General features: G+C 63.9%; 41 protein-coding genes (1 of these 41 only partly in view). 25 read left to right on the top strand and 16 right to left on the bottom strand.

Annotated features, from left to right (window positions below; all coding sequences use genetic code 11):
- Nucleotides 1-5: 5 nt before the first annotated feature.
- The 9 genes from QZ408_RS12385 to QZ408_RS12345 all read left to right on the top strand — a co-directional run bounded on the left by QZ408_RS12385 (nucleotide 6) and on the right by QZ408_RS12345 (nucleotide 10,768).
- Nucleotides 6-254: a DUF5654 family protein gene (locus QZ408_RS12385; RefSeq protein ID WP_292392474.1), complete on the top strand. Its 249-nt coding sequence runs from the start codon at nucleotides 6-8 to the stop codon at nucleotides 252-254.
- A 90-nt stretch (nucleotides 255-344) separates the two neighbouring features.
- Nucleotides 345-1,388 carry a magnesium/cobalt transporter CorA gene (corA, locus tag QZ408_RS12380; RefSeq protein ID WP_292491922.1) on the top strand — a complete coding sequence of 348 codons (1,044 nt, stop codon included), beginning with the start codon at nucleotides 345-347 and terminating at the stop codon, nucleotides 1,386-1,388.
- A gap of 254 nt (nucleotides 1,389-1,642) precedes the next feature.
- A complete protein-coding gene (gene corA, locus QZ408_RS12375; protein WP_286878896.1) occupies nucleotides 1,643-2,641 on the top strand; it encodes a magnesium/cobalt transporter CorA in 999 nt (332 codons plus the stop codon).
- 132 nt (nucleotides 2,642-2,773) lie between these two features.
- Nucleotides 2,774-4,810, top strand: a complete 2,037-nt coding sequence (gene acsB / locus QZ408_RS12370; RefSeq protein WP_292384969.1) for an acetyl-CoA decarbonylase/synthase complex subunit alpha/beta — start codon at nucleotides 2,774-2,776, stop codon at nucleotides 4,808-4,810.
- Between the two features lie 12 nt (nucleotides 4,811-4,822).
- On the top strand, nucleotides 4,823-5,734 hold the full coding sequence (locus tag QZ408_RS12365; RefSeq protein ID WP_292384971.1) for an acetyl-CoA decarbonylase/synthase complex subunit delta: 912 nt from the start codon (nucleotides 4,823-4,825) through the stop codon (nucleotides 5,732-5,734).
- 3 nt (nucleotides 5,735-5,737) lie between these two features.
- Nucleotides 5,738-7,072, top strand: coding sequence for an acetyl-CoA decarbonylase/synthase complex subunit gamma (acsC, locus tag QZ408_RS12360; protein WP_292384972.1), 1,335 nt, complete (start codon nucleotides 5,738-5,740; stop codon nucleotides 7,070-7,072).
- A complete protein-coding gene (locus tag QZ408_RS12355; RefSeq protein WP_292491918.1) occupies nucleotides 7,072-8,994 on the top strand; it encodes an ASKHA domain-containing protein in 1,923 nt (640 codons plus the stop codon). Before acsC ends, QZ408_RS12355 begins: the two co-directional genes overlap by 1 nt.
- A complete protein-coding gene (locus tag QZ408_RS12350; RefSeq protein WP_292384976.1) occupies nucleotides 8,982-10,016 on the top strand; it encodes a hypothetical protein in 1,035 nt (344 codons plus the stop codon). The genes QZ408_RS12355 and QZ408_RS12350 overlap by 13 nt, the downstream gene beginning before the upstream one ends.
- A complete protein-coding gene (locus QZ408_RS12345; protein ID WP_292384978.1) occupies nucleotides 10,013-10,768 on the top strand; it encodes an AAA family ATPase in 756 nt (251 codons plus the stop codon). Before QZ408_RS12350 ends, QZ408_RS12345 begins: the two co-directional genes overlap by 4 nt.
- 522 nt (nucleotides 10,769-11,290) lie before the next feature.
- Here the strand turns inward: QZ408_RS12345 and QZ408_RS12340 are convergent.
- From QZ408_RS12340 to QZ408_RS12330, 3 genes are all read right to left on the bottom strand, one after another.
- Nucleotides 11,291-11,680 (bottom strand): cupin domain-containing protein, encoded by a 390-nt coding sequence (locus tag QZ408_RS12340; protein ID WP_221058091.1) that lies wholly within the window; start codon nucleotides 11,678-11,680, stop codon nucleotides 11,291-11,293.
- A 40-nt stretch (nucleotides 11,681-11,720) separates the two neighbouring features.
- Nucleotides 11,721-12,713: a TIGR03557 family F420-dependent LLM class oxidoreductase gene (locus tag QZ408_RS12335; RefSeq protein WP_221058090.1), complete on the bottom strand. Its 993-nt coding sequence runs from the start codon at nucleotides 12,711-12,713 to the stop codon at nucleotides 11,721-11,723.
- Between the two features lie 455 nt (nucleotides 12,714-13,168).
- On the bottom strand, nucleotides 13,169-14,575 hold the full coding sequence (locus tag QZ408_RS12330) for a PAS domain-containing protein (protein WP_221058089.1): 1,407 nt from the start codon (nucleotides 14,573-14,575) through the stop codon (nucleotides 13,169-13,171).
- 281 nt (nucleotides 14,576-14,856) lie between these two features.
- Here QZ408_RS12330 and purB point away from each other — a divergent pair, with 281 nt between their 5' ends.
- A complete protein-coding gene (gene purB, locus QZ408_RS12325) occupies nucleotides 14,857-16,197 on the top strand; it encodes an adenylosuccinate lyase (protein WP_292491916.1) in 1,341 nt (446 codons plus the stop codon).
- 7 nt (nucleotides 16,198-16,204) lie between these two features.
- Here purB and QZ408_RS12320 read toward each other — a convergent pair whose 3' ends face one another.
- Nucleotides 16,205-18,226 carry a magnesium chelatase subunit D family protein gene (locus QZ408_RS12320; RefSeq protein WP_292491914.1) on the bottom strand — a complete coding sequence of 674 codons (2,022 nt, stop codon included), beginning with the start codon at nucleotides 18,224-18,226 and terminating at the stop codon, nucleotides 16,205-16,207.
- 95 nt (nucleotides 18,227-18,321) lie between these two features.
- Nucleotides 18,322-18,651, bottom strand: a complete 330-nt coding sequence (locus QZ408_RS12315; protein WP_292491913.1) for a hypothetical protein — start codon at nucleotides 18,649-18,651, stop codon at nucleotides 18,322-18,324.
- Nucleotides 18,652-19,217: 566 nt separating this feature from the next.
- On the opposite strand from QZ408_RS12315, the gene QZ408_RS12310 reads away from it, so the two are divergent.
- Entirely contained in the window at nucleotides 19,218-20,399 is a 1,182-nt protein-coding gene (locus QZ408_RS12310) for a peptidase S9 (protein ID WP_292491911.1), read from the top strand.
- 88 nt (nucleotides 20,400-20,487) lie between these two features.
- Here the strand turns inward: QZ408_RS12310 and QZ408_RS12305 are convergent, their stop codons facing one another.
- The 5 genes from QZ408_RS12305 to QZ408_RS12285 are packed head-to-tail and all read right to left on the bottom strand — an operon-like array spanning nucleotide 20,488 to nucleotide 27,680.
- Complete coding sequence (locus QZ408_RS12305) at nucleotides 20,488-24,126, bottom strand: cobaltochelatase subunit CobN (RefSeq protein WP_292491909.1); 3,639 nt, start codon at nucleotides 24,124-24,126, stop codon at nucleotides 20,488-20,490.
- Entirely contained in the window at nucleotides 24,123-24,917 is a 795-nt protein-coding gene (locus QZ408_RS12300) for an ABC transporter ATP-binding protein (RefSeq protein WP_292491907.1), read from the bottom strand. The genes QZ408_RS12305 and QZ408_RS12300 overlap by 4 nt, the downstream gene beginning before the upstream one ends.
- Entirely contained in the window at nucleotides 24,917-25,981 is a 1,065-nt protein-coding gene (locus tag QZ408_RS12295) for an iron ABC transporter permease (RefSeq protein ID WP_292491905.1), read from the bottom strand. Before QZ408_RS12295 ends, QZ408_RS12300 begins: the two co-directional genes overlap by 1 nt.
- Entirely contained in the window at nucleotides 25,978-27,198 is a 1,221-nt protein-coding gene (locus QZ408_RS12290; RefSeq protein WP_292491903.1) for an ABC transporter substrate-binding protein, read from the bottom strand. Before QZ408_RS12290 ends, QZ408_RS12295 begins: the two co-directional genes overlap by 4 nt.
- A complete protein-coding gene (locus tag QZ408_RS12285; RefSeq protein WP_292491901.1) occupies nucleotides 27,195-27,680 on the bottom strand; it encodes a hypothetical protein in 486 nt (161 codons plus the stop codon). The genes QZ408_RS12290 and QZ408_RS12285 overlap by 4 nt, the downstream gene beginning before the upstream one ends.
- Nucleotides 27,681-28,089: 409 nt before the next feature.
- Between QZ408_RS12285 and QZ408_RS12280 the strand changes: the two genes are divergently transcribed.
- From QZ408_RS12280 to QZ408_RS12245, 8 genes are all read left to right on the top strand, one after another.
- On the top strand, nucleotides 28,090-29,898 hold the full coding sequence (locus QZ408_RS12280; protein WP_292491899.1) for a DUF3344 domain-containing protein: 1,809 nt from the start codon (nucleotides 28,090-28,092) through the stop codon (nucleotides 29,896-29,898).
- The gene (locus QZ408_RS12275) at nucleotides 29,885-30,862 is read left to right on the top strand and encodes a DUF3344 domain-containing protein (RefSeq protein ID WP_292491897.1); all 978 of its coding nucleotides are present in this window, start codon (nucleotides 29,885-29,887) and stop codon (nucleotides 30,860-30,862) included. The genes QZ408_RS12280 and QZ408_RS12275 overlap by 14 nt, the downstream gene beginning before the upstream one ends.
- A 4-nt stretch (nucleotides 30,863-30,866) precedes the next feature.
- Nucleotides 30,867-31,532 carry an ABC transporter ATP-binding protein gene (locus tag QZ408_RS12270; RefSeq protein ID WP_292491895.1) on the top strand — a complete coding sequence of 222 codons (666 nt, stop codon included), beginning with the start codon at nucleotides 30,867-30,869 and terminating at the stop codon, nucleotides 31,530-31,532.
- Nucleotides 31,529-32,752 carry an ABC transporter permease gene (locus QZ408_RS12265; RefSeq protein ID WP_292491893.1) on the top strand — a complete coding sequence of 408 codons (1,224 nt, stop codon included), beginning with the start codon at nucleotides 31,529-31,531 and terminating at the stop codon, nucleotides 32,750-32,752. Before QZ408_RS12270 ends, QZ408_RS12265 begins: the two co-directional genes overlap by 4 nt.
- A 4-nt stretch (nucleotides 32,753-32,756) precedes the next feature.
- Nucleotides 32,757-36,824 carry a DUF3344 domain-containing protein gene (locus tag QZ408_RS12260; protein ID WP_292491891.1) on the top strand — a complete coding sequence of 1,356 codons (4,068 nt, stop codon included), beginning with the start codon at nucleotides 32,757-32,759 and terminating at the stop codon, nucleotides 36,822-36,824.
- Nucleotides 36,825-37,774: 950 nt separating this feature from the next.
- Nucleotides 37,775-38,725 carry a DUF3344 domain-containing protein gene (locus QZ408_RS12255; RefSeq protein WP_292491890.1) on the top strand — a complete coding sequence of 317 codons (951 nt, stop codon included), beginning with the start codon at nucleotides 37,775-37,777 and terminating at the stop codon, nucleotides 38,723-38,725.
- A gap of 393 nt (nucleotides 38,726-39,118) precedes the next feature.
- Entirely contained in the window at nucleotides 39,119-44,869 is a 5,751-nt protein-coding gene (locus tag QZ408_RS12250) for a DUF3344 domain-containing protein (RefSeq protein WP_292491889.1), read from the top strand.
- Between the two features lie 2 nt (nucleotides 44,870-44,871).
- Nucleotides 44,872-45,954, top strand: coding sequence for a hypothetical protein (locus QZ408_RS12245; protein ID WP_292491888.1), 1,083 nt, complete (start codon nucleotides 44,872-44,874; stop codon nucleotides 45,952-45,954).
- Nucleotides 45,955-46,266: 312 nt separating this feature from the next.
- Here the strand turns inward: QZ408_RS12245 and QZ408_RS12240 are convergent, their stop codons facing one another.
- The 6 genes from QZ408_RS12240 to QZ408_RS12215 form a co-directional block, all read right to left on the bottom strand.
- Nucleotides 46,267-46,626, bottom strand: a complete 360-nt coding sequence (locus QZ408_RS12240) for a DUF86 domain-containing protein (protein WP_292491887.1) — start codon at nucleotides 46,624-46,626, stop codon at nucleotides 46,267-46,269.
- Nucleotides 46,616-46,936: a nucleotidyltransferase family protein gene (locus tag QZ408_RS12235; RefSeq protein WP_292385023.1), complete on the bottom strand. Its 321-nt coding sequence runs from the start codon at nucleotides 46,934-46,936 to the stop codon at nucleotides 46,616-46,618. The genes QZ408_RS12240 and QZ408_RS12235 overlap by 11 nt, the downstream gene beginning before the upstream one ends.
- A 296-nt stretch (nucleotides 46,937-47,232) precedes the next feature.
- Nucleotides 47,233-48,168, bottom strand: coding sequence for a nucleoside recognition domain-containing protein (locus QZ408_RS12230; protein WP_292491886.1), 936 nt, complete (start codon nucleotides 48,166-48,168; stop codon nucleotides 47,233-47,235).
- 309 nt (nucleotides 48,169-48,477) lie between these two features.
- Complete coding sequence (locus QZ408_RS12225; protein ID WP_292395692.1) at nucleotides 48,478-48,753, bottom strand: winged helix-turn-helix domain-containing protein; 276 nt, start codon at nucleotides 48,751-48,753, stop codon at nucleotides 48,478-48,480.
- Entirely contained in the window at nucleotides 48,753-49,400 is a 648-nt protein-coding gene (locus tag QZ408_RS12220) for a hypothetical protein (RefSeq protein ID WP_292491885.1), read from the bottom strand. Before QZ408_RS12220 ends, QZ408_RS12225 begins: the two co-directional genes overlap by 1 nt.
- A 376-nt stretch (nucleotides 49,401-49,776) precedes the next feature.
- Nucleotides 49,777-50,106, bottom strand: coding sequence for a hypothetical protein (locus QZ408_RS12215; protein ID WP_292491884.1), 330 nt, complete (start codon nucleotides 50,104-50,106; stop codon nucleotides 49,777-49,779).
- 216 nt (nucleotides 50,107-50,322) lie between these two features.
- On the opposite strand from QZ408_RS12215, the gene QZ408_RS12210 reads away from it, so the two are divergent.
- The 6 genes in view from QZ408_RS12210 to QZ408_RS12185 are tightly spaced (at most 6 nt apart) and all read left to right on the top strand, a layout consistent with a single transcriptional unit that may run on beyond the window.
- Nucleotides 50,323-51,321: an asparagine synthase C-terminal domain-containing protein gene (locus QZ408_RS12210; protein ID WP_292491883.1), complete on the top strand. Its 999-nt coding sequence runs from the start codon at nucleotides 50,323-50,325 to the stop codon at nucleotides 51,319-51,321.
- Complete coding sequence (gatC, locus tag QZ408_RS12205) at nucleotides 51,311-51,580, top strand: Asp-tRNA(Asn)/Glu-tRNA(Gln) amidotransferase subunit GatC (protein ID WP_292491882.1); 270 nt, start codon at nucleotides 51,311-51,313, stop codon at nucleotides 51,578-51,580. Before QZ408_RS12210 ends, gatC begins: the two co-directional genes overlap by 11 nt.
- Complete coding sequence (gene gatA, locus QZ408_RS12200) at nucleotides 51,581-52,882, top strand: Asp-tRNA(Asn)/Glu-tRNA(Gln) amidotransferase subunit GatA (RefSeq protein ID WP_292491880.1); 1,302 nt, start codon at nucleotides 51,581-51,583, stop codon at nucleotides 52,880-52,882.
- A complete protein-coding gene (gene gatB, locus QZ408_RS12195; protein WP_292491879.1) occupies nucleotides 52,879-54,294 on the top strand; it encodes an Asp-tRNA(Asn)/Glu-tRNA(Gln) amidotransferase subunit GatB in 1,416 nt (471 codons plus the stop codon). The genes gatA and gatB overlap by 4 nt, the downstream gene beginning before the upstream one ends.
- A gap of 6 nt (nucleotides 54,295-54,300) precedes the next feature.
- Entirely contained in the window at nucleotides 54,301-57,096 is a 2,796-nt protein-coding gene (locus QZ408_RS12190) for a DNA topoisomerase I (protein ID WP_292491878.1), read from the top strand.
- A 4-nt stretch (nucleotides 57,097-57,100) separates the two neighbouring features.
- Nucleotides 57,101-57,671: the 5' portion of a phosphoglycerol geranylgeranyltransferase gene (locus QZ408_RS12185; RefSeq protein ID WP_292491876.1), read on the top strand. The gene runs 122 nt beyond the window's last position; only the first 571 of its 693 coding nucleotides appear in the window; the start codon lies at nucleotides 57,101-57,103; its stop codon lies beyond the right edge, outside the window.

Raw genomic sequence — 57,671 nt, 5'->3', positions numbered from 1 at the left:
ACCGTATGTCCTTCAAGACAGAGGTCATCGAAAAGATAGCAGCCCTTATCACGGCCGCATTCGGCCTGGTCGCCGCTCTCGCATGGAACGGTGCTATCCAGGAACTCTTCAAGCTCATATTCGGGGATCAGAGCACGCTCGTTGCAATGCTCGTGTATGCCATCGTCGTGACGATCATCGCTGTGATCGCGGTTATCCTGATCGGCCGTGCCGCAGCGAAGGCGAAAGGAGAGGATGAGGCGGCAAAACAGTGAGCCACGAGAGCCCACTACATTTTTGGCAAATCTTTCTGGACGAGAACCTTCGACCCGATCTCCTATGAGCAGGCAGGGGGGCAGGACCTGATGGCAAGCAGGCAGAATACTGATCCGGGAGAACTCATTTATACCGGCATTGCCCGCGACCAGCCGGTCACCGTCACGGTCATCGACTACGACGAATCCCATCTCGACGAGCGGACCTGCACCCGGCCCGGGGACCTCCGGGCCCTCACCCTCCGCCCGACGGCGGTTACCTGGATCAACATCGACGGCGTCCACGAGACCGGGATGATCCAGGCAATCGGGGAGGCTGCCGGGATCCACCCGCTGACCCTGGAAGACATCACAAACACCCGCCAACGCCCGAAGGTCGAGGACTACAGCGAGTATCTCTACGTTGCAGTCCGGATGCTCGCTCCCGACGGCGACGGTGAGTTCTGGAGCGAACAGGTCAGCCTTGTGCTCGGGAAAGGGTACGTCGCATCGTTCCAGGAGCAGCCGGGGGATGCATTTGAGCGCATCCGGGAGCGCCTGCGTGCCGGGGCGGGACGGCTCAGGAGCGAGGGGGCGGATTACCTCTTCTACGTCCTGCTGGACACGATCGTCGACGGGTATTTTTCCGTGATCGAGGCATTCGGGGAACGCATCGAGGCGGTAGAGGAAGAGGTGGTGGCAGATCCCGACCACGAGACCCTGCAGGTGATCTACGCCTTAAAGCGGTCTCTGGTTGCTCTCCGGAGGGCGGTCTGGCCGCTCCGCGACATGGTGGCAGAACTCGAACGGGGAGAGTCCCCTCAGATCCGGGAACCGACACTCGTCTACTTCCGAGACGTCTACGACCACACCATAGAGGTCGCCGAGACCGTGGAGACTTACCGTGAGATGATGTCCGGGACCCTCGACGTCTACCTCTCAAGCCAGAGCAGCCGGATGAACGAGATCATGAAGGTCCTCACTATCATCGCCACCATCTTCATCCCGCTCACCTTCATCGCCGGGGTCTACGGCATGAACTTCGCGTACATGCCGGAGATCAGCCATCCCTGGGGCTACCCTCTAGCCCTCGCCTCGATGGCGGCCGTCGCGGGGGTGATGCTCCTCTACTTCAGGAAGAGAGGCTGGATCTGATCCGCAGAGGCCTCGGGGAGGGGCTCCCGGTGAGACGGGAGCCTCTCTTCCCCTCCTGTCTCGTTCATCGGGGGAGAGCGGGGGGATCGGCCCGGCGGTGGCGTTTTATACCATGGGGCGAATGCTCCCTCCCGGAAGTCACCCCGGATCCGGCGGAGCAGGCGCTCGCGTATCGGGATATCCCGATCGAATGCGAGAGGGCGGATCAGCCCCGGGTGGCCCCCATCTCCGGGGCAAACAGTCCGGAGGTGAAGATGCAGCCGGAAGAATCCTGTCAGATACTACCGATCCGGGTGATGGACTACACGGAGGACCGTATTGAGGAGCACGAATGCATCGAACTCACGAAGGCCTGGTCGTGGATCAGCCGGGAGACGGTCACCTGGATCGACGTCGTCGGGGTGCCGGAGCATGACGAACTCGTGGTGCTGGGAGAACAGGCAGGCATCCACCCGCTCACGATGGAGGATATCACAGTCCCTGACCAGCGGCCGAAGGTAGAAGAGTTCGGAACCTACGTCGCCGTCATCGCGAGGATGCTCTCGGAGAGAGACGGCAGGGTCGCAAGCGAGCAGGTCAGCCTGATCTTCGGGGAGAACTACGTCATAACGTTCCGCGAGCAGCCCTTCCAGGTCTTCGAACTGGTCAGGGGACGGCTCAGGAACGAACTGAGCGTCCTCCGGGGCATGGGACCGGATTATCTCACCTACGCGCTCCTTGACGCCATCGTGAGTGTTTACCTCGCCATCCTCGACACAGTCGACGACCGGGTGGAAGACCTCCAGGGCAGGGTTCTGGCTTCCGCGGACCCGCTTGCCTTAAAACAGATCTACGAACTCAAGGAAGACCTCCTGACCATCCGGAGAGCGGCCGTTCCGGCACGCGAGGTTCTTGGGTCGCTCGCAAGCCGGGAGTTGAGCCTTGTCCGGAGGGAGACGATCCCGTACTTCAGGGACACATACGACCGGTGCATCCAGGCGGCAGAAGTTGCGGAGTATACCAGAGATACCCTCTCCGGCGTGATGGATCTCCACACCTCGAACCAGAACAACCGGCTCGCCGAGATCACGACGATCCTCACCATCGTCGCGAGCATCTTCATCCCTTTAAGTTTCATCACCGGGTTTTATGGGATGAATCTCAGGAACATACCGCTCGAAGACTCGCCCCTGGGGTATCCTCTCGTCCTCCTCCTCATGCTGGGTGTCGCGTTCGCGATGCTCCTCTACTTCAGGAAGAAAGAGTGGATCTGACGCTGATCCCGGACGGTTCCCGGCAACCGGCAGCGCGTGTTGCCGGAGAAACCCCAGGACCGCGGTGGCCGCCGCTTTGCACGGAAACAATCATTTATGACCGTGCGCAGAGTATCACCTGCTGATAGCATCATGAAGGATAGACTCACGGACTCTCTTGCTACGGCGATAGAGCACGGCCGCACCGGCCTCGATGCGAGGATGCAGGCACTCTCCGGGAAGCTCGCCTACGCGGACACGGCATATGCCCTCCCCGTGACCTACGCCGTCACCGGCATCGCCGTGCGGGACGCGGACGGAGCGCGCGAGGCATACCGGCAGTCCGGCAGCAACCTCCTCGTCGCCTGCGAGTGCCTGATGGCCGGCGAAGGCGGCGTGGAGATCCCCTACACAGGTTTCATCCCGGACGCAGTCCTCCGGAGGCTCGGTTACACCCTGGTCGACGGGAGCGTCACGGGCCTCGGCCTCCTGGTCGGGACGCCGGAGAGCCCCGACGCCGCCGCGGCGATCTGCCGGGAGATGCAGGAGAAGTACCTGCTCACCTTCCTTGCCGGCGGGGTCGTGGAGGCGCTCTCCGGCGCCGGCGTCCGCCTGGGGCTGGATTACCGCCTGGTGCCGCTCGGTCCGGAGAGCGCCCGGGGCATCCACTTCGCCGACATCCTCGCCCGGGTCGCGATGATGTTTGGGGGGGTGCAGCCGGGAGACGTTCACTCCCTGCTCGGCTACGCCGCCGAACGGGCGAAGGCGTTCGTGATCGCATTTCCGGGCCTCACCGACGAAGAGGCCGCGTTCGTCGACGCCCTGCGGGTGCTCGGGATACCGATCCTCGCGGCCGGCAAGGGCTACGAGGGAGGGGAGTGGATACCGGTCGCTCCCGCAACGGCGGTCCGGACCGGCATGGACCTCCGGGGGATCCGGGTCACGGTCACGGCGATCCCGATACCCATGGCCTGCTCCCCCGCGTTCGAGGGGAAGAGCATCCGCAAAGAGGAGATGTACGTGGAGTTCGGCGGCGGGAGGACCCCTGCCTTCGAGCTCCTCCGGATGCGGCCCCGCGAGGAGGTGAAGGACGGGAAGGTCACCGTCGTCGGACCGGAGGTCGACGCCGTCCCGGCAGGCGCCGCCCTCCCGCTCGCGATCCTGGTGGACGTCGCCGGCGCGAGGATGAGAGCGGACTACGAACCGGTGCTCGAGCGGCGGATCCATACCTTCGTCAACTACGGCGAGGGGTCCTGGCACGTTGCGCAGCGGGACCTCATCTGGGTCAGGCTCTCGAAAGAGGCAGTGGCGAAAGGCGTCAGGATCCGGGACATCGGGACGTTGCTTGCCCACAAACTCAAGGCGGAGTTTCCGGACCACATCGACGCGGTCCAGGTGACGCTGGTCACCGACAGGCAGAAGGTCGAGGGGATGCTTTCGGAGGCGCGGGAGGCCTACGCACGGCGCGACGAGCGGATTAGCGGCATGAAGGATGAGGATGTGGAGACCTTCTACTCCTGCACCCTCTGCCAGACGTTCGCCCCGAACCATGTCTGCGTCATCACGCCGGAACGGCCGGCGCTCTGCGGGGCAATCACCTGGCTCGACGCCCGGGTTGCCCACGAGATCGCTCCCGCCGGGGCGAACCAGCCGGTCCCGAAGGGGGAGACGGTCGATGCCGTCTGCGGTGAGTTTGCGGGGGTGAACCGGTTCGTAAAGAAGGCATCCCACGGTGAGGTCGACCGGATCTCCCTCTACAGCATGATCGAGAACCCGATGACCGCCTGCGGGTGCTTCGAGTGCATCGCGGCCATCGTGCCGGAGGTGAACGGGATTCTCGTCGTCAGCCGCGACTTCACGGGGGAGACCCCGCTCGGGATGACCTTCTCGACGCTCGCGGGGACGATCGGGGGCGGCGCGCAGACGCCGGGGTTCATCGGCATCTCAAAGAACTATATCCTGAGCGACAGGTTCCTCCAGGCCGAGAACGGTATTACGCGGGTGGTCTGGATGCCGGCCTCCTTAAAAGAGGAACTCGGAGACCGGCTGCGGGAGAAACTTGCTGCACTGGGGATGCCGGACCTCTTTGCGAAGATCGCGGACGAGGTCTCGGCGCCGACGATCGAGGACCTCGTCGCGTTTCTCGAGCGCGTCGATCATCCCGCACTCGCGATGAGGTCGCTGATCTAGGAGGGATGGTGCGTGACAGAGCAGAGTGACGAGGGATTGACGATCCGCGAGGTGCGTCTCGGCGCCACGCGGGAGGAAGGGGGAACCAGGGAGGTCTCCTACGTGATCGGGGGCGAGCGGGATCTCCCGTTCTCCGGAGACGGGGCCGGACGGCCTCTGGTGGCGCTTGAGATCTGCGACGACCCCCGGTTCTGGCCGCCGGTCGTCCGCGACTACGTGGGCGACCTCGCGAACGACACCGCTGAGTGGGCGCGGGCCGCAGAGCGCACCTACGGCGCAGACCTGGTGCGGCTGAACTTCACGAGCACGAAACAGCGCGGATTCGATGCGTTCGACGCGATCGCCGCGACGACGGAGGAGGTGCTCGCGGCGACGGCCCGGCCCCTGATTGTCGAGGGGAGCAACGAACCGGAACTCGACAGCGAGGTCTTCCGCCGCTGCGGGGAGGCGGGTGAGGGCGAGCGGCTCCTCCTCGGAACCGCAGAGGCCGACCGCTACCGGAGCGTCGCGGCGGCGGCGCTGGCATACGGTCACGCGGTGATCGCCCAGTCGCCGATCGACGTCAACCTGGCGAAGCAACTGAACATCCTCCTCCGCGAGACCGGCGTGCCGCAGGACCGGATCGTGATCGACCCCTACGCGGGGGCGCTCGGCTACGGGTTCGAGTACTCCTACTCGGTGATGGAGCGGATCAGGCTCGCCGCCCTCTCCGGCGATGCGGACCTCGCGATGCCGATGATCTGCGCCCCCACCGACACCCTCTCGGTCCGGGAGGTGCGAGAGGCCGCACCGGCGGATCAGGAGGCGATGGCGGTTGCCTGGGAGTTCTACACCGCCTACGCCGCCATTGTCGCCGGCGCGTCGATCGTCTGCGTCCGCCACCCGCTGACCGTGGAGAGGCTGAAGGCGGCCCTGGAGGGCTGAAGCATGGCGATGAAAGCGCTCGACATCTACAAGCACCTCCCGAAGACGAACTGCAAGAAGTGCGGGTACCCCACCTGCCTTGCCTTCGCCATGAAACTCGCCGTCGGAAAGGCGGAGGTCGAGGCCTGCCCGGACCTCGACCCCGACACGAAGAGCCTCCTCGGCGGGGTGACCCGGCCGCCGGTCCGGCTCGTCACCATCGGCGCAGGCGAGCGGTCGATCGCGGTCGGCGAGGAGTTTGTTCTCTTCCGGCACGAGAAGACCTTCTACCACCCGCCCGGCATCATGGTGCAGGTCTCCGATACCTGGCCGGAGGACGAGGTGCGCTCCGTCGTGGAGACGGTGAAAGAGACCGTCGTCCAGCGGGTGGGGCAGGACCTCGTCGTGAATGGGGTGGCGGTGAAGTACGAGAGCAACCGTCCCGAACGGTTCGCAGCGACCGTGGCGCTCGCCGGGGGCGGGAGCACCCTCCCCCTGGTGCTGATCGCCAGCGACCCCGCAGCCTTTGAGGCGGGCCTCGCGGTCGCGGGACACTACCGGCCGCTGGTCCACGCCGCGACCGAAGAGAATTGGGAGGGCCTCGCTGCCCTCACGAAGCGCTACGGGTGTCCTCTCGCCGTCCGGGCCGCCGGTCCCGCCGAACTCGCCAGCCTCGCCGGGAAGTGCGCGGAGGCAGGGACCCCGGACCTCGTGCTCGACCCCGCACCGTCGTCGCTCGCCGGCTTCATCGCCACTGCAACGGAGATCCGGAGATCCGCTATCGGGCGGACCGAACCGGCGCTCGGGTATCCCCTCTACCTCGACGCCGGAGCCTTCGGAAAGACCGATGCGGCCCTTGCGGCGGGTATCCTGAAGTACGCGGGGATCATCGTCACCCCCCCGCTCGCCTCCGCCTCGCGCGAGGCGGCGCTCACCCTGCGGCAGAACATCTACACCGACCCGCAGAAGCCCATCCAGGTGACGCCGGGCATCTACCCGATCAATGAGCCCGGACCGGACGCCCCGATCCTCCTCACGGTGAACTTCTCGCTCACCTACTTCACGCTGCTCGGCTATCTCGAAGCGTCCCGGATACCCTGCTACCTCTTCATCGCGGACACGGAAGGGCTCTCGGTCCTCACGGCCGTCGCCGGCGGGAAACTGACCGAGACCCTCGTCGCCGACTCGCTTAAGAAGTTCGGCGTCGCGGACCTGGTGGACCACCGGCTGCTCGTCATCCCCGGTTACGCAGCCCCGCTCTCCGGGAAGATCGAGGACGCGACCGGCTGGAAGGTGCTGGTCGGCCCCCGGGATGCGGCCGATCTTCCCGGATACCTGGAGAAGGAGTGGAAGGCCTGATGCCGACCGTGACGTTCCTCCCCGGCTACCGGAAGGCGACCGTGCCGGAGGGGGCAACCCTCCTCGACGCGGCCCGCGCTGCCGGCCTCTCCATGAACGTGGTCTGCGGCGGAGAGGGTAAGTGCGGGAAGTGCCAGGTCTACGTAAAAGACGGCACGGTATCGTTCGACCGCGAGAAGTACCGCCGGTTCTTCTCGGACGAGGAGATCGCCCGTGGGGCATGCCTTGCCTGCCAGGCGACCGTCGCCGGCGACGTCCAGGTCGAGGTCCCGGCCGGGTCGCTCATCGAGGAGCAAAAGATCCTCGTCGAGGTCCCGGGCATGAAGGAGATCCCGCTCAACCCCACCGTCAGGAAGTATGAGGTCCGCCTCGAACCGCCGTCCCTTGAGGACACGACCCCCGACCTCGCCCGCCTGCTCGAAGGGGTCGAACGGCAGAGCGGGCCGCCCCCGAACAGGGTCTACGCGCCGCTCGGCGTCCTCTGCTACCTCCCGCAGGTGCTCCGCCGGAGCGGGTGGCACGTGACCGCCACGGTCGCCCTGGTCCCCGGCGGCTACCGCCTGAGCAGCGTGGACGAGGGCGACACCACGGGGAGGCTCTACGGGGTGGCGGTGGATCTCGGGACGACCACGATCGTGGCCTACCTCTGGAGTCTCGTCGACGGGCGGATCCTTGCTACGGCATCGAACTACAACCGCCAGATCTCCTGCGGCGAGGATATCCTCTCGCGGGTGAACTTCTCCCGCAGAAGCGGCCTTACCCGACTGCAGCAACTTGCGGCGGAGAGCATCAACGAGGCCCTGACGACCGCCGCCGATGCCGCGGGGATCGACCGCGAGGAGATCTTTGAGGTGATGATCGCCGGGAACACGGTGATGACCCACCTCCTCCTCGGGATCGACCCCGGCTACATGATCGCGGAACCCTACGTCCCGGTCGTGCGCCGGATGCTCTCGACGGCCGCCGGGCGGATCGGCATCGCGGCCCACCCAAACGCCGGGGTCTACACCTTCCCGGCGGTCTCGAACTTCATCGGCGGCGACATCATCGCCGATATCCTGGCCACCGGGATGGCCGAGCGCGAGGAGGCCACGCTCATGGTGGACATCGGCACGAACTTCGAGGCCGTGCTCGGCAACAGCGACTGGATGCTCTCCTGCGCGGGCGCGGCCGGGCCGGCCCTGGAGGGCGGGGAAGTGCTCTTCGGGATGCGGGCAAACCCGGGCGCGATCGAGCGGGTCCGGATCGACCCCGATACCCTCGCGCCGTCGTTCTCGACGATCAACGGCGTCCGGCCGCGGGGAATCTGCGGCTCGGGCCTCATCGACCTGCTCGCGGAGCTCTTCCGCGCCTGCGTCATCGACCGGACGGGAGGGATCAACCTGGAGCTTGACCATCCCCGGGTCCGGAAGGGGCAGTATTACCCGGAGTTCGTCGTGGCCTGGAAAGAGGAAACGTCGATCGGGAAGGATATCGTCATCACCGAGAACGACATCAAGAACCTGATCATGAGCAAGGCGGCAATCCACGCCGCCTGCATGACGCTCCTCGACGCAGCAGGCCTTGCGCCCACCGATATCGGCAGGGTCTGCTTCTCGGGAGCGTTCGGGAACTACCTCAACAAGGAGAACGCCGTCACCATCGGTCTGATTCCGGAAACCCCACCGGAACGTGTCGGAAACATCGGGAACGGGGCGATCACCGGCGCGAACATCGCCCTCGTCGACCGCAGGCGAAGGAAGGAGCTCGACGGGCTCGCCCGGCGGATCACCTACATCGAACTGAACGCGGACCCGTCGTTCATGGACCGGTATACGTCGAGCTGTTTCCTGCCGCACACCGACTTTGCGCTCTTCCCGCACGTGCAGCAGACGCTTGAGGCGTGCCGGGCGAGGCAGGGGGTGAGGTCATGGCAGGCATGATCCCGTCCCCGGATCTCCTCGCGACCGGCGTGGGGGCCCTCCCTCACCGCGATCCCGACGCGGCGTGCCGGGCGGTGCTCGCGGCCTTCCCCCGGATCCCCTACGTCCCCACCCTGCCGAACCGGGGACTTCTCGAGGCGATCGTCTTTGCCGACGCCGAACACCTCCCCGGCGGGGTGGTCCGGGACGCGAGACTCGTGGTCGATCGGAGCGCCGATCCCTCGGAGGCGATGGAGCGGGTCCTGCTCGACTACCTTGAACGGAACGCAGAGCCCTACCGGGTCGGCGAGGCATACGGGTCGGGGTTCCACGCGATGATGACCCGCGACCTCTCGGACGCACTCCTCGTCAAGTGCCAGGTGACCGGCCCGGTGACCTTCGGGATGCAGGTGGTGGACGAAACGCGCCGGCCCATCCTCTACGACCCGGAGTACGCCGACCTGCTCGGGAAACTCCTCGGCCTGCGGGCCCGGTGGTGCGAGACGGCGATGCGGGAGCGGATGGGCGCACGCGCGACCCTCGTCGTGCTGAGCGAGCCCTACCTTGCGTCGCTCGGCTCGTCGGTCGTCCCGGTGGACGCCGGGGTGGCGGCCTCCGCCATCGAGGATATCGCCGCCCTCCTCGACGGGGGGATCGGGATCCACTGCTGCGCCAACACCGACTGGGGGTTCGTCCTCGGCCTTGCGCCGGCCGTGGTCTCGATCGACGCCTGGACCTACGCCCGCGAGTTTCTCCTCTACGCCGACGATATCGCCCGCTATATGGAGAGGGGAGGCGTGGTGGCCTGGGGGATCGTTCCCGCGGATTACAGCGTCTTTGCGGCGGAGAATCCCAATTCGTTCTTCTCCCGGTTCCAGGATATCCGCGCCCGTGCGACGGAGACGATCGACCCCGACCTCTTCGATCGCCAGTCCCTCATCACGCCGACCTGCGGGATCCGGAACGCCTCCGAGAGAGAGGCCGTCGCGATCATGGCGGCGACCGCGTCGCTCTCCCGCCGCCTGCGGGGTGAGGAACCATGATCCGGCCCTGCACCGTCGTCATATCCGGCAAGGGCGGGACCGGGAAGACGACGATCGCGTCGCTCCTGATCGACGCGCTGATCGCGGCCGGAGAGCGGCCGATCCTCGCCGTGGACGCCGACCCGAACGCGAACCTCCACGAGGCTCTCGGGATCGCCCTCACCGAGACGCTCGGGAGCATGCGGGAGGAGGCCTTCACCCGGTCCATCCCCCCGGGCATGGACCGGACTGGATATGTCAGATACCGGTTCCGCCGGGCGCTCGCGGAGGCGGAGGGCTACGACCTCCTTGCCATGGGCCGGCCGGAGGGGTCGGGGTGCTACTGTTTCCCGAACGCCCTCCTCACCGAGTGCATCGAGACGCTTGAGCGTGGTTACCGGCTCGTCGTCGTGGATTCCGAGGCCGGGATGGAGCATATCGCCCGGGGGACGATCCAGAGCCCGAAGGTCCTCCTGATCGTGAGCGATCCCGGGGCCCGCGGGATGCGGACCGCCGGCCGCATCCGGGACCTCGCGGAGTCGCTCGGCCTCTCGCGGGAGAGGATCTTCCTCGTCGTCAACCGTGACCGGGGCGACGACACTATCGAGAGCGATCTCCCCCTCATCGCCCGTATCCCGGAGGACCCGGGCATAGGGGAGGCGGATCTTGCCGGGACGCCGATCGTCGGGATCCCGCAGAACAGCCCGGCGCGGGCGGCGGTGCGCGATCTTGCCGCCCGGCTCGTTGAGGAGTGCGCCCGGCGAGGGGAGTGACGGCGCCGCGCCGGGACAACGCAACGGTTCCGGCGCAATCATACTGTCCGGACCCGCATTGCCCGGGACGGTGAAGGCGCAACAGGAAAACCTGTGGAGAACTCTCGATCCGGGTCGTCGACTGCACGAAGGAGCATGAGTGCGTCGAACTCACCGGGGCCGGGCCATGGATACGCCGACAGACGGCCACCCGGATCGACGTCGTCGTGGTGCCCGGCAGGCAGGCATCCGCCCGTTCATGATTCTGCGCAAAGTTCAGTATATACTCAAACTCCGACATTCCCGACTATCCGACAACGATCGTCTCGATGAACGCCGTCGCGGGGGGTAATGCTCCTTTACTTAAAAAAGATGAGGCGGATATTGAAGGTGCCCCCGGGTGGGTTCCATCGGCTTATAAGGTGGAGATGCCGATTTTTTCAGCAGGGAGATGTGTGATAACGGGGCGGAAATCCCCGTACCCGGGGGCACCGGACACGGAGGTGTGATATCGGGAAGAATGAGGCCGGGAAACCCCTGCCATCACTTCGGGCCGGTAACAAATACTGCCAGCAGTGCGAGATCCTCCTTGTCGGCGATGACGGTGTGACGGACGCCGGGCGGCGTGGTGAAGGTGTCCCCGGGCTTGAAGAGTATCTCTCTCCCATCGAGGATCATCTTCCCGTGCCCGGCGAGGATGGCGTTCCACTCCCACTGGCTCTCGTGAAGGTGGTCAGGAACCTCACAGTCCTTACGCACCCTGACGAGATGGGAAGAGAACGACCCCTTCGTGTCCGCTCCCGGCGCGAGATCCGCCAGGGCGACACCGGTCCATGCCGGGTTCGAGTACCACACGGGTCGCCTGCCCGCTTTCTCTGCAGGGAAGAAGGCGGCACCCTCCTCCATGAGCCGGGCAATGTTCTGGTTTTCCATCGTTTCTCCCATAGATCGGGATGGACCGGGCAAGCCCGGTTCATTCCGTGACGGCGGGGATGATCTCCTTGAAGATATCGATGCCGAGGTTCACGTTCGGGCTCGAGTTGCCGAGACAGAAGTGGTTGATGCCTGCAGCCTTGAACCGCTCGATCTCCTTGATCATCCCTTCGGCGTCGGTTGCGACCATGAAGTTGTCCTTCATCATGTCATGTCCGACAAGGTTTGCATGGAGTTCGACCTCCTTTGCATCGGAGACCTTGTATTTGAACATGGCGGGAACCAGGCAGCCGGCCCAGAAGCGCAGTGCCTCAATGGCTTTGTCATAGTCGGCGTCGACCGAGTACCAGACGAGCATGGCGTGCTCCATCTTGCTCGGGTCCTTCCCGGCCTCGCGGGCGCCTTTCTCGAAGTTTGGGATGGTGACATTCTTCAGCACGGAGGGCGGCGCAGACACCGTCATGAGGTGGTCGGCGTGCTTCCCTGCCAGCTGTGCTCCCTTCGGACCCATTCCGCTGAAGTAGAGCGGAACCTTGTCGTCGGGCTTGGTGTACAGAAACGCCTTGTCGAAGGTGTAATACTTGCCCTTGAAGGAGACGGGCTCCTTGCTCTCCCAGAGTTTCTGCATCACTTCGACGGCCTCGACGGTCATGTCCTGCCGCACCGGTACGCTCGGCCACTCGCCGGTGACCGGCACCTCGTTCAACGCCTCGCCGGCGCCCACGGCAATGCCCACACGACCGGGGTACATCTGCCGGAGGGTGGCGAACGTCTGTGCGACGACTCCCGGGTTGTACCGCATGATCGGGCAGGTGATGCACGTCGAGAAGAACGCCTTCTTGGTGGCCTGGAGTGCTGCACCCATCCAGGCCCAGGCCTGCCCCGTCTGTGCATTGGTGTGATACCAGGGGTGGAAGTGGTCGTCTACCCAGATAGAATCGAAACCGACATTTTCTGCTCTGACTGCCTGTTCAAGCGCATCCATGGGGCGGTACTGCTCAATAGATGCAAAGTAACCCATCTGTGTCTTCATGGTACTGGTCTCCTGATGATCGGCAAAGTCACCTATCCAGGGGCAGGCCTACCCAAATCTTGATACGCTACCAGTTCCAACGAGAGCACTGGTACGGCAGCTGAGGTCCACACATCTAATCCCACTTATCTGTGGTGGATCACGGCCATCCTACCCCATTGAAGGTTCTCTTCCGATCCTGTTGTGGTGTGCGGACTAGTTCTCCGCAGAAAGAATAATGTTTGCGACTGACTATATAGATATCGTTTAATGTTCAACAATGCCCGGACGGCGATCGGAGATATTGGCCTGCCCCGCGATTCATCTTGGATCATACCACCGGGGGATCGTCAAATTATCAGGAGAATCGTTGGGATTCCAGCACGAATAGCCCGACAATCCCCAGGACACGCGGGGAGCGGGGGGTTACACCCGGAGGGCAGGAGGGGGGCTGTGTTCAACAATAAGAGAATGTTTTATATACTAATTCCAGAAAAGTCATTCTCTCGCGTTACACGAGCATTGCACGCCTGGAACGGCGCTTCAGCCTCCTTACGGACAGCATCCGATACGTCGATCATAAAAGACGCGATCTCTCCGGAAGGTAGTTTGAAGACATAATGGGAGATCCAGGGAAAGTCCTCGCGGTTCCGGTATTTGAGCGGTGTAACAAACTCCGGCTTTTCGGTGGTCAGAACGCGATACAGGAGATCGTGCACGTACGGGTTCGGGAGATCGGGGAATTCCTCGAAGAGTTTCCTCCCGACGAGGTCTTCTTTGTTCATCCGCAGGAGGGCTGCTGTTACCCCGTTAACGTCTTTGATGATGTACTCGTTTCCTCCCTCAATCGGCTCGTAGATCAGGACGCCGTTGCAGGCCTTCTCGAAGAACGACCGGTAGCGCGTCTCCTTGAAGGCCAGCTCCTTCCGGGCCAGCCGCTCAGTGGTGATATCCCTGAAGAGGATGGCGAACTCGTGTGAGGTCACCCCGCCGTCTGGAGTGATCGGGGTGAAGACCACGTCGAAGTAAGCGACGCCCGACCGGGTGCTCGGAATCCGCTGATCCCGTTTCAGGCGGTCGAAATCGCAGGCGAGTTCCGTCTCGGCGACTTTTCCCTGCCGGATCAACTCGAGGATCTTCCCTTTATAGCAGGAGATATCGAAGATATTTCCTTCCGCCAGTTCCTGAACCCCGTTCAGGCCGAGGATCCCCAGGGACGCACGATTTGCGTTGAGAACGGTCCCATCGGCCGTAAAAAGGATGATCCCGCTGGGAACCCTCTCGAAGATCGTCCGGATCATCTTCTCCGAGTACTTCAGGGCGGCTTCGGTGTTCTTCCACGCCGTGATATCCTGCAGGCTGATCAGGATCCCCGGCTTCCCCACATGGGAGACCGTCGGGGCAAACTCGATGTGATAGATGTGGTTCGTGCTGTCCTCGATGTACTGCATCTCGGAGAGGTAGGTGCCGGACTGCCGGACCCTCTCGATATTCCGCATGATGGTCGGGTCCGAGAAGATACGGAGGTTCAGGTCGAAGAGGGAGGCGCCGAGGATGTTTCTCCCGCGGTGGATGCCGAGAGTCCTGATGAAACTCGTATTCACCATGAGGATCTGGAGGTCGGCGTCCAGGATGACGATCGCGTTTGAGAGGCGGTCAAAGAGTTCCGAGAGCGGGACCCGCTGCGCCGGGGTGTACAGCTTCGATCTTCCGAACCGCTGCATGCTCACGTCCCCGCTCGACTGGAGCATCTCGAGGTACTTGGCGACGGTAGCCCGGTTCATCCCGAGTTCGCGGGAGATTGCGGAGATGGAGAGGCCCTGCGGCGATCGCTTCTCAAGAAGGCTGACAATTCTACCGAATATATCCTGATACTCGCTCATGAATGCTATCCTCCGGACCTCACGGAGTTCACCGGGATCGGTTGTCGGTCGGGAGATCTCCCGACAAGATCATTAGGGAGATCGTGACTAGTATCTTTCGGGCTTCCGGGAGAGCCCCCCATTGCCGGCGGTCCGGAGACTCTCCACCGGACAACTCCCACTATCGCTACGGAATAGGCCTCCATAGCGATAGAACCGGGGCGACAGTCTGCTTCCCGGGGAGTGGAGAGCAGCCTTCCGGCAACCCTTTTTTGTAGCGAGAATGCCAACACTTCTCTACTATGGCAATCCATCCCATCGACTACCGGTACGGCACCCCGGAGATGCGTGCCGTCTGGAACGAGGAGAACCGCTTCCGGGCGATCGTCATGGCCGAAGTGGCGCTGGCCCGTGCCGAGGCGGCGCACGGGATGATCCCCCGCGAGGATGCGGAGACTATCGCGGCTTCTGCACCGAAGGCACGCCTTGAGCGGGCGAAGGAGATCGAGGCCGAGATCAACCACGACATGATGGCGATCGTCAAGGCCGTCACCGAGGTCTGCGGCGACGCGGGCAGATGGATCCACTATGGCGCGACCTCAAACGATATCCTGGATACCGCGACGGCCCTGCAGCTCCGCGACAGCCTCGCGCTCATCGAGGAGAAACTGGGCAAACTCCTCTGCGTGCTCCTCACCCGGAGCGCCGAGACGAAGACCCTGGTCTGTGCCGGCCGCACTCACGGGCAGATCGGCGTCCCGACCACTTACGGCCTCCGGTTCGCGATCTGGGCGAGCGAAGTCTCCCGCCACATCGAGCGGCTCCGCCAGATGCGCCCGCGGGTCGTCGTCGGGCACCTCACAGGAGCAGTGGGGACCCAGGCGGCGCTCGGGGATGCAGGCATCGAGATCCAGGAGACGATGATGGAGTTCCTCGGGATCCGATCCGTCGATGTCTCAAACCAGATCATAGCGCGGGACCGCTACGCGGAGTATTTCATGTTCCTTGCAAACGTCGCGACGACGCTCGACAAGATCGGGCTTGAGATCCGGCTGATGCAGCGCTCGGAGATCGGGGAACTGGCGGAGGCGTTCGGGAAGAAGCAGGTGGGCTCAAGCACCATGCCCCACAAGCGAAACCCGATCAAGAGCGAGCAGGTCTGCGGCCTCTCCCGGATCGTGCGGTCCGCGGTCGAACCGGCCCTGCAGAACAACGTCCTCTGGGACGAGCGCGACCTGACGAACTCCTCGCCCGAGCGGGTGCTCTTCCCGGAGGCCTCGGTGCTCGCCGACCATATCCTGAAAGTGATGATCGGCGTACTGGAAGGGCTTGAGTTCAACAAGGCGAACATCAGGAAGAACCTGACGATGCTCCGGGGGGTGAACCTCGCCGAGTCGGTGATGATCGAACTGACGAAGCGGGGCATGAACCGGCAGGAGGCGCACGAGGTGATGCGGACGGCAAGCATGCAGGCCCTCGCCGAAGATCGGGACCTTGCCCAGGTGCTCGGCGAGCGGCCGGAGGTCACAGAGTTCGTCACCCGCGACGACCTGGATGCGCTCCTCGACCCGGACGCCTACACCGGGACGGCGGTCCGGCAGGTGGACCGCCTGGTCGAGAAACTCCGGCCGTTCTGCCGGTGAACGGCTTTCAGGCGGGGTGCACCATTACATCCCGCTCGGCTGCTGTGATATCGTGCAGGAGCCCGGCGGAGAGGTCGGCGATCGGGTAGTAGCCGCCGCCGGCGCGTTCCGCAATGGCCCGGCAGTAGCCGAGCCGGAACGCTATAAAAGAGTTCCCCGTCTCCTCTGTATCGATGACCATCGTCCTGATGCCCTGCGCCCGGATCTTCCCGGCGATGCCGAGAACCTCGGGGCGGACGTCACCGGATATAGGGACGTTCGCCCGTCCATCGGAGAGGACGACCATCATCGGGATGACCTCGCCGTTCTTCCGTTGTTCCTGCTGGAGAACCTCCATGCCTTTCGCAAGACCGGCGGCAAGCGGCGTCTTCCCGCCGGTGGGGAGGTCCTCCAGCCGCTTCTGTGCGAGATCGACGCTCGAGCAGAGCGGGAGGAGGAGATCGGCGCTGTTTCCCCGGAACGCCACAAGGCCGACGCGGTCGCGGTGCCGGTAGGAGTCCGCCAGCATCGAGAGGACCGCGCCCTTGGCCGACTCCATCCGCTTTGTGGCTCCCATCGAACCGCTGGCGTCGACCACGAAGACACACGCGACAGAGACCTTCCCCACCCGGACCCGCTCGCGGATATCCTCTTTCTGGACGGCGACCGCCATCCCCTTCCTGTCGCGCACTGCCTGGTGCGGGGCGGCTGCCCTGAGCGTGGCATCGAGCGCGACGTCGCCGGTGCCGGTCGGATACCGCGCAGAGACGTATCTTCCTGCATTTCCCGCCGAGAAGGTCTCAAGCCGCCTGCCGGAGGCTCTCTGCCGCTCCAGCGTGTCTCGCCGCTCCGGCAGGTTCATCTTCCTGACGTCGACCGGGTTCCCGACCGGGAAAACGGTTTCATGTGCGGCACCCCCGTCGGAGGGGGGCGGCTCTCCGCCGCTCCCGGCGGGGCGCTCATCGCCGGCCGTGCCGCCCCCGCCATCCCAGGGAGAGTGGTCGTGCCCCTTCCCGGCGTTCTTCAGTGCTTCGTCGAGCTGCTCCGGGTCGATCTTCGGCTCCTCGAACGGTTTCCGGCGCATCCGGTGCGGGAGCGCGAGTTCCATGGCCTCCCGGACGTCGTCGCGGGTGACGGCAGTTCTTCCATCGAGAGCGGCGATCGTCTTTGCCGTGCGGACGACGGCGATATCGGCGCGGTGGGTCCTGACACCAAGCCGGATGCACGCTTCCGCCACTGCATACAGGAGGGCGTCGCCGGCCGTGACCGACGGCAACAGCGCCCGCGCATTGACGATCTTCTCGTGCAGTTCCTCCTGCGCCGCCCTGAACTCCTGCCGGCACCCGCCGGGATCGCGCTCGAACGCTTCGGCGGCCCTGACGATCGCCACACGCACGGCGGGGTCCTCGATCCCCTCAACGGTCACCTGGAGCCCGAACCGGTCCAGCAGTTGCGGCCGCAGTTCTCCCTCCTCAGGGTTCATGGTCCCGACCAGGATGAACCTGGCAGGATGGGAAAAGGATACGCCTTCGCGCTCCACCACGTTGACGCCCATAGCAGCAGCATCGAGGAGGACGTCAGCCACGTGGTCATCGAGCAGGTTGACCTCGTCGATGTAGAGGATGCCGCGGTTGACCGCGGCAAGGATACCGGGATCGATCGTCACCGTCCCCTCACGGATCGCCCGCTCCACGTCGACGGTGCCCACCACCCGATCTTCGGTCGCCCCGAGCGGGAGGTCGACAACGCGGACTCGCCGCCGTTCCACATCCAGGTCCTCTCCGCAGGCCTTCTTCCCGGCGCAGGCGCTGCAGATGCCTCCGTCGCCGGCAGGATCGCAACTGTACGGGCAGCCCCCGACCACGTCGATCTCGGGGAGGACGCCGGCAAGCGCCCTGACCGCGGTGGACTTGGCCGTCCCTTTCTCGCCGCGGATGAGGACGCCGCCGATTCCGGGGTTGACAGCGTTGAGAACGAGTGCACGTTTCATCGTCTCCTGGCCGACGATGGCGGTGAACGGGAGGACGTTCCTCTGCGCCTGGTATGACATATATGAGAATAGGGCGTAAGAGGTGTTAAATAATTACTATTTAGTAGTATATTTGACCCGGCGAGGGCGCACCGCCCCCGCCCGGGGCCGGGTTCTCAGAACTCTTCCGCGATGCCGTAGCCGTACGACCGCAACGCCAGGCTCCCTTTCTGCTCCGGGTATGCGGTGAGCATGAGCCCCCGTATCTCCAGGAATTCCTCAGCAGAGACGATGGAGACCGGATGGAGCAGTTCGTCCTCGTCTGGCGCCATCGACCAGGAATGGATGTAGTAGACATCGGGCACACCGTCCTCTACATGCACATAGAGGTCTTTTCCACGCACATATGCCCCGTCAGGGCTGCCCCGCGGTGCGTAATAGATGCAGGCGTCACGGTCGGTGTCCAGCACGATCTTGCCTTCGTTGTGGGTGATGCTTTTCTTCATGGTCAATCACCGCCGCCCCGCCACCGGCAGGGCAGTTCGGCAGGCGGCAGAGATGAGCTCCGGGAGCCCGGTGAGGTGGCCATGGCCGTTCTGTGGCCCGGGCCAGGGCACCGGCGGCCCCGCCACCGCCCGCCAGGCAGAGATAGAACGGGGAGTGTTATATAACTTACTATTCTTAAGATTAAGTAATATTTTATTAATGATTAGTAACATAAATTTCCCCAACGGCGTCGTCATCCCGGTCTTTCGGTAGTGCCCTGGGAAAGCTCCTGCCTTCGCACCTAACGGTGCTCATGCTCCCGTTCTGACGAACCGGAGCACGTTCCGGCAGTCGCACCCTCCGGCCAGTCGCATATCGCCTGACTGCCCCCGCTCTCGGGAGCGGGGTGGGGGTTGATGAGAGGGGGCAGAGCATTGTTGCGCTGGAGTGGGGGGCCATCAAACCGGAGGTGCGTATAGTCTGATGGGCCCGGAAGATAAGCCCGAAGGGAAATAAGTAAGATCAAAACAATTACAAAGATCGAAGTATTACAAGTAGTATCCAACTGTATGCAGGGATGTGAACCATGACAAGAACCGGCCTGACCCCGAACGCGATATGCATCATTCTCCTGCTGATCGCGTGCGCTCCCCCGGCAGCGGCCGCACCCGTCGTCCAGCTGACGAACGATTCGGCATTCGATTCGTATCCCTTCTGGTCTCCGGACGGTGCCAGGATCGCCTTCGTCTCCTCCGACGGAGTTCATGCCGGCATCCGGGTGATGGAGCGCGACGGCCAGAACCCGATACCGGTGACGGACAACGTTTCGTGGAATCTCTTCACCGAGTTCGACCCCTGGTCGCCGGACGGGAAGAGACTCCTCTTCTTATCCGACGACGGAAGTGGGCTCGACCTCTGGACGATGAACCCTGACGGGACCGGGAGGGTGCGCCTGACCGAAGGCGGCCGCATCCTTCCCATTCCGGGGCTCTCCGGCTACGGGGCGGATTGGAGCGCCGACGGAAAGCGGATAGTCTATACCTCCTGCCTCTTCGACAATCCGGCAATATGGAAGGCCTTGAAAGGATCACCTGCGGTGAACCTCTCGGATATCCGGAAGGATGCCGACATCTGGATCATGGATGCAGACGGCGGCAACAAGAAGCAGCTGACGACCGGAGGAGATGCGCGCCTGCCCCTGTGGCAGCCGCAGGGGGACAGGATTGCATACCTCTCGGAGGGAGCCGGGAACCGGGAGATCTGGATCATGCAGAGCGACGGAACGGGCAAGACACAGGTGACGTTCAGCGAAGGGGACGTAACCGGGTATTCCTGGTCCCCGGACGGGGACAGGATCGCCTACGTCGTCGCGGCACCGCCGGGGACATTGCCGGAGTTCTCTCTCCGGATTATCAAGAGCGACGGATCGGGTTCAGAGCAGTTGACAACCGGGAACTGGGATAAATCACCGGTCTGGTCGCCGGACGGTGCCAGGGTCGCCTTCCGGTCGGAGTCGCGGAACCAGGCGCTCTGGGTGGTGGAGAGCGACGGCTCCGGCCTCGCACCCCTCGGCCCTGATAATCCAGCATACATGATGCAGCAGTGGTCTCCCGACAGCAGGACGATCCTCGTGAGCGATGGGAACGACCTGTATGCAATCCCGCTCGAAGACCCGGCGGCACCCGCATCGCCGGGATTTGGGATAACTGCTGCAGCGGGTGCACTGCTTCTCACGGCATGCCTGCTCGGATTGCGAAAGCAGGAATGAGGGAAAAGCGGGAACGTACCGCATGAAGACGATGTACCGGCGGCACGGCGGAGCGTGATGCGTTAACCCATCACCGTCTTCGCGCCGCTCACTCCTCCCCCCGTGCTTCCCGCATTGCGTTCACATCCTCCACGGTCACCACGCGGACCGCGCCGCCCTGGACGTCGCCGCCGGTATCGCCCATACGGTCCTCGATCCAGCCCTCCATCTCCAGGTACGCCCCCCGCAGCCCATCGAGGACATCCGGGTCGGCATCCCAGAGGCCGCGCTCGTGCGCCTCAAGCAGCCGCCTCCCGATCTCCTCGAGCGCCCAGGGGTTCTCGTCCGCGAAGAACTGCCGCATCTCTGCGTCCAGGACGAACGTGCGGGTGATATCATCGAAGATCCGGTCGTCCACCTCCTCGGTCGTCGCCTCCCACCCGTAGACGGTGCCCACCTGCCGGGAGATGTCTCCGGCACCCTTGTAACCGTGCCGCTTCATCCCCTCGATCCACTTCGGGTTGAGGAGTTTCGCCCTGACGACCCGCCGAATCTCGTCAGCAAGCGTCCTGACCTCCACGCGGTCCCGGTCGCGCGTATCGCCGTAATAGGCGGGCACGTCCCGGTGCGCGAGGGCGCGCACCGCCCCGGTCAGCCCGCCGTGCGCTCCGAAATAGCAGCAGCACCCGAGAAGGTCGTACTCGTCGGTCACCGTCTTGTTGAAGGTGAGGTCGACGGTGGCAAGTTGCGCGGAGAAGGTCTCCCGGGACTCTTCGCCGAAGTTCCCCCGCCCGTAGGCATAGCTGTTCCACCGGAGAAAGACCTCCGCAAGGTCCGTCTCCTCCTTCCAGGCCGACGCGTAGACCGCCAGGCTGACACCGTTACCATAGGTGCCCGGCCTGCTCCCGAAGATGCGGGCCGTCCCGCTCCCCGCAAGGGCGTGCTTCCGGATGAAGTTTAGCTCCGGCGGTTCGTCCAGCCCGGCGACCTCGCAGATCGCGTCGTCCAGGAGTTCGATCGAGGTGTAAAAGCAGTCCCGGAGGATCCCGCTCATCCTGACGGTGACGTCGATCCTCGGCCGCCCGAGCTCCTCGAGCGGGGTCACGCGGTAGGACCTGACCCTCCCGTCCGTCCAGACCGGCTCGACCCCGATGAGGGAGAAGACCTGCGCGAGCTGCTCGCCGTCGGCCCACATGATATCGGATGCCATCCAGTACATACCGACGTTCTCTGGGATCTCCCCGTGCTCGCCGACGTACTTCTGGATTACGCTCTCTGCAAGCCGCGTTCCGATCCGCCACGCGGCGCGGGTGGGGATGCGAGAGGGGTCGAGCGAGTAGAAGTTCCTCCCGGTCGGGAGCACCTCCGGCTTGCCCCGCGTGATCAGCCCGGAGGGGCCCGGCGGGATGTAGCCGCCGGCGAAACCCGAGAGCAGGCTCCCGATCTCATCGGAGGCGTCGATCCGCGCCGCGAGGTCGAGGACGTCGGCCCGGATCTTTGTGAGCGCCTCCGGGTCGGGGTGCGGGAGGCCGCCCGGGACCTCTCCCGCGAGGATCGCGGAGATGAGTGCCTTTGCTGTGGCATCGGCATCCCGCAACAGGGCGTCGTCCGAGGTCGATGCGTCGCAGCCCATCATCCGGAGCACCGCGCCCCTCACCTCGCCGTCGTAACGCATGACGGCATGGATGAACTCAACCCTGCGTTCGCCCTCCGGCACCTCCCCGAAGATGTGCATCCCGTCGGGAATCCGGGTCCCGGCGATCCGGGTTACGGCGGTATGCGCGGCGGCGACCACCTCCTCAAAGGCAGACCCGTGTACAAGTCCTACCTCTTCGGCGATACCGGTCGACTCCAGGAGATCGGCGATGGTATGCTCGAGCGCGTGCGCCCTCGCCCGGTCAACACCCTTTGCCCGGTTGTAGTCCGCGATCTGCTCCTCGAGTTCCTTCAGGCCGGCGTAGAGATCGCTTGAGGTCATCACCGTCTGCATGTGGTCGACCAGGGTTGCGTAGCTCCGCCGCTTGGCGATCGTCCCCTCAGGCGGGTTGTCGGCGTTGTAGATGTAGAGGTGGGGGACGGTCCCGATGGCGATATCCGGGAAACAGGCATCCGAGAGGGCGACCGATTTCCCCGGAAGGAACTCGAAGTTCCCGTGCGTGCCGACGTGGACAATCACGTCCGCACCGAACGTCTCCTCGATGTAGCGATAGGTCGCAAGGTACTGGTGGGTCGGCGGGACGCCCGGGTCGTGGAGGAGCCGGCAGACCTCGCCGTCGCACCGCGGGCCGGCGCACCCGCGTTTGGGCTGGACGCAGACGATGGCGTTCCCGTAACGCACCCCGGTGACGACGATCTTCCCTTCATGGACCATCGCTTCGCCCGGCGGCCGTCCCCACGCCTCGCAGAGCCGGGTCCGGACCTCTGAAGGGAGCGTCGCGAACCAGACGGCATAGTCCCCCGGCTCCACCAGCGCAAGGGCGCCCCCTTTCCGGACGATCTCCGCAACTGACGTCCAGCGGAAGTCGCTGATCGCTTTTCTCTCCATGATGGTCTCGACCAGGTCTTTACCGCTCTTTGGGCATTCGACCGCATACCCCCGGTCGCGCATCGCCCCAAGGATCCGTGCGACACTCTCCAGCGTATCGAGGTGTGCCCCCGCCCCGACCGTCGCCTCGACCGAGGAACAGGGCTTGTTGTGGAGGATGAAAGCCACGCGTCTCTCCGCGGCGGGTTTTGCCGCAAGGTCGATCCACCTCTTCGCCCGGCTCACGAACTTCGCCACTCGCTCGGTGATGGGGACGTGCCGCTCGCCGATCTCCTCCAGGCCGCGAACCTCTGCCGCGCCGATCGGCACCATCTCGATCGCGCCCAGGAACTCGGGCATCGCAACATACCAGGAGACGTCGCTCCCACGCATCCCGTCCAGATCGGCCCTCCATTCCGCCTCGGTCCGGTGGTAGAGGATCAGGGGGCGGAGCACCGGTACGCCGAGGTCTTTGAGGGCCTCGACAAAGGCATCTGCGTCACGGGGCGGCGTGAACGTTCTTGCGTCGACGAACGCGTCGATCCGACCCGCAAAGAAGGTCGCGAGCACCTCCCGGTCGGATCGCGCCCCGATAGCCTCGTCCGCGATCCCGAAGCAGAAGACCGGGAGGAGATCATAATATATCTCGAGTTCCCGGATCAGGGCGTCCTCGACGGCCAGATCCCCGTTCACCCAGTGCGTCCGGGAGAAGAGGAGCCCGACGCGGAGGGGGTGCCGGGAGGGGTACCACGCCAGGTAAGCGCCGGGGTCGTCGAAGACGCACCCGGCGTCCGGATGGTAGATCCCCTCCCAGCGGGTCTCCTGCGGGGGGTCGTAGGCGACATCCATCCCGACCACTTCGGCCTGGACGTACCGGATCAGGTTCCTGATGTTCTCCGGCCCGCCGTAGAGGAAGTAGGCGCTCACCGTGGAGACGACGGCGAGCGGTACGGTCGAGGCCGACCAGGAGGCATCGGTGTAGCCGAACGATACGACCGGAACGCCCTCCGCGAGGCCGCCCAGGATATCGTCCCAGACGGGGTCCTGCGAGGGGTGGAGCAGAACGACATCTGATCCCCTGCACGACTCGATGCACCGTTTTCGCATCTCTGAATCATCTATCAGTTCATGTACCTGCCACGCGGCAAGGTCGATCCCTGCCTCCCGCGCTGCGCTGGAAAACTGCAGCAGTTCGCTGCCCCAGGCCACTATAGTTATCTTCATGCTATCTCCACCAGACTATCGTTGGCAGAAGGCCGGAGGGGGACCACGTAGGGTACCCCCATCTCGTCTTTTATGACCGCCTCGATACCGTAGGCTGCACGCACCATTCCCGGGGTCAGGAGGGAGGAGGGCGTCCCCCGCCCGAGCACCCGCCCGTCCTTTAAGATCAGGAGCCGATGGCAGTAGCGGGCGGCAAGGTTCAGGTCGTGGATCGCCGTCACTACAGCAAGCCGGCGTTCTTCCGCGAGCCGGGCGAGGAGGTCCATCACCTCGATCCGGTTGCGCATATCGAGCGCGCTCGTCGGCTCATCGAGAAGAAAGACCCTGGCGTCCTGCGCGAGCGCTCGTGCGACCAGAACCCGCTGCCGCTCCCCTCCCGAGAGACGGTCGGCCCTGCGGGACGCGAAGTCGCCGATGCCGAGGAGAGAGAGCGCTTCCGAGACCCTCCGTTTATCCTCTTCGGAGACGCTCCAGCGCAAGTGCGGCCGCCTGCCCATCAGGACGGTCTCAAAGACCGTCGCAGAACCGGCAACGCCGCCGTTCTGCGGGACGTAGGCGACCGTCCGGGCGATCTCCAGCCGGCTCATCGAGCGCATATCGCGTCCGTTGAGATGGACATCCCCTTCCGGGTCGAGGATCCGGTCGAGGCACCGGATCAGCGTCGTCTTCCCCGAGCCGTTCGACCCGACGAGTCCGAGAACCTCGCCATCGTCGAGGGCGAACGAGACGTCCTCGAGCACCCGCCGGTCGTGGTAGGCAAACGAGACCCCTCGTGCACAGAGGAGCGGCATCAGGCATCCCTCCTGCGCATGAAGAGGTAGAGGAAGAACGGGATGCCGAGGAACGCCGTCATGATCCCGACCGGGATGATCGTTCCCGGGATCGCGGTGCGGGCGAGGCAGTCGGCGCCGAGGAGGAGGACGGCGCCCACGAGCCCGGATGCAGGGAGGAGGGCGCGGTGGTCGGTCCCGATCACCATCCTGGTGATGTGGGGCGCGACCAGCCCGATGAACCCTATAGTGCCGGTGAAGCAGATGATCACCGCTGTTACGAGCGATGCGGCGAGCATGAACCCGGCCATGGACCGCTCCACCGGGACGCCGAGGCTCTTCGCTGTCTCGTCGCCTTCGGCGAGGGCGTTGAGATCCCATGCCCGCCAGAGGAGGAGCGGAACGACGACAGCAAGGACGACCGTCACGATACCGAGTTTCGGCCACGAGGACCTGTCTAGGGATCCGAACATCCAGAAGACGACCGCCTGCACCTTGTCGGCGGTCCCCAGGTACTGGAGGAGCGAGGTGACGGCCGAGAAGAGGTACATGAGCGCGATGCCGGCGAGGATCATCGTCTCGCTCCCCATGCCCCGCAGGCGGGCCATGCCGTAGATGGCGGCCGCGGCGAGCATGGCAAAGAAAAACGCATTGCCGATGACGAGGAGGCCGCCGGAGAGGAGGCCGGCACCGAGGACAATAGCGACCGATGCGCCGCACGAGGCCGCGGAGGCTATACCGAGCGTGAAGGGGCTTGCAAGCGGGTTTCGGAGGACACCCTGCATGACCGACCCGGCGATCGCAAGCCCGAATCCTGCCACGACCGCGAAGAGGACGCGGTGCAGCCGCCAGCCCCAGACGATCCCGACGGCGTTGGACTCGACCATCCGGTCCGGGAGGTCGACCGCGCCGGGGAAGATCCCGGCAAGGACCGCGATGTAGGAGTCGGCGACCGAGAGGTCGGCAGACCCGAGGGTGACCGCGACCCCGGCGAGCGCTATGAGTATCACGATGAGGCCCGTGATGAAGAGCGCCCGCTTCTCGGTGAGCCGCGTGTATTCCTGTCTGCCGAGATCGACCATCATGCCGGGTATACGAATGTTCCGTGTCTGTCGAGGTCGTAGTCGAGCCGCTGGAACTCCTTTAGGTACTGCTGGTGGATGGCCCGGGGGTCCAGGTCGCCGAAGAGGTCGGGGTAGAACCATTTCGCGAGGTAGGCGGTGCCGATGAAGTAATCAGGCCCCCCGATGACGTCGGTGTGGATGATATGCACCCTGCCGTCCCTGACCGCTTTGATCTGGTTCCAGACGGGGCGGTCCCCGATCGCGCGGAGGACCTGCTCGAAGGATGACCGGTCATCGTCGCCGTAGCCGCCGAACGCCAGCTCGCCGGCGCCGACGAGCTTGATGATGACGTCAGGGTTTCGGCTGATGACCGCCTCGGGGTCGACCACAGGGTATTCGACCGCGGTGTCGGCGAAGATGTTCCTGCCGCCGGCAAGCTCGATCTTCTCGTCGTAGCCCGAGCCTTTCCCGGCACTCTTGTAGTCGTGCCAGCTCTCCAGGTAGACCGATACCCGGTCCTCAACCGGGATCGCATCGACCACTCCTGCCACGGTACCTGTAACGCTCCTGTGGAACGAAAGGAACCGCCGGGCCTCCTCTTCTTTCCCGAGGAGGAGCCCGAGCGTCCGTGCCTCTTCGGCGTAGGTCGCTGGGCGGTAACCGTCGAACCGGAAGAAGCGGATCCCGGGGTCGATGGACCGGAGTGTCTTTTCGATATCGGCGCACGAACTCTCGGAGAGGGTGGCGTAGAGGAAGACCGCATCGGGGTGGATGCTGGCCGCCTGCTCGTAGTCAGGGGACCAGATCGACCCGAGGTTCGCCTTTCCCTGGTACTCGGGGTAGAAGACCGGGTCTTCGAGGACGTACTTGCTCACGCCCACGACCCGATCGGGCTCGAGCCCAAGCGACCGCAGCATATCGAGGGTGTCGCTGTTGAAGAGCGCGATCCTCCGGAGCGGACGGGTGAGCGTCGTCGCCCGCCCGGACGAATCGGTGATCGTGAGCGCCCGCCCGTCCCAGTGCTCATAGATGAACGCGGCGTCCCGGAGGTCGACGGGCGACGGGGCTTCAACCGTTCCCCCCATGAACCGGGCGTCAAGGGAGTCGAGGATCGCGGCCGCGAGCTCGGACGACGTCAACGTGCCGTTGCCGTCGCGGTCGCACGGGATCGCCTCTGCCGCCGCCGTTCCGACCAGGAGAAAGGTGCAGCAGACGAGCAGGAGAAGTTTACGGGTCATCGCCCACACCTCCGGGCGCATATCATGGCAAGCGCTGCGAGCGCGGCCGCATACCCAAAGCCGGGTGTCGACGGAACCGTCGCCTGCGCGGCCTGACTGGAGTTCCGGGGCCCATCCGATCCCACGACGCCCGACTCACCGGTCTGCAGGTCCTCCCACGTGCCGGTGAACGCCTCCCCGGCCTCCGGCGGGCCCTGCACCCGGTAGCGGATCGCCTCCTCGTCGATCACGGCGAAGGCGACGTTCTGCCCGGAGACCCTCGTGCGGTCGTCCGGGTGGTCGCACCCGACCCACGTGTAGCCGTCGGGGATGGTCTCGACGATGCCCCCGACGGGGATACCGGTCACCGTGAGGGTCACCTCAAGACCGTTCCCGGAGCCTTCAGGCAATGGCACAATGACCCTTGCGACACTACCGGCCGCTGCGGGGGCCGCAAGCACAAAAATCATGATGCACAGGAGTATTGCTCTGTCAGGTGTCACTGCAGGAAGATATACGGTATAGTGCTAAATATGTTTTTATTTGTATTACTTATTCTACTGAATTCTAAGATTTGGTAAATTAAGTATTAACATAATTAATAAAATTATGAATTTTACAGGTTTCCAGAGAGATGATGAGGCCCTGTGCCTGGCCGGGAGTGCAACCGGTGGGGTGTTTGAGGCCGTCCTGAACCTTTACCTGGAAGGGACACCGACTCGTGCCTCCAATGCTTGTGCACCCGCCATTCCCCCCGGGGCACCTCCGATCTGCAGAACGCTCCGGGGTGTCTCCGAAGAGAGAGCAGAGATGGCAACAGACCGGGGCCGGTGTGAACCGGGCAAGTGGGAGCTCCCAATTCACACAAAAATGAAAAGTCTTAATACTGGATGTTACTACCTGATGAACAGTATGAATCTATTCGACTTCACCTATGCATGTTTATGCGCGCTTATCGTATTCACTTTCATTACAACTCCAGTCTCGGCAATCTACGACTTTGAAGGCATCCCCCTCCACACAGCGGCCCAGGGCGAGGTACGGGGGGAGGTGCTCACCTTCGGGACCTACGGGCTCACCGCCCCACCCATCGAGTGCACATTCGCACTCCCGGCAAAACCGACCTGGGCACGGGTCTACACGGGTATCTGGGGCGGCACCGAGCGCTACACCGGGTGGGAAGAGATCAGCGTCAACAACGCTGTCCCGGCCCGCCGGGAGCTCTTCGGGAAAGATGACCGGCACCCTGAGACCTTTGTATCGGGATACGGCGTCTACTGGGTCGCGCACGACTGCACCGACCAGCTCCGGGGCGGCAAGAACACCATCAAGCTGACGACCAGCAGGGGACAGCCCGAGAGCAGGATCGACGGGCGCTCCTACGGCATCTTCGTCGTGGCCGTCGTCGAGGATGCCGCAAAACCGGTCACCCGGTACTGGATCGCTGAAGGAAACGAGAACCTCCACGGCGAGGGGTGGGCCGGCACAAACCCCACACGCCACGACACGTGCGAGCTCATCCTTGAGAAGGCACCTCCGGCAGAGAAGGCCGCCGCTGACCTGACCGTGGTCCTCCTTGCCTCGACAAAGGGGCAGCCGGACTACGTCCTCTTCAACGGCGAAGACCTGGGCGTCCCGGTGACCGACCTCTCGCTCTATCCCGAAGGCGCGCGGGATATCGGCAACGAGCGTATCGGCGATGCAACCGGCGGTGCCGGGGTCGAGGCCCGGTACGTCGACGTCGAGACGTTCGACGTCGGCAGCCTCCTGAAGGATACCAACCGCATCGTCTTCGAGCGCGGGAGGGACCTCAACGGCGACGGCGAGATCAGCACCACCGGATCGAAGCCCGAGGGTGAGGACTACATCCACCCCTGCTCCGTGATCCTCACCGCGCGGCGGCCCGGCGCCTCGCCTGCGCCCGACTTCTCCGTCGACGCACCCACGGCGACGGGAGCCTATGCAGGCGAGGAGGCGACGATCTGGGCGACGATGAGGAACTACGGCACACGGCCCGATGGGAAGATCGGGGTGGTCTTCTCGGTCGACGGGAAACCCGTCAAGATGGTCGAGGTCGAACCGGCGAGGTCCGGCGTCCAGCAGGTCGAGGCCGGCGTCACCCTTGCCGAAGGCCGGCATACCATCACGGTCCGGGTCGACGCCGGCGGCGATGCCGACCCGACGGACAACGAGGCATCGGCGCAGCTGACGGTCGGCACGGTCCCCGACCTCTCCGTCGTCATCGGGGCGCCGGTCAGGGCCGGGGCTGAGGCGCATGCCGCATCGCCGCAACAGTCGCCGGCCCCGCTCGTTGCCCTGGTTGCAGGGCTCTCTCTCGCCGCGCTCCTTGCCGCGATGCGCCCGCCCGGCGGGAAGACAGCGGTTATCCTGGTCGCAGGCGCGGGCATCGTCGCCGTATCGCTGCTGGCGGTACCGCCGGCTGCTGCTGCAGGGTACCTGGACTATACGATCCCGGTCACGATCAAGAACGGCGGCGGGAGCGACGTCGGCGCCTTCGACCTCACCATCTACCTCGACGGGGATAAGGCGGCGGTAAAGCATGTCGATGGGATCGGTGCTGGGGCAACGGTCACCATCGACGTTCCGCTCTACACGACGCCCAGGAAACACCGGCTCAGGGTGGTTGCGGATGAGAGGGGTGCGATCAAAGACTCGAACCGGGCAAACAACGCGGCGGAGGGCGAGTATGTCTTCCCGTAGGATCGCCGTCGGGTTGATCCTCCTCTTTCTCGGACTCCTCGCAGCGCCCGCGGCGGCCACCTACGCCGGGGATAGACCGCTCTCGACCGTGTTTAACGACGAGTTCCGGGGAGGCTACGTCTACACCGTGGGAAACAGCACCTACAGCGGCTCAATCGGTCCTGAGGGAGAGTATACGGTAGCGTTCGATCCTGAACTCCCCGCAGACGCAACTGTCCGCTACCAGCGCATCTACGTCTACTGGGCCTGGAGCAAGCTCGACCAGAACGCGATCTACCCGGTGCTCTCGCTCACCCGCACGGATACGGGAGAACATCTCGCAGAAGCCGGTCGCTACACGGACTCCAAGGGGTTCGTCAGCCAGAACGACTTCTTCTCAGGAATGGACATCTTCACGACTGGAGACCTCAACCCCGGAAAGAACTCCTTTACGGTCGTCCTCAAGAACAACGCCACCGATAACAGGACGTTTGTCGTCCAGGGGATCGGCCTGCTCGCCGTCTACGAGAGCCCCGGATCGCCGGAGGCGATCGCGTGGGTGAGCGAGGGAGCCGACCTCCTCTACAGCAGTCACGGGATCACCCCCGTCATGGCGTCGAGCAGGATCGATTTTCCCGGAACGATCGACCGGTCCGGCCTTAAATCGGCCGAACTCTTCATCGTCGCCCCCTCAGGCGGCTATACGCGGGAGAAGATCCCCGTGATCAACCGGCTCTTCTTCAACCGGGAAGGGACGAGCAGCATGCCATCGTTCTTCGAAACGATCCTCTCGGCACTCTTCCCGGGATCGAGCGGGAAGGAGTGGGTGAACGTCTTTGACTCCGACGAGACGATGCAGGTCGGGATCGACCGGCGGGACGTGCTGCCCTACCTGCGGTCTGATGGGAATTTTGCGCAGGTCCAGGACGAAAAAGATTATCTGGTCCTGACGAACGCCGTTCTCTGGGCCGAACGGAGGGGGTAACGGTATGGAGACTATCATCGAGACGAGACACCTGAGCAAGGCGTACAACGACCGGGTGACCGCTCTGGCGGACGTAAACCTGGCCATCGGAAAAGGCGAGTTCGTCGCGCTCCTCGGGAGAAGCGGCAGCGGAAAGAGCACGCTCCTGAACATCCTCGGCGGCCTTGACGCCCCGACATCGGGGGAGGTCCGGATCGACGGCAGGGGCGTCGATTTCGGCGATCGAAAAGCACTTATCGCGCTCCGGAGGGAGGCCATCGGGTTTATCTTCCAGAGTTTCAACCTCATCCCGGCGCTGACGGCGCAGGAGAACGTGGAGTACCCCCTCCTCTTCAATTATCACGAGAAGGCCGCGAGGAGAGAGCGGGCCGCCGACCTCCTTGCGACCGTCGGTCTCGCGGACCGGGCGCACCACTACCCGAGGGAGATGAGCGGCGGCGAGCAGCAGCGGGTGGCGATCGCCCGCGCCCTCGTCGGAGACCCCCTCATCGTCCTGGCCGACGAACCGACGGGGAACCTCGACTCAAGGACACGCGACGAGATCTTTGACCTGATGCGGCGGGTAAACCGGGAACGGGAGACGACGTTTCTGATCGTCACCCATGAGCGCGAACTCGGGAAGCGGACGGACCGCACCATCGAACTCCTTGACGGGAGCGTGGTATCGTGATCGTCGGAAGGCTGATCGATTATCTGATGGCCGCGGCCCACCAGGTCGCGCGGAAACGGATGCGCGTCTTCCTCACCGCCCTCGGCATCGCTATCGGCGTTGCGGCGGTCGTCGGGACCGTCTCCCTGGGCGAGGGCATCCGCTACCAGGCGGTGGAGGCGATCAAGGAGCAGTCCGACCTGACTCTCATCGAGGCGACCGCGGATATCCGCGGCGGCGCGATCCAGCTCATCACACCGGCAAAGATCGGCGAACTCGACGCCATCCCCCACGTCGCGGCATCTTCGGCGGTGGTCAGGGAGGCCTACGCCACAAAACGGCAGACCTACCTTGAGGTCGTGGGCGTCGATCCCGGCGGGATCGGGGACGCGATCAGGCCGAAATACCTGAAAGGAGAGCTCCTCGCTCCCGGATCCCGACAGGCGGTGCTCGGACACGACGTCGCCGAGACGCTCCAGCGCTACGAGGGTGTCCGGCTCGGCGATACCATCCCGATCCTGATCCGGCGCTACGATGAGAACGGCATGCCGGTCGACGAGGAGGTGGGCTTCACCCTGGTCGGCGTGCTCCAGGAGCGGGACGACGCGTTCGACCAGGTGATGCTGATCGACCGCGGGGTCGCGCAGGAACTGCGCGGCGGCGAAGCGACGTTCGACGGCGTCCTAGTCAGGGTCGATCACCCCGACGCGGTCTTTGATGTGGTAGACGGCATCAAGGCGCTCGGCCTCACCGCACAGGGCGCGTTCCAGCAGATCGAGTCGGTGAACCGGCTGATGGACGTCGTCGTCCTCATCCTGGCGTTCTTTGCCGGGGTTTCCCTGATCGTGGGGGCGCTGATGATCGTCAACACGATGGTCACCTCGGTCTTTGAGCGGACGCGGGAGATCGGGATCACCATGGCCATCGGCGCCTCTCCGGGCGACGTCGTCTACCTGGTCCTCGCCGAATGCCTCTACATCGGGGTGATCGGGGGCGTGATCGGCGATCTCTTAGGCGTCGCGTTCTCGGGCGTGATCAACACCTTCGGCAAGCCGTTCATCGTCGCCCAGCTCGGCGACACGTTCTCCACGTTTGCGGACGCCGAGATCACCCTGATCACGCCCGGGCTCCTCGTGCTCGGGATGGCTATCGCGATCGCTCTCTCCCTGGTATCGGGCCTCTATCCGGCGTTGAAGGCATCACACCTCAACCCGGTGACGGCGATACGGACGGGGGTGTGATGGTATGAGAGACAGATCAATTATTTCAGGAGTTGTGCTCTCTCTTCTCCTGCTGCTGGTCCTGGTGCCTGCACCCGCGGCGGCCGATCAGTTCGTGGGCGGCATCCCGCTTGAGACTATAGAGAGCGGCGTCGTCTCCGGCGGGTTGTGGCACGACTCGTTCGTGGGGACAAGCGTGCAGGATACGGATATCACGAAGACCTACACGCTCCCTCCCTACACGAAGATCAAGTGGGCGCGCCTCTACGTCGCCGTCTACTGCGGCCACATGCAGAACAACTACGAGCACCGGGCGACCGTGAAGTTCGACGGCGGGTCTGGGGTGCAGACGCTCGGTGTGGAGGAGCTCCGCGCGTCATACTGGTTCCCGGCGAACCCTTCGCCGGACGGCATAAGCGGGCCGGTCTGGGTGAACAGCCACTGCAACCGGGTGACGAGCGATTACCTGATGTGGTACGACGTAACCGGTCTGATCACCGGGAAGAAAGCGGTTGCGGAGGTGAAGACGGAGAAGCCGCAGGGCTACAAGGGAACCACCGACGGGAGGATCAAACTCGTCACGCTGGTCGTCGCCTATGACGACGGCGACAACGACGAGGTGTATTACTGGGTGAACCAGGGGCATGACGTCCACTCCTACTATGTCGAAGAGAACATGGGAGACCGCTACGAGGGCGAGACGACCTTCTCGACCGATGAACTCCCCGAAGACGACGACCGCGAAGCTGCCGCCGAGCTCTCGGTCATCCACATGGCAAGCCACGTCGGGGATTTCTGGTTCAACTCCGATCCGCTCGATGCCGACCGCACTCCCCAGGGAGCCTACTCGGGGTACCTGACATGGGACGTCTCCGACCTCCTGAACCCGGGGGCGGCGAGTACGCTCGTCTACACCCGCGACACCGATGTCGTCGGGGGTGGCGGAGGGTTCCTGGGTGCGTTCTTCAAGACACCGCTTGCGTTCCTTTCGGTTCGTTACCCTGAGGAGGAGGTCGGGTCGATCCAGGTGACCTCGACGCCCGCCGGCGCGGCGATCTATCTGGACGACGAACCGACCCAGTGGACGACGAACACGACGATTCCCGGCATCTCCTGCGGCGACCACTCGATCCGGGTCGAGCTGGAACGCTACCGGACACCCGACGACCGGGCGATCACGGTGAGCAGGGACAAAAACACCACGGTCCACTTCACCCTCGAACCGATAACAGGGAGCATCGAGGTGACGAGCGAGCCGCCCGGGGCCTGGGTCTACCTCAACGGGGAGAACATGTCGGTCTGCACCCCGGCGACGCTGGAGAACCTGGTCGTCGGCGACTACACGGTGGAGGTGAGGGCGGAGGGGCGCGAAGACTACCGGACGGTTACGGTCAATGATGGCGAGACCTCCTCCGTCGACTTCAACTTCAAGGACTCCGGGGGCGACTCCGGCGGCGGAGAAACCGTAGATTACGGTTACACGGGGAAGAAGCTGGATATCGTCGCCTCGGATACGCTCTGCGGGAACCTGACGTACTACGATTCCAGCAGTTACACCGGGCTCATCCACGCCGGCGAGAGCAGGGAGTTTACAATCCGTGTCCCCGCTCCCGCGAACGGCACGATCCGGTACGCACGGCTGTATATCTACACCACCTGGGGGCACGATGAGAAGAAGAAAGAAGGGACCACGGTCAGGATCAGCCTCGCGGTCGACGGAAAAGAGATCAAGGCCGACAAAGCCTATAATGACCGTAAAAACGAGGGGATCTACAACTACCTCCTCGAAACCCACGCGTTCAACGTCACGGGCATCAAGGGCGGCGTCGCCGGAGAACACGTCGTGACGGTGAAGAACGACGGGAGAAAGGACGATGTCTTTGCGACGTACGGCGTCGGCCTCCTGATCGTCACCGAAGATCCCGCCGAACCCGAGACGACCTACTGGATCGCGGAGGGGTCGGATACGGTCTTTGCCAACCCGCAGTTCGGGACGACGTCCGAGGACTGTATAACGACGGCGGTCTTTGAGGAACCCGTCGACCTTGCCGGTACCGGCGAAGCACGGCTCATCCTCGTATCTACGGCCGGTTCGGGGATGGACGACGATGAGCACCGGATCGCCTTCAATGACGGTGAGTGGTTCAACCTGCTCACCGCCGGTTCTTCGGCGATCAGCGTGGCCGACGTGGACGCGAGACCGTTCCTCCGACAGTCGGGAAACGAGGCGGGGATCCAGAGCCTCATAACCGCGACGAAGGGAGACTATATCGAGAACCGCGCCATCATCCTCGTCGTCAGGAAGGGCAGCCCGCCGGCGGGCTACGAGACGAACACCACACCCACGGCGAGCACACCCGGGACCCCGGCGACGCCGTCCGCCGATGCCGGATCGCGGTTCACCCTTAATGCAACCAACGGGCGGGTCGGGGCCACGCATATCGTCGCCGACGGCGGGGCCGTCGACCTCTACATCCCCGAAGGGGCAGCGATCGCCGACGGGGCCGGGAACCTTGTTTCGACGGTGACGCTGCAGAGGCTCAGGCCCGGGGACGCAGGGGGTTTCGAGCGGGCCTACGCGATCGGCAGCGACGATATGGTGAGCGACCTCCTCCTCAGGCTGGTCATCTCCGTGAGCGAACCAGGGGGTATGATCGCCAGGTACGACCGTTCCTCGGGCACCTGGCAGACCCTGGAGACCGCGGCCGATGCGACGGGCGACAGCGTCTCGGCAACGATCCGGCAGGGAGGCGTCTATACGGTCTGGTACGGCGAGACCGGGGAGTCCGCCCCGGACGGCGGTCTTCTCGGCCTGTTGTTCGGTGCCGTTCAGGCGTTCTTCGGACTGCTCGGCTTCGCCTCCGCCGGGGAGGAGCCGGGACCGGCGCTGGCGGCGGCGGAGTCCGCACCGGATCCCGGACTGGCTCCGGCAGAGCCCGCACCCATGACCCCGGCCATCGATATCACCACGATGCGATTCGGTCTCTCGGTCCTCTCCGATCCACCGGGCGCGCTCATAGACCTCGACGGGGAGTACACCGGCAGGACGACCCCGGCCGCCTTCGCGTCGCTCCCCGGTGGCACCCACACGGTCCGGGTGCGGGTGGACGGCGCCGAGCCGGTGGAGCGGGAGATCCTGCTCGAGCGCGACGACGAGGTCGTGGTCGAGGTTCCGGGTCCCGCTTCCCCCGGCCTGCTCCGGACCTGGGAGCAGAACCACTACGGCGGCGTTTATGTCGACTCGTTCCCGGATGGGGCGGAGATCTACGTCGACGGACGCAAGGTGAACCGGAAGACTCCCGACATCGTCTACGGGCTCAAGGAGGGGTTGCACACCATCAAGGTGAAGAAAGAGGGGATCACGTTCAGCTCCGAGAAAGAGCGGGTCTGGATCGATAAAAACGCCATGGGACGGGTGATGTTTACCAGCGGCAACACGGAGCTGACGCGCTCGATCACGTTCGAGTCGGCCGATTACGCGCAGAAACCGTTCTCGATCAATGGCAGGTACCTGGGCGATCGGTTCCCGAAGACGGTCGAGGTACAGGGGATCGGGGGGGCATATATCACCATCCGTGACAACGAAAGTTACCGGAGTTACAGGATACCCACCACCGTTGAGTCGAACGATACCGTCATCGCCGCGTTCTCCGGTACCCCCTGCAGTCTTCTCGTAACATCGGCACCGGCAGGGGCAGCGATATCGGTCGACGGGTTCCAGACCGGGTTTGCCACGCCGTATGTCGTTACCAGCACATCGGAAGGGAAGCACCTGGTCTCGGTTTCAAAGCCGGGATATATCCCGGCGGAACGGGAAGTTCTGCTGACCGACCACGGCGAGGACGCCACGGTGAAGCTCACCCTCGAACCCTACACGTGGGGGTCGCTTGCGGTATCAAGCACCCCGGCGGGCGCTAAGATTTATCTCTTCGGCCGGGATACCGGCGAGGTGACCCCCCACACCTTCCACTACCTCGATATCGGCAGTTATCCGGTGAAGGTGGTGGGGAAGAGTGCGTCAAAGACGATCGAAGACGTCATAGTCTCGCCACATGCGACCACCGAATGCTATGCCGACCTCTCAGGGGACTGAAAAAACCTGGCATCCACTTTTTCGCCGGAATAGAACGCAGGGGGTATGACCTCTGATGGGAGGAATTCTACAGAGTCGCGTGCACCGAAACCCTATCCTAAGATCGTTTCAGCCGCACGCGAGAATCCTCCGAATATTCGTCGTCTTTCCCGGCGCGTCGACAGGTTCTCCGGGGCCAGGCCGTTCCGACAGGATGATTTACCCTGATTACCAACCTGATATTCGGCCCTGCCGTTCCTCTGTTCACTTCCAGGTTGGATGCAGGGCCAACCCCTGGTTCCAGAAGACCGGATATCTTCTCACTGTTCTCGTGCGGAACTTGCTGCGCATCGATTCCGGAAATTTCGGCCTCACGCCTCTCTGTAGTTGTATAAAGCAGGAATACAAACGCCGGCAGCAGAGGTTCACCTGCAGGGGCCCCGTTGAGCGGGTCCAGGCATTCAGTGTAGCTGGCACCGGAAACGGAATCATGGAAGCGAGAGTTCCGGTCCCAACCGCAGAATGCTCCTGATCATCTCCACGAACCCTGCCGGATTAACCCCATCCAGGACGGTTCGGACGCGGCTTCTCCGCATGAGGTCGTCCTGAAACTCCCCTGCCATGAAGGAGCGCCGCCCCCCGGTGGGTATACCTGGGTGTGCCTGGAGGGGACCGAGGCGCGTCCGGGAGAGACACGAAGATGCTATCAGAACACGCAACCCTTACCTGAATGCCGTGTTTCGAACAAGTACCAGGACAGATCCCGATGCCGGTTGAGATAGAGAGGAGAAACTTACGTATGGCTTGCTCCTGCCTGTATCAGCACGGGCGTAGCAGCCCGGCGAGCATTGTAAAAACAATTTATTTTAACACTTAGTGTTAAATAAAAAGATTTTTGCCATACTGGGATCATCCACTGCTTGCCGGGAGGCTGGACACTCCCGGAACCACAAACAACCTGGAAGTGAACAATGAAGACGAACATACAGCGCATGCTGGCATGCATGCTCGTACTGACGGTGGTGTGCGCATTTGCGCCACCGGTGTCGGCAGATCCGTACCTGGGCGGAGACCCCCTGGTCACCGCGAACGGGTCGACTGGGGTAGTCTCCGGCGGCCTCTGGTTCGACGCGTACCCGGGGTTCGAGTACGCGCACACGAACCCGATCGAGTATAATTTCACCCTGCCGTGCGATCCCGGGAATGTCACCTGGGCGCGGCTCTATGTAGACACCTACATAGGGAACATGCAGGCGAATTACCCCCTGAACACGACCGTGGAGTTCGACGGCGGAGCGGGTTACGCGACGCTCGGTTCCGAGATCATGAACACGACCTATTCGTTCCCCATGGGCAGCGGTGACGATGGGACCGTCTGGTTCAGCAACCACTTCAACAGGGTGACGAGCGACTGCCTGGTGTGGTACGACGTGACCAATGCCATCAGCTCGTCGAGCGTTTCGGCACGGGTGCAGACCCACAAACCGGACGGTACCCAGCCATTCGACGGCAGGGTAAAGATGATCACGCTGGTGGTGGCATATGACGATCCTGATTCCGGGAAAACAATACACTACTGGGTGAACCAGGGCCACGACACCGACTCCTACGTTGCCGATGATGAGGGGTACTCTTACATCGGGGAGACCGATTTCGGTACATCAGGGTTCTCAGCCGTCAATGCAAACCTCACGGCCATCTACCTGGCGAGTTACAACGGGAACTACGCCTTCAACGGCAACACCCTTGCCTGGAGCAACCCCCAGCAGGGGTCGTACTTCGGCTACCAGAGCTGGGACGTCACCAACTACATCACCGGCGGAGACAGCACGATGACGTTTGACCGGAACTCCACCGACTCCGGCTCGTACAGCGGCTACTTCAAGATCCCCCTCACCCTGCTGACGGTGGAGGAGGAGTGAGCGCGCACCTCCGCGACGACGATGTCGTGACAGAACACCTGTTCCGGATTGAGGCAAAAGACGCGAAATCGGCGGTCGACCCGGAAGGCTGACCGCCACACCCTTTTTTCGGCCGGGCAGAGGACCGGCGGACTGCCGGCTCTCACACCCCGGCGGGATCTGGCCATAGGCTGGACGGTTCGCCTTTGCGTGGCACGAATATAAAAAATACGTACCTAAATTAATACATTTTTTATTAAAGTGATGATCCAGTATGAACGATCTCAATTTATATATTACGAAATACTATCTTCCGATCGTCCAATTTGACTATCGGCGCCCTCTCCGATCGCCGGGGAGGGGCGCCAGTGCTGCCGGGCGAGATGAAACGATGAAGAAGGAGCTTGATAGAAAATGCAACGAAGATTGCTGATTGTTTGTATCGCTGCACTGCTGTGCATGACCACGCTCGCCGCGCCCGTAGCGGCGGCAACGACCACCGAGACGTTCCAGGCGGACGCCGATGCGTATATTCGATGGGGCTTTCTCCCAGCAAATACGAGTTATGGTGATTCCACGAGTCTTTTTGTTCGGCAATCCGGCGATCCCTGGGGTACCTCGGGTGGAACACTCTACAGGAGTCTTATCCACTTCGACCTCTCTTCGATTCCCGAGGGAGCGACGATCGAATCGGCGACACTCTATGGTTATATGACCGCCAGGAAGGGTGATAGGGAGGTCGCCGCGTACCGCGTGATCGAAGCATGGGACGAGTCCAATGTCACCTGGTGCAATGGACCCTCCAACGATACGCAGCCGACCGACGTAATTGACCCGGGTTCAGCAGCGAATGTCTGGATTGCGTGGAACGTCACACAGGATTTACAGGCATATGCGGAAGATACCCCAAATTATGGATGGAAACTTGCGTCTCCCGACGAATCAGTTACCTCCACGGAACAGAGGGTTCAACTGGCAAGTCGTGACTCTTCCGACGCCACACTACGCCCCTACCTGAACGTAACCTACTCCACCGGGGGTGCCGGGCCCGCCCTGACCATGATCGAGGTCTCCCCCGCGACGGCGAACCTGGCAGTCGGCAATAAACAGCAATTCACAGCCACCGCGAAAGACCAGAACAGCAACGAGATGACCAACGTCGCTTTCACCTGGTCGAGCAGCAACGAGACCGTCGGCACGGTGAACGGAACCAGATTCTTCACCGCCCTTGCGGCGGGGACGACGACCGTCACCGCCGCTGCGGGGAGTGTGACCGGGACCGCAGAGGTGACGGTGACCCCAGCCGCCCAGATCGACCTGACTATCGCCGGCGTCGTGAACCCGGCGCCCGGCAGCGCGGTCTTTGCCCGAGAACCAAACCGGGTTCAGATCAGGAGCGTCAAGAACATCGGGACTGATACCGCGACCGATATCGTGATCGCCCTGTACGCGAGCGACGTCGCCAACGGCACCGTCGCGGTCAACACCACGACCATCGAATCGCTCGCGGGCGGTGCCCAGATCGCCATCACCACCATCATCGACCCGACGATCCGCAACCTCCAGGGCGGTAAGGTGAGATACACCGCCATCATCGATCCCGACAACCTCATCGCCGAGACCGATGAGACCAACAACATAAAGGTCGGTTTCGCTGATAAGGAAGTTCTCTACAACGGCTACAAGGGCAAGATGTACTGGGAGGGCGGTAGCAACGTCACGACGGTGCGGACCTACGACCTCCGCGGCGACATCATTCACTCCTTCGGCGACAGCCAGTACATGTCCGGTAGTTTCGGCAGCGAGGGCTGGACGAACTACACTGTGACCTGGACGGCGGGCGACCTGCCGCTCCCGGCGGGCGCGACGGTTCACGACGCCTGGCTCTACGTGCCCTACTGCTGGGACAACACCCACTCGGCGCCCGACAACGTCTCGATCGACTTCAACGGCGTCCGGGTCCCCTACGTGAACTGGTACAACGATGTCTCGAACTTCGGGGCATACAGAGACCATGTATACGGCCTGCTGACCTACAACGTGACCGACCTCTACCAGACGGGCATCAACAACACAGCCCTCTTCGCACGAACAGACACCAACGCCAAGATCTCGCCGGCCGGGTTTACCCTCGCCGTGATCTACGAGGACTCTTCCGCCACCCGGAAACAGATCTTTGTCAACGAAGAGTTCGATCTCCTCGGCGCCGACGAAGGTAACTATGGTACGAGCATGGAGGAAGCGACGGCGTACGTACCGTTCTCCGGCGCGACCATCGACACGGGGAGCGTCGTCCGGGCGAACCTGACGACGTTCGTCCCGTGGGGCAACGACGGCGAGGGCAACCTCTACTTCAACGGCGAACAGGTCGGGACGAAGGTCTGGAACTACGGCCCGCGGGCGGTCGGCGCCTCCGACAACCCGCAGGTGGCCGTCGACGAGCGCGAGGTGACGGCGTACCTGAACGCGACCGGGAACGAAGCGGCAGTCCAGGGAGATGATACCTGGAAATCGCCGTGTATGGTCGCGGCACAGACCTTCCTCGTGGTGGAGTATGCCGGCGATTCCCCCGGTGATGCACCGGTCGCAGCATTCACCGTAACTCCCCTGACCGGGCTTGCACCCCTCTCCGTCACCTTCGCCGACGCCTCGGCCGGCTCCCCCACCGCATGGTCATGGGAGTCGCGGCCATCTGGAACCGGCGAGAGTTGGACTGCATTCTCCACCGACCGAAACGCGACATACACCTTTGAAGCGGGGGCCTACGACATCCGGCTCACCGCAAGCAACGCCTACGGAAGCGACACCGCAACGAAGACCCAGTACGTCTCGTCATCCGCAGGGGCAAAACGCCTCGCCACGGTTCAGAACGGCACGGTCTCCGGCGATCTCTACGTGGGAGCGTACGGAGAATTCAACACCGGGGCCTCGTATACGACGAACATATTTAACCGGACGTTCACTCTCCCGGCATACACCGATATACAGTGGGCACGGCTGTATACGGTCGTATATGCTTCAGGTACCGATAACCGGGCGGGAACCGCGACCGTCAAATTCGACGGCGGCGGTAACGGCACATACGATACGCTCGGTACCGAGACCCTCGCCACCGCCGGGGACAGCACAGCCAACGTCTACCCGGTCAACGATCACGTGAACCGCCAGTATTCGGACTACATGCTCTGGTACGATGTGACCGACCGGATCAGTTCACAGAACCCGAAAGCAGAGGTCATCTCAATCCCGGTGGCATCCAACTTCGACGGCCGCATCAAAGAGCTCGTCCTCGTGGTCGCTTACAATGACGGCGACGACGACGAAGTACACTACTGGGTGAACGACGGGCACGACTACCAGGCAAAAGACGCCAGCGGGGTGACCTCGACCTTCGCCACCGGCGGACTCGCCGCCGGCTGGGCGGATGCAACCCTCCGAAATGTCATGCTCTCTTCCAGAGACGCCCTGTATACATTCAATGGCGCTGCCTATACGGGTGTGGACTCGACAATTACCTTTGGAACGAACACCTGGGACGTCAAGAACGACCTGACCGCCGGCAGCGACAGCAATTTCACGTACGTACCGAACGGCGGATCGTATAAGACCACGCTTGCAACACTTGCCGTAAAATACCCGGCCTCCGGCGGGGACGCCCCCGATCTCACGATCTCGACCCTCGCGTCGAACAACGGTGAAGTCTTCTCGGCGTCCGAGAACACCTACACTGCTAAGATCACGAACATCGGCACCGCCGATACCGGCGCGTTCGCGGTCGAATTCAACGTCAGCAGCGTAACCGGCACGGTCGCCGTCGATAGCCTCGCCGCGGGCGCGAACACCACCGTCACCTGGACTGACGAGACCGTGCGGGCTGCGGGCGACATCGTGATGATCGCCGCCGTTGTCGACCCCGAAGACCTCATCGGAGAATTGAACGAAGAGAACAACCGGCAGAGCATCGAGAAGACTGTCGTCCACAACGGCTACCGCGGCATGCGCTGGACCGACGGCGGGGACATCACGACCGCGAAAACCTACGACGTTCGCGGCGACCTCCTCTGGTCGGCCGGTGACGGCGCCTACCTCTCCGCCGGCACCAACTGGGCCGACTACACCGTCAACTGGACAGCCGGCGATCTCGCAGTCCCCGCGGGCGCCACGATCGCCGGCGCCCGGCTCTACGTCCCCTACACCTACGACAAGGGTCCGATCTTCCCGGAAAACGTCCTCCTGACCTTCAACGGCGAAGCCGTCGAGCAGGACGCCTTCTATGTAGATGAGAAGATGTGGGGCACTTCGTATCCCTACGGCATGACCATCTACAACGTCACCGACGCCTTCAGCGTTGAGGACAACACAGCCATCCTCGCGAACACCTTCCCCGGCGGCGGGAACGTCTCGGTCCGCGGGATGCTGCTTGCGGTCGTCTACGATGACGGCACCACAGCCCCCCACACCATCGTCATGAACGAAGGCTTCGACCTCCTCTACGGCGGCGCAGCCCAGTCGACCACCCCCGAACAGGCGACGGCCTACGCACCGTTCTTCGACATCGAGACCGACGGCGTCCGGAGCGCCACCCTGATCACCGTCGCCCCCGGCGCCGGACCGACCGAGGGCGACCTCCTCTTCAATGACCAGATCTGGACGGACGTCTGGAACTACACGGGCACAAGCCAGATCGGCGTCGACGAGCGCAATGTGACCTCGCTCCTCGCCGGCGAGAACACTGCGGCGTTCCGGAGCAGCGCCGACTGGATGGAGGCTGCCGCAGCCTTCCTGATCGTCGAGCATGCCCCCGCCCCTGGCAGCATCGCGGTCGTCTCGACTCCTGCGGGTGCCGCCGTCTATCTTGACGGGGAGGAGACCGGACAGGTGACCGACTGTACCCTCGAGGACGTCCCGGCCGGTGACCACGTCATCACCCTGAAACTCGACGGCTACGCCGAAGCCTCGACGCCGGTCACGGTCGCCAGCGGCGAGACCGCAGAGGTCGACCTCGCCCTGACCACCCTGACCGGCAGCCTTGCCGTCACCTCGACGCCCGCCGGCGCCACGATCTTCATCGACGGCGCCGATACCGGCGAAGTCACCAACGCAACCCTCGACGGGATCGCCGTCGGCACCCACACCGTCACCCTGAAGGAGGACGGCTACGCCGACACCACGGCTGAGGTCACCGTCGCGTATAACGAGATCGCAACCCTCCACCGGGACCTCGTCGAGGCCCGCGGCAGCATCACCGTCGCCTCGACGCCCACGGGTGCGGTGATCTGGCTCGACGGCATCGACACCGGCATGACGACCAACGCCATCCTGGAGAACGTCGCGGCCGGCGAGCACACCGTCACCGTGAAGAAGGCCGGTTACGCCGACGCCTCAATGATCGTGACGGTCGTCGATGATGGAACCGCCGTGGCCCACTTCACCCTGACCGAGCCGGCCGGGAGCATCGTCGTCACCTCGTCGCCAGACGGCGCGGCGATCTTCCTCGACGGTGTGGAGACCGGCGAAGCGACCGACACCACGCTGACGAACGTCCCGGTCGGCACCCACACCATCCGGGTGAGCCTTGATGGCTACCTGGACGCAGAGGAGACCGTGACCGTCGCCTCGGGAGAGATCGCTGCCGTTCACGTCGACCTTGACACGTCGGCGATCACCCTCCAGCCCGGCTGGAACTTCGTCTCGACCCCGAAGCGGCTCGCCGCCGGCCAGGACACCATCGCGATCTTCGATGGCGTGGAGACCGACGGGCGCCCGGTGCTGTATTACAACGGGACTGACCAGTGGGAGGCGATGAGCCGGGAGGAGGCGTTCCGACCGCTCGACGGGATCTGGATCTTTGCGAATGGCACCTACGAGATCCCGCTGGCCTTCGCCGCCGCTTCGAACTCTCCGCCGCCCACAAAATACCTCGATGCGGGCTGGAACGCGATCGGGTTCACCGACACCGTCCCCGCACCCGCGGCCACCACGCTCCGGTCGGTCGAGACTACCTGGGTGACTCTCTTCGGCTGGAAGACGAACGAACAGGCCTACGACGTCTCGTTCATCCGCGGCGATACCGGCCGGCACAGCGAGATGCGGGAGCTCTCCCCCTTCCGGGGCTACTGGCTCTACATGAACGACGCGGATACCCTCGCCGCCATCGGGGCGTGACGATGAAATTCCAGCATGGAATGACCCTGATCCTCCTCCTGGCCCTCGCGACCGGGGTCTCGGCGGCGGAGGCTTCCCCCCCCACGTTCCCTCACGATTTCTGGGGCAGTGTGACGATCGACGGTGCCCCGGCACCCGCCGGGATCACTATCACTGCCACGATCGGGGAGACGACATACGGTTCGATCGTGACGACGAAGGCCGGGGAGTACGGCAGTTCCAGTCGGTATGAGGGAGGTCGCCTGGTGGTCAGTGCGACCGACGGCCATGCCGGTGAGACGATCACCTTCCTGGTCAACGGGCGGGCGGCGCGGGAGACGGCCCCCTTCACACCGGACAGCACGACCCGCCTGGACCTCTCCGTTGCCGGGGGGAGCACGCCCACGCCCGGCAACGGCGGTAACGGCGGCGGAGGGGGACCGTCGGGATCCTCCCCCGACCCCGTAGAGACTTCCCCGGCGGTGCCCGTCGGGCAGGTGTCTCTCCCCCTCTCGGAGACCGGTGAGGTCAGCGAGTCGGTGACGGTCAGGACCGGCGACGGTGCCGGCTTGCTGACTGTCGGCGAGGGGACGCGTGCCCGCGACAAAGACGGAAACCCGCTCGGCGAAGTGACCATGGCGCGCGCCGACGCCGCCGGGCTGCCACCGGCCCCCGGGGGGACGACAATCGGGTTTGCCCTCACCTGCGGACCGGCCGGCGCCACCTTCGACCCGCCGGCCACCCTCACCTACACGCTCTCTGAGGAAGAGTGGGGGAGGAACGGCGACCCCGCCACCCTGCGGGTGATGTGGTACAACCCCGGGACCGGCGCTTGGCAGGAGGTCCCCGCAACCGTGGACCCGGCAACCCGGACCGTGACGGCGCGGGTCTCGCACTTCAGCCTATTCGCCCTGACGTGGGTCGACGCACCCCTGGCGAAGGCGACCGCCGCACCAGCCGCCGCGACTCCCGGCGGTGAAACCCCGTCCGGACCCGGTTCGCAGCAGCCCAAAGACGGCGAAATTCCGTGGGCGCTCATCGCGGCCGGGGGCCTGGTCGCCGCCGGAAGTCTGGCGGCGGGATGGTACTTCCTCAGGAAGCGGTAACCCCGCACCCTCTTCTTCTTCGCCCCGGGAACGATCCCGGGGAATCTTTCAGGAACGTGGACCGAGGAGCCCCCCGGCTTAAGCCGAGGGAGGAATCGGCCCTCACCATGTTCCCACACACTTTCACGGCCCAACGAACGGTGGATGCTGCTCGCCACGATGGAGTGGTACAATGCAGCCTGCAACGCCGCCTCGCCGGTTGCCTTTTTCTGAGCGGCAGTTTTCCAGCATCGGTTTGCAGAAGCGGCTGTATCGCCAGATCAACAAGGCGCTCGCCCCCACCAACGGTGTCCGGGCCGGGTCCTGCGGCCCTTATTCGGTATCCCCTGACGGTGTGTCGAGTTCGGCAAGAATTGCCTGCACTCGTGGTTCGAGGGCCGTGACCTCGTTCTGGAGAATATTCCAGACGATCCTCCTGTCGACCTCAAAATAAGCATGAATCAACTTGTCCCGTGAACCGGCAATCAGCCGCCAGGGAATCTCCGGGTATTGTTCTTTCAGGGGTTCGGAGATGTTCTTCGTCGCTTCCCCGATGATCTCGATGGAGCGGACGATTGCACGTTGCCGCACCGGATCCGCAAGCAGCCTCTCATACGTCAGTTCCCTGCCGACTTCACGGAGAAATGCAATCTCGTCCGCGATGTGCCGAAGAAAGAGATCGTCACGCCTCACACCAGACGACCTCCTTCTCGATATACGATCGGAGATGTCGGCTGAGTCCCTGCTCGGTGACGAGGTCCACCCGGCGGCAAAAGAGGTCCTCAAGGTAGAACGCGAGTTCCATGAAGTTCCGGAACGTCGTCTGTCCGGGTGCAAACTCGACCAGCACATCCACATCGCTCTCGGGCCGGTCTTCGCCGCGGGCGGTCGATCCGAAGAGGCCGATCTTCGCCACGCCGAACCGCTCCCGGAGCAGCGGGAGTGCTTCTTCCAGCCTGTCAACGAAGATGCTCTTCTTCTCCCGGCGGACCTGAGCTTCCATACGGGTTCTGCTCCCTCCTGATCGTACCTGGGAGCGAGGAGATGATGAAGATTGCCCTGCGGAGGCAGGAGATGAGTATCGGGACTTCTTTCTTGATTTGATCGTCTGACGCACGCTGTTCTTGCATTGTCAGCGGAGAGCTCGTTCCAGTGGGTAACATATAGTTCTTCACCCGGCAGTACAGACGGGGCTCAACAAATCCGTATAATGAAGTACTGAGACCGATTCCGGGAAAGCCTCCGAACGGCCCGGAGGCTTTCCCCGGCACCCCCCGGGCATGGTAACCCCGCACCCCCTCAGAACAGAAGAAACACCAGCACGACCGTGACCACCTTCGCGGCCATGCTCGCCACGTACGTGACCAGCGCCACCCTGACGCCGAACCGGCCGAAGAGCGAGAGGTAGAGCGGCACCGAGTACTTGATGTAGATCATGGTGATGACCACCATGCTCCCGAGGACGAGCGTGACGAGCGCCGTCTCGAGCGTGAGGATGCCGCCGGAGAGGAGGGACGCAACGATCGCATAGCCTGCCGAGAAGTGAACGAACTGGGCTACGAGCGCCGCGGCGCTCTCCCCGGGGAGACCGACGGCCCTGAGGAGCGGGTCGAACGCGGCGGCGACGCCGTCCATGACGCCCGTGGCGGAGAGAAGGGAGAAGATGATCAGCGCGGCCAGGGTGACGGGGACGACCCGACGGAGCGTCGGGACCGCCTTCCTGCACCCGGTGACGACGACCTCGCGGTTGAGCGCGAGCGCGGCCGCGGGGGCGGCAGGGACCGGGGCCGGCGCGCGCGCAGGGACCGCGAGGAACCGGCGGCTGTAGAGGAGGGCGAAAAAAGCCTGGATGCCGCTCGAGAAGAGGTTCAACCCGGTATAGATTCCCCCGACGACCGGGCCGAGGAGAACCAGGGCCGCAGGGAGCTGGACGCGGAAGAGCGACTCCCCGAGGACCACCGGGAACGCACCCATGATGAGGACCGGGATCACCTCCCGCTCCGTCACCGTCCCGTCATGGTAGTAGCCGGCGAGCATCGACTTCCCCGCAGTGGCGTTGACCCCCATCGCGATGACCGAGAGGATGCACGCATCGGAGAGGCCGGAGACCCTGCAGAACGGCCCGGTGAACGACGCAAGCCGGGAGAAGATCCCGGTCTCGGCAAGGATGTTCGCGACGACGATGCCCGCGGTTACCAGCAGGACGGCATTCACCGCGGTGGAGATTATCAACACATCCCTCCCTCTCTCACCGTCATCTTTCGTGCTCCCCGACGTACCTGCATCGGTATTACGATCTACTTTAATTTATATAATAAATAGTACCGATAAGTTAGACCGAACACACTGGCTTCACCCTGGAAGGTTCCAACGCGGCAGTCGTGTAGATCAGGCTTAAGCGTCGTTGCTTCGCACCTTCACGCGAAGTGCGAGATCCCACCGCGATTCAGGCACTGTAAAACGGATTCCGAGAGTATACAATCGACCTCCAGCGACAATGGAGTAACACTCGATAGTGTGAAGCATCCCCCAAGGCCCCACACGTTACAACTTGAACCGGGGAGCGGTATCGAAGAGCTTCTGGTACAGCGAGCTGAAGAGTGCGATGTACTCCCCGGCCCTCTCGGTGGAGACGTACCGGGTCTTATCCCCCTCGGCCACTCCGACGAGATACCCTTTTTCCACAAGAAACCCGATATACTCCTGGCCGGTCTTTGAGTTCAGGTCGCACCGGTTGATGATGCCGGTAAACGACTGCGGTGTTCTGCAGAAGACCAGGATCTCCCAGTAGATCTCAAACGCCGTCCTGCGCCCGCTCATTACCGATCCAGCTCCAGCGTTTCTTTCAGGAGAGCCTCAGATTCCCCGATCTCGTCAAGCCTTTCGTCCCAGACCCTTGCGAACCGGGAGAAGTAGTAGGAGGAGGCAAGGCTGACGAGGGCAACCCCAAGCGTGAGGAGCATGAAAGGGATGACCAGGTAGTTGTTGAGGGTGAAGACGATACCGTCTGTTGAGACGGACAGGTGTTCCAGGCTGCCGAGGACCCCGAGGACAAATGAACTGACGCCGCCGAGCGTGCAGACCAGGATCATGGTGCGGATGGTTGCGCGGTTGTCGCGGTAATGAGAGAGCATACTTACGATAAGACGGGTGAGAGCCTCGTCCGAGATCTCACTTCCCTTCTCATCCAGGTCGTCCTTGATCGTCTCGATCCCTTCAAAGATCCTGACGCTGGTGAGAAGCCAGGTGAAGCCCGTAAGGGCGGCAACAAATGCGATGAACAGAATTACCGGCGAATAGATCACATACGGCGCAGTAGAGAAGGTCTCGTAGATGGAGATCGCTTGCCCGATGATCACGCTGATGCCGAAGGCTATCACAAGTGCGGCAAAGACAATGTTCGCGATTGCAATAACATAGAAGTGCCGGATCTCGCTTCTGAACCGGATGAGTGCTGATTCGTGCATGGGGGGTATTCACCGGTCTATCTATCTATTCGCGTTCTGCAAATAAAGGGCATGAAACTAAGATACGTATCGGTGTTCCGCAGGCGTGTCCAGCGCAGACAGTCGATACCGACCGACCTCTCGCTCGCAATGGTATAAAGAGACGGAATTCCAGTTAGAGCAGAGCGCGACACCCCGCCGAGTGGAAGTGTGCAATCAGACTCAAATGACCAGAACGGCCGGAATCCGGGTCGGCGGGGGTTCGCATACTTCTAGTTCAATAGTGCAATCACCGACACCGATCCCTTTTTGAGGCGGCCGGAACCTCCGGCGGATCGCTGCCGGCAGGTGGACCGCCTGGTCAAGAAACTCCGGCCGCTCTGCCTGCGAACGGCTTTCAGGCGGAGTGCACCATCGCATCCCGCTCAGCTGCTGTGATATCGTGCAGGAGCCCGGCGGAGAGGTCGGCGATCGGGTAGTACCCGCCGCCGGCGCGCTCCGCAATAGCCCGGCAGTAACCGAGCCGGAACCCTGCAAAAGAGTTCCCGGTCTCCTCGGTATCGATCACCACCGTCCGGATGCCCTGCGACCGGATCTCCCCGGCGATGCCGAGAATCTCGGGGCGCACATCGCCGGATATGGGGACGTTCGCCCGCCCGTCGGATATGACGACCATCATCGGGATCACCTCGCCGTTCTTCTGCCGCTCCTGCAGGAGGACCTCCATGCCTTCCGCGAGACCGGCGGCAAGCGGCGTCTTCCCGCCCGGTAAGAGAGCATATCCGGCTGGAATCGTTGAAAGACCGGACTTTTTGCGCTGTACGCGGTGCGTATATTTATGATTCAACAGGCGCAAACACTGATACTGATCCGTTTTTTGAGGCGACCGGGTACTGCGGCAACCTCATGGCAGCCACCTGCCGGATTACAGGACATACCGACCATGAACCTGAAGGGCTGGATAGAACGTGACGGAGTGCGGCTCTCCCCCGCCGACGTGGAGCGGATGCTCGGGGAGGGGCCGGAGGCCCTCACGCGGTGCGGCGGCGAATTCCTGCTCACCCGGGACGACTGCATCGCCCGCGACGCCTTCGGCATCATGCCCGGCCCTGTCCCGCCCGGGACCGTCTGCTGCGGCGGACGGGAGGCTGCCCGGATAGCCCCCGATCCCCCGCCCTGCACCCTTGAGGAGGCGATCGTCACCGCGGTCGACCTCCGGAGCGACGAGGGCGTGGTGGCGTTCTCCGGCGGCGTCGATTCGGGCCTCATCGCCGGGCTCGCCGGCCTCCCCTGCGTGGCGGTGGGAACCGAGGGATCGCACGATGCCCTATGGGCGGCGAAGGCCGCCCGGACGATGGGGCTCGACCTTGAGATCGTCACTCCAACAGAAGAGGAGGTCGCGGAGGCCATCCACCGGGTGGTCCGGGTTATCCCCGACCCGACAAACCCGGTCGACGCCTCGATCGCGACGACCCTCTTCTTTGTCGCCGCCCGGGCCGCCGAGCTCGGACATACCCGGATCCTCGCCGGGCAGGGGGCAGACGAGCTCTTCGGCGGCTACGCCCGCTACCTCTCCTCCCCGGACCTCGCGGCGGAGCTCGAACGGGACATTGCGGACCACGAGCGCCAGAGGGCGCGGGACCAGGCAGTGGCGGCGCTTCATAAGGCATACTTCTCGATGCCCTACCTCGACATCCGGGTGGTGCGCGCAGCAAGGTCGATCCCCGCAGGCGAGAAGGTGCGCGGAGGGGTGAGAAAGCATCCCCTGCGAGCGGTCGCACAACGGCACATCCCCGCCGAAATCGCCCGGGCCGAGAAGAAAGCGATGCAATACGGGAGCGGAATATGGCGGGCGATACAGCGACTCTCCTGTCAAAACGGTTATAAAAAGTCGGTACAAGGGTACTTAACGGAGATCAGTAGGGCAGAACATGGTAACTGAGAGCGATATAGAGCATATAGCAGAACTTGCGGATATCGGCATATCGAGAGACGAGGTGCCGGAATTCACCAGACAGTTCAACGCGATCCTCGAATACTTTGAGGTCCTCGACACCGTAGAGGGCGAACGCGCCCCGGCGGATGGGATCACGAACGTCTTCCGGGAGGACGAGCCCCGGCCCTGCCTCCCGCAGGAGGCGGTCCTCGCAAACGCGGGGTCGACCGAGAACGGGTTTATCAAGACGCCGAGGGTGATGTAAGTGGCGGGAACTCTCGACTTCTCGCCGGACGACCGGTGCAACGCCTTCATCACCACCTGCCGTGAGGCACCGTTCTCCGACGGTGCGCTCGCCGGTGTCGCCGTCGCGGTCAAGGACAACATATCGACGGCAGGCATCCGGACCACCTGCGCATCGAGGATCCTTGAAGGCTACGTCCCGCCCTACGACGCCCACGTCATCGAACTCCTCCGGAAGGAGGGGGCCGCCATCGTCGGCAAGACCAACATGGACGAGTTCGGCATGGGCTCAACCACCGAGACGAGCGCGTTCGGCCCCACCCGAAACCCGGTCGACCCGACACGGGTGCCCGGCGGCTCGTCCGGCGGGAGCGCCGCCGCCCTCGCCGCAGGCCTCGTCCCGATGGCGCTCGGCACCGACACCGGCGGTTCGATCCGGTGTCCCGCAGCGTTCTCCGGGGTCGTGGGGCTCAAACCTACCTACGGCCGGGTTTCCCGCTACGGCCTCATCGCCTACGCGAACTCACTTGAGCAGATCGGGCCGATGGCGCGGACGGTGGAGGACGTATCGAAGTTGATGTCGGTGATCGCGAAGTACGATCCCCGCGACTCGACGATGCTGGATCGGCCGTACGACCACCGGCCGTCGGCTGATATCGCCGGCCTCCGGGTCGGCGTCCCGGAGGAGTACTTCGGGGAAGGCGTGGACCCCCGCGTCGCGGAGACGGTTCGGGACGCCATCGGCGTCCTTGAGGAACTCGGGGCCAGGACGGTGCCGGTGAGCATCCCGGGCATGCGGTATGCGCTTGCGGCCTACTACGTCATCTGCACGGGCGAGGCCTCCTCGAACCTCGCGCGGTTCGATGGCGTCCGCTACGGCCCGGCAGTCGACACCAGGAAGTCCTGGCATAACGCCTACCAGGAGATCCGGCAGGCGAACTTCGGGGCCGAGGTCCGGCGCCGGGTCATGCTCGGCACATTCGCCCTCTCGGCCGGCTACGCCGGCAGGTACTACGCGAAGGCCATGGGGGCCCGGCAGAAGATCCGGCAGGACTTCGAGCGGGCCCTCCGTGACGCAGACGTCATCGCCGGCCCGACGATGCCGACCGTGGCCTTCCGCCTCGGCGAGAAGACCGATCCGCTCTCGCTCTACCTCGCCGACATACTCACGGCACCGGCGAACCTCGCCGGGATCCCGGCGATATCGGTCCCGTGCGGCAGGGTTGACGGCCTCCCCGTGGGCCTCCAGCTGATGGGAAGGCAGTTTGAGGACGAGCGCGTCGTCGACGCCGCCTATGCCTACGAGCAGGAGGTGAGGGCATGAAGACGATCGTCGGGCTTGAGATCCACGTCCAGCTCGCGACGGCGACGAAGCTCTTCTGCGGGTGCTCGACGGACTACCGCGACGACGGACCCAACACCCACTGCTGTCCGGTCTGTCTCGGGCTCCCCGGGTCGCTCCCGCGCCTGAACAGAAAAGCGGTCGAGTACGGTCTACTGGTGGCAAAGGCCCTCGGCATGAGGGTGCTGGAAGAGTCGGAGTTCGCCCGGAAGAACTACTTTTACCCCGACCTCCCGAAGGCCTATCAGATCACCCAGTACGACAAACCGCTCGCGGTCGAAGGGACCATTGAGATCGAGGACGATGAGGGGCACGAGAAGATCGTCCGGATCACCCGGGTGCACCTCGAGGAGGACCCGGGACGACTCGTCCACGTCGCGGGCGCCTCGAAGTACTCGCTCGTCGACTATAACAGGTCGGGCATCCCGCTCCTTGAGATCGTCACCGAGCCGGATATGCGCTCCCCGCAGGAGGCGCGCCGGTTCCTCAACAAACTCAGGACGATCCTCGAGTATCTCAGGGTCTTCGACGGCGACCGGGAGGGGTCCCTCCGTGTGGACGCAAACATATCGCTCGAGGGCTCAGAAAGGGTCGAGGTCAAGAACATCTCCTCGTACAAAGGCGTCGAGAAGGCCCTCACCTTCGAGGTGACCCGGCAGAAGAACCTGCGCCGGCGCGGGCAGACGGTGACGAGGGAGACCCGGCACTTCATGGAAGGGCGCGGGATCACCACATCCGCCCGCGGCAAGGAGGAGGAGCACGACTACCGCTACTTCCCGGAACCCGATCTGCGGCCGCTCCGTGTCACGGATTGGGTCACGGAGATTGACCTTCCCGAACTTCCCGCCGCCCGGAAGAACCGGTTCATGGCGCAGTACGGCATATCGCCGAACCACGCCCGGACCCTGACCGGCGACCCGAAACTTGCCGACTTCTACGAGCGCGTGGCGCCCGTCGACCCGGCCCTCGCCGCGACCTGGGTGGCCGACACCCTCCTTGGGGAGCTCAACTACCGCGACATGAGCATCGCCGCCGTCCCGGCCGACCGCATCGCAGAACTCCTCGGCCTCCTCAGGGCGGAGACGGTCACCGACCGGGCCGGCGTCCAGGTCCTGCGGGAGATGCTCGATGCCTGCGCCGCGGGCCGACCCTCCGAGAGACCCGCCGCGATCGTGAAGCGCGAGAACCTGGGAAGAACCACGGGAGACGACTTCTCTGCGATCGTGCGGACAGTGATCGCCTCAAACCCGCAGGCGGTGGAAGACTACCATGCCGGCAGGAAAGGAGCCCTGAACTTCCTCGTGGGGCAGGTGATGAAAGAAACCCGCGGCAGGGCGGACCCGCGGGAACTCGGGCGAATCGTATCCGAATGCATTGAGAAAGGCGAGGTGTAATCCGCAGTGCACCTGATCATAGCAGAAAAGAACATCTCAGCAAACCGGATCGCGCAGATCCTCGCCGGCAACGAGAAGGTGAGGGCGGTCAAGGAGGGGAGCGTATCGACCTACTCCTTCGACAACAAGACGGTGGTGGGCCTCAAAGGGCACGTGGTGGAGGTGGACTTCGAGCCCGGCTACACGAACTGGAGAAGCGAGATCCACACCCCGCGAAGCCTCATCGACGCCGGTACCGTCAAGAAACCGACCGAGAAGAAGATCGTCAACCTTATCCAGAAACTCTCAAAGAAGGCGGACCTCGTCACCATCGCCACCGACTACGATACCGAAGGAGAACTGATCGGGAAGGAGGCCTACGAGCTCGTCCGCGCGGTGAACCCCACGGTCAGGATCAACCGGGCCCGGTTCTCCGCGATAACCCCGGCGGAGATCCGGACCGCCTTTGAGAACCCAACAGACCTCGACTTCGCGCTCGCGGCCGCCGGCGAGGCCCGCCAGACGGTCGACCTGATGTGGGGAGCGTCGCTGACCCGGTTCATCAGCCTTGCGGCGCGGCGCGGCGGTAAAGACATCCTCTCTGTCGGCCGGGTCCAGAGCCCGACGCTCGCGATGATCGTGGACCGGGAGCGCGAGATCGAGAACTTCGTCCCCCAGACCTACTGGATGCTCACGCTTGTGACCGAGAAGGACGGCGTGCCGGTGGAGGCGCGGCACACCGCCGGGCGGTTCACCGACCACGAGGCGGCCCTCGCCGCTAGAGCGGGGACAAAGGAGCCTCTCACGGTCACGGACGTCAAAGAGGGGCAGAAGACCGACCGGGCGCCGACACCGTTCGACACCACGACCTTCATCGTCGCGGCGAGCCGCCTGGGCCTCTCGGCGGCGAACGCCATGCGGATCGCCGAAGACCTCTATATGAACGGGTACATCTCCTACCCGAGGACCGACAACACGGTCTACCCGAAGTCCCTGAACCTGAACGGCATTCTTGAGACGCTCCGGGGAGGGGTCTTCGATGCGGACGTCGCCTGGGTGCAGCAGCACCGGCGGCCGGTCCCGACCCGGGGCAAGAAGGAGAGCACCGACCACCCGCCGATCCACCCGACGGGATCGGCGAGCCGCGAGGCTCTCGGGCAGGACCGGTGGAAGGTCTACGAACTCGTCGTCCGGCGGTTCCTCGCGACCCTCTCTCCCGACGCGACCTGGACGACGACGAAGTGCCTCTTCGACGCCTCCGGCGAGCCCTACACGGCAACGGGCGGGCGGCTCCTCTCGCCGGGATGGCGCCGGGTCTACCCCTACTCGGAGGCGAAGGAGAATATCCTCCCGGCGTTCGTCCCGGGCGAACGCCTGCCGATCAGGAAGGTGAACCTTGAGGAGAAGCAGACGCAGCCGCCGGCGCGCTACTCCCAGAGCAGGCTCATCCAGGTGATGGAGGAGCTCGGCCTCGGCACGAAGAGCACCCGGCACGAGGTGATCGGCAAACTCGTCTCCCGCCGCTACGTGGAGGGGAACCCGCTCCGCCCGACCCTCGTCGGGAGGGCCGTCACGGACGCGCTCGACAACCACGCAGAGACGATCACCGAGCCCGAGATGACCCGGACGCTTGAGGAGCATATGCAGCTCATCAAGCAGCGCGAGCGGTCCCGCGACGACGTCGTCATGGAATCCCGGGGGATGCTCCACCAGGTCTTTGACAAACTCGAAGCGCACGAGAAGGAGATCGGCGAAGAGATCATGGAGCAGACCGCGGAAGAGCATACCGTCGGCCCCTGCCCGGTCTGCGGCCACGATCTCCGGATCCGGCACCTCGGCGCCTCCCAGTTCATCGGGTGTACCGGCTACCCGGAGTGCCGGTTCAACATCAGCCTGCCCGGCAGCACCTGGGGGAAGGCGATCCGGACCGACGAGACCTGCGAGACGCACGGGCTCTCCCACGTCCGCCTGATCCGGAAAGGATCCCCCCCGTGGACGATCGGCTGCCCGCTCTGCAGTCATATCGCCTCGAACATCGAGGCGCTCCGGATGATGCCCTCGATGACCGACGACCTCGTGCAGCGCCTGCACGCGCACCACATCTACACGGTCTCCGAGATCGCGGGCATGCAGCCTCACGACCTCACGGGTGCCGCCGGTGTCGACCCAGAAGAAGCCGGACGGCTTATCCGGGAGGCGGAGGATGCGCTCGAGATCCTCCGGCGCCGGTCGGAACTCCGGAAGTTCGTCCGGAAGATCGTCCCGCCGAGGAAAGGCCGGAGCCATGCGAAGATCACCCGAAGCCTCATCGAGCAGGGGATCGGGGATATCCGCGCGCTCTCGCGGGCGGAGCCTGCGGCCCTGAAGAAGGCCGGCATCGGCGAGACGTCGGCGGCGGACCTCCTCACGGCGGCCCGCGGGCTCTGCAACGAGCGCACCCTCCGGGAGGCCGGCGTCCCCGCGGTCAGCCTGAAGAAGTACCAGGCGGGGGGCGTCGCGAGCCCCGACGACCTCTGCTACCTCCCGATTCCCTACCTCTCAAGCAAAACCGGCATTAATCCGGAGACCGTACATAAACATGCGGATATGGTCTGCAGGCACCTCGGGCGCCCCGCCCCGGCAAAGGTCACCAGGACTGCGCTCGAGCGCGGGCGAAAAGAACTCCTCGCGGTCCCCGGCATCGGGGAGGCGACCGTGGAGAGACTCCACCTTGCAGGCATCTACGACGCCGCGACGCTTCGCGAGGCCGACCCGGAGGAGGTCTCCTCGATCACCGGCATCGCAAAGGCGAGAATCCGCGACTACATCACCCACCTGAAGTGACACCATGCACGCGAACTGGAAGACCTGGGCACACGTGACGAAACTGGACCCCGACAAACACCTCCCGCCGGGCGCCGTCGAGGAGATCGTGACGAGCGGAACCGACGCCCTGATGCTCTCGGGCACCCTGAACGTGACGCGGGAGAACCTCCGCGAACTCCTGGATCTGGTCTCAGCCCACGGGCTGCCGCTGGTGGTGGAACCGGCGAGCCCCGACTGCGCCATATTCGACGGACGGATCGACCACCTCTTCGTGCCGAGCGTGATGAACGCAAGCGACGTCCGCTGGATCGTCGGAAAGCACTACGCCTGGCTCCGCCACGCGAGCAGCATCGAATGGGAGATGGTGGTGCCCGAGGCCTACATCGTCCTCAACCCGAACTCCGCCGTGGGGCGGGTGACGGGGGCGGACTGCACCCTCTCGGGCGAGGACGTGGCCGCGTTCGCGGAGGTGGCGGACCGCTACTTCCGGTTCCCGATCGTCTATATCGAGTACAGCGGGACCTACGGCAACCCGTCGATCGTGCAGGCGGCATCCGATGCGATCGAGCATGCCATCCTCTACTACGGCGGCG

It is taken from the genome of Methanoculleus sp. 10 (assembly GCF_913757945.1).
GTDB lineage: Archaea > Halobacteriota > Methanomicrobia > Methanomicrobiales > Methanoculleaceae > Methanoculleus.
This window is presented reverse-complemented; position numbering and strand designations above follow the sequence as displayed.

What these genes read in the sequence shown, in the direction of transcription:
- QZ408_RS12310 (WP_292491911.1), top strand. Translation starts at nt 19,218, where the DNA reads ATGACAAGAACCGGCCTGACCCCGAACGCGATATGCATCATTCTCCTG.
- QZ408_RS12275 (WP_292491897.1), top strand. Translation starts at nt 29,885, where the DNA reads ATGTCTTCCCGTAGGATCGCCGTCGGGTTGATCCTCCTCTTTCTCGGA.
- acsB (WP_292384969.1), top strand. Translation starts at nt 2,774, where the DNA reads ATGAAGGATAGACTCACGGACTCTCTTGCTACGGCGATAGAGCACGGC.
- QZ408_RS12355 (WP_292491918.1), top strand. Translation starts at nt 7,072, where the DNA reads ATGCCGACCGTGACGTTCCTCCCCGGCTACCGGAAGGCGACCGTGCCG.
- QZ408_RS12345 (WP_292384978.1), top strand. Translation starts at nt 10,013, where the DNA reads ATGATCCGGCCCTGCACCGTCGTCATATCCGGCAAGGGCGGGACCGGG.
- acsC (WP_292384972.1), top strand. Translation starts at nt 5,738, where the DNA reads ATGGCGATGAAAGCGCTCGACATCTACAAGCACCTCCCGAAGACGAAC.
- QZ408_RS12270 (WP_292491895.1), top strand. Translation starts at nt 30,867, where the DNA reads ATGGAGACTATCATCGAGACGAGACACCTGAGCAAGGCGTACAACGAC.
- QZ408_RS12385 (WP_292392474.1), top strand. Translation starts at nt 6, where the DNA reads ATGTCCTTCAAGACAGAGGTCATCGAAAAGATAGCAGCCCTTATCACG.
- QZ408_RS12250 (WP_292491889.1), top strand. Translation starts at nt 39,119, where the DNA reads ATGCAACGAAGATTGCTGATTGTTTGTATCGCTGCACTGCTGTGCATG.
- QZ408_RS12350 (WP_292384976.1), top strand. Translation starts at nt 8,982, where the DNA reads ATGGCAGGCATGATCCCGTCCCCGGATCTCCTCGCGACCGGCGTGGGG.
- QZ408_RS12225 (WP_292395692.1), bottom strand. Translation starts at nt 48,753, where the DNA reads ATGAGCGGGCGCAGGACGGCGTTTGAGATCTACTGGGAGATCCTGGTC.
- gatB (WP_292491879.1), top strand. Translation starts at nt 52,879, where the DNA reads ATGAAGACGATCGTCGGGCTTGAGATCCACGTCCAGCTCGCGACGGCG.
- QZ408_RS12220 (WP_292491885.1), bottom strand. Translation starts at nt 49,400, where the DNA reads ATGCACGAATCAGCACTCATCCGGTTCAGAAGCGAGATCCGGCACTTC.
- QZ408_RS12300 (WP_292491907.1), bottom strand. Translation starts at nt 24,917, where the DNA reads ATGCCGCTCCTCTGTGCACGAGGGGTCTCGTTTGCCTACCACGACCGG.
- QZ408_RS12305 (WP_292491909.1), bottom strand. Translation starts at nt 24,126, where the DNA reads ATGAAGATAACTATAGTGGCCTGGGGCAGCGAACTGCTGCAGTTTTCC.
- gatC (WP_292491882.1), top strand. Translation starts at nt 51,311, where the DNA reads ATGGTAACTGAGAGCGATATAGAGCATATAGCAGAACTTGCGGATATC.
- QZ408_RS12255 (WP_292491890.1), top strand. Translation starts at nt 37,775, where the DNA reads ATGAAGACGAACATACAGCGCATGCTGGCATGCATGCTCGTACTGACG.
- purB (WP_292491916.1), top strand. Translation starts at nt 14,857, where the DNA reads ATGGCAATCCATCCCATCGACTACCGGTACGGCACCCCGGAGATGCGT.
- QZ408_RS12315 (WP_292491913.1), bottom strand. Translation starts at nt 18,651, where the DNA reads ATGAAGAAAAGCATCACCCACAACGAAGGCAAGATCGTGCTGGACACC.
- QZ408_RS12335 (WP_221058090.1), bottom strand. Translation starts at nt 12,713, where the DNA reads ATGAAGACACAGATGGGTTACTTTGCATCTATTGAGCAGTACCGCCCC.
- QZ408_RS12245 (WP_292491888.1), top strand. Translation starts at nt 44,872, where the DNA reads ATGAAATTCCAGCATGGAATGACCCTGATCCTCCTCCTGGCCCTCGCG.
- QZ408_RS12280 (WP_292491899.1), top strand. Translation starts at nt 28,090, where the DNA reads ATGAATCTATTCGACTTCACCTATGCATGTTTATGCGCGCTTATCGTA.
- corA (WP_292491922.1), top strand. Translation starts at nt 345, where the DNA reads ATGGCAAGCAGGCAGAATACTGATCCGGGAGAACTCATTTATACCGGC.
- QZ408_RS12295 (WP_292491905.1), bottom strand. Translation starts at nt 25,981, where the DNA reads ATGATGGTCGATCTCGGCAGACAGGAATACACGCGGCTCACCGAGAAG.
- QZ408_RS12210 (WP_292491883.1), top strand. Translation starts at nt 50,323, where the DNA reads ATGAACCTGAAGGGCTGGATAGAACGTGACGGAGTGCGGCTCTCCCCC.
- corA (WP_286878896.1), top strand. Translation starts at nt 1,643, where the DNA reads ATGCAGCCGGAAGAATCCTGTCAGATACTACCGATCCGGGTGATGGAC.
- QZ408_RS12290 (WP_292491903.1), bottom strand. Translation starts at nt 27,198, where the DNA reads ATGACCCGTAAACTTCTCCTGCTCGTCTGCTGCACCTTTCTCCTGGTC.
- QZ408_RS12330 (WP_221058089.1), bottom strand. Translation starts at nt 14,575, where the DNA reads ATGAGCGAGTATCAGGATATATTCGGTAGAATTGTCAGCCTTCTTGAG.
- QZ408_RS12260 (WP_292491891.1), top strand. Translation starts at nt 32,757, where the DNA reads ATGAGAGACAGATCAATTATTTCAGGAGTTGTGCTCTCTCTTCTCCTG.
- QZ408_RS12340 (WP_221058091.1), bottom strand. Translation starts at nt 11,680, where the DNA reads ATGGAAAACCAGAACATTGCCCGGCTCATGGAGGAGGGTGCCGCCTTC.
- QZ408_RS12320 (WP_292491914.1), bottom strand. Translation starts at nt 18,226, where the DNA reads ATGTCATACCAGGCGCAGAGGAACGTCCTCCCGTTCACCGCCATCGTC.
- QZ408_RS12215 (WP_292491884.1), bottom strand. Translation starts at nt 50,106, where the DNA reads ATGGAGGTCCTCCTGCAGGAGCGGCAGAAGAACGGCGAGGTGATCCCG.
- QZ408_RS12235 (WP_292385023.1), bottom strand. Translation starts at nt 46,936, where the DNA reads ATGGAAGCTCAGGTCCGCCGGGAGAAGAAGAGCATCTTCGTTGACAGG.